Source organism: Streptomyces sp. NPDC096105 (assembly GCF_044763335.1).
In the GTDB taxonomy this organism is placed as follows: domain Bacteria; phylum Actinomycetota; class Actinomycetes; order Streptomycetales; family Streptomycetaceae; genus Streptomyces.
The window spans coordinates 56,259-113,668 of sequence record NZ_JBIWGC010000014.1 but is presented as its reverse complement, the minus strand read 5'-3'; the positions used below and the strand labels follow the sequence as shown (position 1 = coordinate 113,668).

Below are 57,410 nucleotides of genomic sequence, written 5' to 3'. Positions count from 1 at the left end.
GTCCTGCCGGCCCTGCACGCCCTTGCCGAGCGGGAAGTCGAGCTCGCGCAGGTCGCTCTCCCGGGAGAAGAACCTGCGTTCCTTGGCCCGGTAGATTCCTTCGGCGGTCAGCAGCCGGTCGCGGTGTCCGCTCGGCCGCACGGTCACCGCCAGCAGCCCCATCGACAGACGCTCCTCGCCCCCGACGTCCTCGGTGCCCAGGCACAGCGCGGTCATGTCGACCGTTTCCTCGCCGCCCCGGGACAGCCCCGGCTGGGCGGCGCGCAGCTGCTGCGCGACCGCGGCCAGGTGCGTCTCGTCGGCGTCGGGGACCAGCCGGATCAGCGACTCGTACCAGCCGTCGACGGCGCCGGGGTCGGGAAGCCGCACGAACTCGTCGGGAATCGTGCAGCGGAACGCGTAGGGCACCTGCCTGCCGTCCGCTGCCTCGACCGTGCTCCCGGTCATGCGGCGGTCCCGAGGGCCGACCGGTCCAGATGCCTGGTGAAGCTGTCCCCGGCCGCGGTGAGCGTGGCGGCCGGGTCGAACCGGGTGCCCAGCGGTCCTGGCGCGAGGGTGGTGGGCTCGTCGTCCGGCGGCTCGTAGGCGGCGAATCCGGCGATCGGGCCGGCGACGGGGATGTCCGAGACGTTCCAGTCGCCGTCCGTCCAGCGGCCGTCGTTGGCGTTCGAGCCGGCGGCGAAGCCGACCCCGGTGACGGTGCCGGTGATGTCGAGGGCCGTCCCGGTGGCGACGTGCACCCAGCCGCGGCCGGCCATGGCGAGCCCGCGCATCGAGTTGGCCATGCCGCTGGGTATCTTCGCGAGGTTGCTCCAGCCGCCCGGCCCGATCCTGCCGAGCGTCGCCATGAAGCCCTCGGCCGCCCGCAGCGACCGGCCGGACTGCACCAGGAGCCGTCCGCCCTGGGCGAGCTTGGCGCCCGCCAGGCCCACCCCTCCCGCGACCACGCCGAGCGCGTCCCAGGCGAGGGTCTCCCAGGTCACGCCCTCGGCGCCGCCGATCATGGCAGCGCTGTGCGCGGCCAGCGCGCCGAGTCCCACGAGGAAGCCGATGAGTCCGAGCGCGCCCACGCCGGTGCCGAGCATCAGCGCGACCAGGCACACCACGCCGATGACCATGGCGATGTCGGCGAGTAGGTCACCGACGAGCTTCCAGAAATTGGGGTCAGTGATGGTGTCCCACGCGTCGGAGAGGAACTCGGTGAGGCCGTCGACGAGGTCGTCGAACCAGCCGGGCTCCGGCGGGGCGTCGTCCGCGGCGTCCCTGAGGACCCGGGCGGTGGTGTCCGCCGCGGCGATGTACTCGAGATGCAGGGTGCGGGCACGGCCCCGTACAGCCTCCAGCTCGCCGTTGGCCGTGTCGTAGGCCCGCCGCTTGTTCTTCGCGGTCTTCTCGTGCTCGTCCTTCTCGTCGTCCGACATCGAGGAGGTGTCGTCCGGCAGGCCGTCGAGGGCGCCCTTGGCGGTGCGGACCCTTTTCTCCGCGGCGACGGCCTCCTCCTCCAGGGCGCGGGCCCGCGCCTGGAACCGGTCGAGGCTGGTTTCCCAGGCGGCGAGGGCACGGTGGGCGGAGCCGAGGGAGTCGAGCGCGCGCTTGAGGTAGGGCGGGATCTTGTCGACGGACTTGAGAAACGTGTCGGCGGCCTGACCGGCCCAGATGCCGTCGGACGTCCCGATCCTGCCGAGCTGCGTCTGCGCCGTGCCGCTCTCCCGGTCGACCCGGCCGATGGCCTTCACCATCAGCCGGACGGTCTCCAGGTCTCCCGGTGCGGGATCGAAACCGAGAGCGGGGTACTTCGACGAGCCCACTGGATGTCCCCCTCGAGTCGTGCGTCGTGTCGCAGGACCGGTGCCCGCGTTGGGAAACCGGTCCGTTCGGGTGATAGGAAGCTATCCACGCGACGAACGTCCGCGCCACCGCCGCCGTCACATCGTCACGCGATCATGACGTCGTACCGGCGCGGCACGGCGGCCGGACCGACCAGGAGGCGAGATGCTGCTGCAGGCGCAGCTCAAGGCGCTGCTGCGGGAGGGCGCGCGCGGCGCCGAGCGGTACGACGTCCGCCACACCCAGCGGTCGTGGCGGCAGTTCGCAGCGTTCGCGTACGTCGTCGAGCAGTACGGCTACCGGTACGACGGGCTGTCCCCGCTCTCGCCCAAGGGCAGCCCGAACCCGTACTTCGCGTTCCGGAGGATGCCGGACGCGGCGGAACGGGCAACGCGGGCTGCCGCGCTGCATCCGGACGCCTTGAACGGCGGTCCGCTGCCGGGCATGCGTCCCGGCGCGCGCCGCCTGGAACCGCTGCCGGAGGCGCGGCGCGAGGTGGACCTCCTCCACGCCCGCATCATGGTCGACTACAGCCGCACGCACCGGCGCCGCGGACTGTTCGTGCTGCTGCTCCTCCCGCTGGTCATGCTCGTCCCGCTCTTCCAGGCGGGCTTCTCCCGGGGAGCGGTGCTGATCTGCGCCGGCATCTGGCTCCTGTTCGCCGTCCTGTGGGCTCTGGGCCTGCTGATCGCCCGGCGCCGGCGCCACAGGTACGGCCGCGTCCTCCAGGAGGCGGGCATCACCTGGCCGCCGGCGTGAGCCGGGGCGGCCTCAGCTCGCCCAGACTTCCGCGTCCTCGGCCGGGACGGTGGTGGCCAGGCCCAGTTCCTTGCGGGCGGGAACCGTCTTGTTCGGGTCGATGAGGGTGAACGCCTGGTCGTAGGCGAGGTAGAAGGTGTCGGCGTCGGGGGCGTTCGCGGCCTTCTCCCACTGATCCGCCGCCTTGGCGAGCGTCGTCCGGAGCTTGCCGACCTCGGTGCCCTCGATGCCGTCCAGTTCCTCGACGTGCGTGCCGAGAGCCTCCGCGACGGCCTTGGCCTGCGCCTTGTAGTCCTTCAGGGCGGCCTCGACGTCGTCCGTCACGGGCTGGTGGGCCCACAGGGCCTCGTAGACGGCGTTCGACCCGTTCAGGAACGTGAGCTGGTCGGGCTCGAAGGACTCAGCGGTGTCCAGCGAGCCCTTGAAGGTGCCCTTCTCCGTGCTGTACGTGCAGGTCACCAACCGGTCGTTCGTCGCCCAGCTCTCGGCGGTCGGGGTGTAGTACGACAGGCCGACGCCCTGGGGCAGTACCCAGGTGTCCGGGGCGAACTTCTGCGCCTCGGCCGGGCAGCGGGTGTCCGCGATCGTCGTGACGGTGTCCTCGCCGGGGAACTTCCCTCCCTGCCGGATCGCGAACTCGCCGACCACCTGGCCCTGATGCGCCTCGTCGCAGGGCACGATCTCGACGAGGTACGCCTCGCCCTCGGCCTTTCCGTTCGGGTTGTAGCAGTCCCCGACGTCCAGCGAGAACACCGAACGCTGACGGGCGGCCTTCTTCGCGCCGTCCTTGGCGCTGTCGACGGCCTCGGAGACGTCCGAGCACCCCACCGCACCGGCCGCGAGCACGGCGACGACGGCGGACAGGCCGCGAAGTGAACGGTACGGGGCACGGACGGCCATGGTGTCTCCAACCTGCGGTGCGATGCGCGGGGAGGCCTCACCTCCCCTGCGCCTGTGACACGCGGAGGTCCGGAAAGGTTGTAACACCGCCGCTTCAGCGCGCCGTCGAGGTGCCTGGGATGCCTGCATGCCCGAGCCGGGACGGAGGAAGTACCGCAACCGGTTCGTCGCGTGGGCGGTGGTGTGCGTGGCCGGTCTCGCCGCCACCGACGCGCTGACCGGCTCCCCGCCCTCCGGCGGTACGCCCACCAGCTCGAGCTGCGCCGACCGCATCGCGGAGATCGAGGCCCGGCTGGCCGAACTCGGGAACGAGGACACGGGCCACGCCCTCGTGGCCTTCGCCGACGGCTCGGCCGACACCGGACACGACTGCGACGACGAGCTCCGCGAGCACTTCGACGGCGACCCGTGAGCCGCCGGCCCATGAGCCGCTCAGGTTCTGCGGCGGCCTTCCCGCTCCGCTCAGACCTGTTCCTTCAGCCGGTGCGCCACCGTGCCGCTGTCCAGCGGACCGGCACGGGGTGGTGGTGAGGTGGGGCAGCGGCGGCAGAGGGTTTCCTCACCGGCCGGCCGGAAGAGCGTGGCCTGTACGTGGCCGCCCTCGCATGCACGGAGGGCCGCGAGTCGGCTGGACGGGCGCGCAGGGGCGGGCCGTTCGGCGGCGGACGCGCCGCTGGGTGCGGGCGGCACGTCATGGAGCAGGTGGCGCAGAAGGCCGCCGGGGCGGTGGACCGGAGCGCCGTCGTCGGGGAGGCCGCGCAGGATGTGCGTGCGGACGGCGCCGGGGGTGTGACCGGCCGCGAGCCGGCGGGAGCCTCCTGCCGGGACCACTCCTCGTCCTCGGCACCCCCGGCCGGGACCAACTCGGCGGCGCTGCGGGGGTCGAGGGCCCGCACATAGGCCTCGACGGCTTCACGGGCACCGTCGGGGGATGCCGAGGACGAGGCCAAGGGCGAGGGTGCCGAGACCGCGGACTGGGCCGGTCACGGCCATTCACCTCCCGGGGGGAGACCCGTGTCCCCTCCGCCGTCAGCGGGGCCCGTACTTGCGGCCGGTCTTCGAGGAGATGCCGCCCAGCAGGTTCCGCGGGACCAGCTTCGACGCCCCGAGCAGCACCTTGTACCGCGGGTCCGGGACGGACAGCGACTTGCCCCGGGCGAGGTCCGCCAGCGCCGCCGCGGCGACCTTGTCCGCGTCCAGCCACATCCACCGGGGGATGTTGTCCGTGCCCATACCGGCCCGCTGGTGGAACTCGGTGCGCACGAAGCCGGGGCACAGCGCCATCAGGCGTACGCCGTGACCGGCCAGGTCCTGCGCCGCGCCCTGGGTGAACTGCACGACCCACGCCTTCGACGCCCCGTACGTCCCGCGCGGCACGAACGCCGCGGTCGAGGCGACGTTCACGACCCCGCCGCGTCCGCGCTCCCGCATCGCCTCCACCGCCGCCGACGTCAGCCGGAGCACGGCCTCGCAGTGGACCTTGAGCATCATCAGCTCGTCGGACACGGGGACCTCGAGGTAGCGGCCCTTGTGCCCGAACCCGGCGTTGTTGATCAGCAGGTCGACGGGGTTCCTGCGGTCGCCGAGCCGGCGTTCCACCGCCTCGATGCCCTGGTCCTCGGCGAGGTCGGCGGTCAGCACCTCCGCCTCGATGCCGTGGCGGTCGTGCAGCTCGGTCGCCTGTTCCCGCAGCCGGGCGGTGTCCCGGGCCACGAGCACCAGGTCGTGCCCCTCGGCCGCCAGCCGCCGCGCGAACGCGGCACCGATCCCCGCCGTCGATCCCGTAATCAGAGCCGTTGTCATGGCCCAAGAGTAGTTACCCGGAGCGGAGACGTCCGCTCTGCGGTCCGGGCCGACGCCGGGCCGCCACCGGGCCGTGCGGCCCCGCCGGGCCGGCGCCGGGCCGACCGAGCAGGGGCCGGCTCGCGGTCAGACCTCGGCGGTCGCACCCGACTTCTCCACGTGCTCCCGCGCCATCCTCAGCACCTCCGGGTGCAGCGCGTCCCCCGCCGCCAGCAGCCGGGGGAGCAGGGCGCGCTCCGTCGTCACCGCGCGGAACTGGAGGGCCACCGTCACGTCGTGGTCCGGGCGGTGGGCGATGCGGACGGCGTCGCCCGCGCGCACCTCCCCGGGGGTGATCACCCGGAAGTACGCTCCCGGCGCGCCCCGCTCCGTGAACCGCTTGACCCAGCCGTCCTCGCCCAGGTGGCCCTGGAAGGTGCGGCAGGGGATGCGTCCTGAGGTGACCTCCAGGACGACCTCGGGTCCCACGGCCCAGTGCTCGCCGATCAGCGCGCCGGAGACGTCGACGCCCAGGGTGGTGAGGTTCTCGCCGAACGAGCCGTGGGGCAGGGCGCGCCCCAGCGTGCGCTCCCACTCGTCGAGGTCCTCGCGGGCCACCGCGTACACCGCCTGGTCGTCCCCGCCGTGGTGCCGCGTCTCGCACACCGCGTCACCGGCCAGACCGCTCCCGCCGGCGCCCTTCGGGCCGGGCGCGGCCACCCGCACCGGCCCGTCCACCGGACGCTTGTCGATGCCGGTCAGGCCGTCACGCTGGCCCGTGTACGGGACGGGCCGGGGCCGGCCCAGATTCACAGACAGAAGCTTCATGCGGTGCACGGTAAGGCATGCACATCAAAGCGTCGACGTGTTTATTTCCTCTTGATCAAAGGCGTACTTATCCCTGTGCGTATCCTGGCAGGGTGATCGAAGCCCGCCACCTCCGCGTGCTGCGCGCCGTGGCCTCCACCGGTTCCTTCTCCGCCGCCGCCCGTGAACTGGGATGCACCCAGCCCGCCGTCAGCCAGCAGATGAAGGCCCTGGAGACGTCCGTCGGCACGCCGCTGCTCATCCGCTCCGGCCGTGAGATGCGGCTGACCCAGGCCGGTGAGGCGCTGGTGCGGCACGCGGCGGGGATCCTCGCCGGGCTCACCGCTGCCGAGGAGGAGGTCGCGGCCATCGCCGGACTGCGCGCGGGGCGGGTGCGGCTGGTGTCGTTCCCCAGCGGCAGCTCCACGCTCGTGCCGACCGCCCTCGCCGCGCTGCGCGACGCCCACCCCGGCACCCGGGTCTCACTCGAGGAGGCCGAACCGCCCCGCTCCGTGCGGATGCTGCGCGAGGGCGACTGCGACATCGCCCTCGCCTTCCGGTACGAGGGCGCGGCGGGCGGGGAGGAGTGGGACGACCTGGTGGTACGGCCGCTGCTGTCGGACCGGCTGGTGGGACTCGTGCCGGAACGGCACCGGCTGGCGCGGGCGGGGTCGGTCGCCATCGGCGAACTCGCGGGGGAGCCGTGGATCGCGGGCTGCCCGCGCTGCCGGGGCCAGCTCGTCGAGGTGTGCGAGACGGCCGGTTTCACGCCGCGCATCGACTTCGCGACCGACGACTACCCGGCGGTCGCCGGTCTGGTCGGCGCGGGGCTCGGCGTCGCGGTCCTGCCGCAGCTCGCGCTGGAGTCGCTGCGGCCGCGCGGTGCGCGCACCGTGGACCTGGAACCCGCCGTGCGGCGGGAGATCGTCGCGCTCACCCTGCCGGACCTCGCCCAGGTGCCCGCGGTCACCGCGACGCTGGAGAAGCTGGCGGCGGCCGCCGCCAGGTGACGCCCCAAGGGCACGCGGGCGTGCCCGGGATTCTTTAGAGAAACGTTCCTTCAGGTGTTCGAGGCGGTGGCGTGTCCGCCGGCGCCCGACGCCGACACCAGCCGGTTGCGCGCCCGCCCCATCAGCTCTTCGCGTTCGTCCTCGGTCAGGCCGCCCCACACGCCGTACGGCTCGCGCACCGCCAGCGCGTGTGCGGCGCACTCGGCGCGCACCGGGCACCTCATGCAGACCTCCTTGGCCGAGTTCTCACGTGCGCTGCGGGCGGCGCCCCGTTCGCCCTCCGGGTGGAAGAAGAGCGAGCTGTCCACCCCGCGGCAGGCAGCCAGGAGCTGCCAGTCCCACAGGTCCGCGTTCGGTCCGGGAAGGCGGGAGAAATCTGCCATTGCGTGACCCCTTGTAGCCGTGACTGGGCGGATCCGGTGTCCACAACCGTACAACTGCGATCAAAGGAGATGAAAATATGACTCATTGCGAATTTAGCTCTGGACACTGATGAAAGGGAAGAAAAGGGTCTGAATGGGGCATGAGTTGTGGTGAAAGTCCGGGGGTGCGCCGCGCGTGTCTCCACCGTGAGCACCTCCTCACGTAGAGTGCCGAAGATGGCAGACGGCCCCGTAACTCTTTCGAGTGACCGTCGTTGAGAGTGCGAGGCGGTTGAAGGAACAAGCGCTCGGGCGGGCGTCCGAGACGGTCGACCGCACAGGTGTCGATTTCGTACCAGCCTGGAGGCTCAAGGTGACGCGCATCAGCTGCGGAGGGCGGCCATGACTTCCGTCCTCGTCTGCGACGACTCCCCGCTTGCCCGAGAGGCGCTCCGCCGCGCGGTCGCGACCGTGCCCGGCGTCGAGCGCGTGACGACGGCGGCCAACGGCGAGGAAGTGCTCCGCCGCTGGGGCGCCGACCGCTCGGACCTGATTCTGATGGACGTACGCATGCCCGGTCTGGGCGGCGTCGAGACAGTGCGGCGGCTGCTCTCCGCCGACCCCGGAGCACGCATCATCATGCTCACGGTCGCCGAGGACCTGGACGGCGTCGCCCTCGCGGTGGCCGCCGGGGCCCGCGGCTACCTGCACAAGGACGCCTCCCGGGCGGAGCTGCGCGCCACGGTCACGCAGGCGCTCGCCGACCCGACCTGGCGGCTCGCCCCGCGCCGGCTGCGCTCGGCCGAGATGGGCGCGGCGCCCACGCTCACCGCGCGTGAGATCCAGGTGCTCGAGGGGATGAGCCACGGCCGCTCCAACGCGGAGATCGGCCGCGAGCTGTTCCTCTCCGAGGACACGGTCAAGACGCACGCGCGCCGTCTCTTCAAGAAGCTCGGCGCCTCGGACCGGGCCCACGCGGTGGCGCTCGGGTTCCGGTGGGGTCTGGTGCGGTAGGCCGACCCGTCCCTCGGACCGGGCCGGCCGGGACGCGGGGCGCCTCGCGGGCGCAGGGGCCGGATGCCGATGCGGATCCGGACCTCGATCCGGTGAGCGGTTGCCCCGCCGGACGCGGTGTCCGGGTCCCGCGGAGCGGAGCCGGGCGGCGATCCGGTTCCCGGTCGTGGTCGCCGCGCCGCGCGTTCCGTGCGGGACGCCGGCCGGTGCGGTGGCCGTACGGGCGGTCTGCGTACGGACGCAGGCGTCCTCCGCGGACGGCAGCGTGCCGGCCGCCGGCAGCCCTGACCTCCCGCACGCTCGTGTGTCGCACGCCTCGTCGCGCCGCATGCCGGCCGGGGCGTGCCGGAACCGGCGCACTCCCGCGCCCGAGCCCCGTGTCCGGTGGGCGGGCCCTCTCTGTGCGGGCCCGCGAAGGGCCTGCCGCGCGGGCCGGCGCACAGGCCGGACGTGGTGTTCGCCGCGGCCGGGAAGGACCCACTGCTCGTTTCGCGGCGGATGCCGCATCCTTGAGGTGTGGAGTTCCTCGGGGACGAGTCGATCGAGCGGAAGGGGAGGGCGCAAGGGATGAGTTCCGGCGCACCTGCTCATAACGCTTCGGTGCACAACCAGGGACACGGTGCCGCGGACCGGACGTCCGCAGGGCACCATGGACCGATGCGCGACGACGAGGCGGGCACGGCCCACGGGGCGATCGGTGCGCTCGTCCACCGCGCGGTCGACGGAGACGAGCAGGCCACGCACGACCTGCTCGCCCACGTCCACCCGCTCGCCCTGCGTTACTGCCGTACCCGTCTGTCCCGGCTGCCGGGCGACGCCCGGCACTTCGTCGAGGACCTCGCCCAGGAAGTCTGCGTGGCGGTGCTGCTCGCGCTGCCCCGCTACAAGGACACCGGCCGGCCCTTCGAGGCGTTCATCTTCGCCATCGCCTCCCACAAGGTCGCCGACCTCCAGCGCGCCGCCATGCGGCACCCCGGTTCGACCGCCGTGCCGTCCGACGAGATGCCGGAGCGGCCCGACGACTCGCTCGGCCCGGAGGAGCGCGCCCTGCTCAGCAGCGACGCCGAGTGGGCCAAGAAACTGCTGGCCAGCCTGCCCGAGAACCAGCGCGAGCTGATCCTGCTGCGCATCGCCGTGGGGCTCACCGCGGAGGAGACCGGTCAGATGTTGGGAATGTCACCCGGCGCGGTCCGGGTGGCGCAGCACCGTGCGCTGAGCCGGCTGCGGGCCCTGGCGGAGCAGTAACGCCCGTCCCCGCGCAGCCTCTTCGCGCACACGCGTCACGCATGGGAACGGACGATCAGCCGTTCCCGTAGGAACATACGAAGCCGGGGACCGTGCGGAACCGTGGAATGAGACACCCACGCTTCCCGTTAGCATGGACATCCGCACCGATCAAGGCCATTTGGGGAAGGTGTCATGACTGCCAACGTCGACGGAGTGCCCGGAAAATTCGCGACACTCGGGCTGACCTACGACGACGTGCTGCTGCTGCCGGGCCCGTCGGACATGGCACCCGACGAGATCGACACCGCCTCGTACGTCTCCAGGAACGTGCGGGTCAACATCCCGCTGCTGTCCGCCGCCATGGACAAGGTGACCGAGTCCCGCATGGCCATCGCGATGGCCCGCCAGGGCGGCGTCGGCGTGCTGCACCGCAACCTGTCCATCGAGGACCAGGCCAACCAGGTCGACCTGGTGAAGCGGTCCGAGTCGGGCATGGTCACCGACCCCATCACCATCCACCCGGACGCCACGCTCGCCGAGGCGGACGCCCTGTGCGCCAAGTTCCGCATCAGCGGCGTCCCGGTGACCGACGGCAACAAGAAGCTGCTCGGCATCGTCACCAACCGTGACATGGCCTTCGAGACCGACCGCACCCGCCAGGTGCGCGAGGTCATGACGCCGATGCCGCTGGTCACCGGCAAGGTCGGCATCTCCGGCCCGGACGCCATGCAGCTGCTGCGCCGCCACAAGATCGAGAAGCTTCCGCTGGTCGACGACGACGGCGTCCTCAAGGGCCTCATCACGGTCAAGGACTTCGTCAAGGCCGAGAAGTACCCCCACGCCGCCAAGGACGCCGAGGGCCGCCTGCTGGTCGGCGCCGCGGTCGGTGTCGCCGGTGACGCCTTCGAGCGCGCCCAGGCGCTGATCGAGGCGGGCGTCGACTTCATCGTCGTCGACACCGCGCACGGCCACTCCCGGCTGGTCGGCGACATGGTCGCCAAGATCAAGTCGAACTCCTCCGGCGTCGACGTGATCGGCGGCAACATCGCCACCCGCGACGGCGCCAAGGCGCTCGTCGACGCGGGCTGCGACGGCATCAAGGTCGGTGTCGGTCCCGGCTCCATCTGCACCACGCGTGTCGTCGCCGGCGTCGGCGTCCCGCAGGTCACGGCGATCTACGAGGCGGCGCTGGCGGCCAAGGAGGCCGGCGTGCCGGTCATCGGCGACGGCGGTCTGCAGTACTCCGGCGACATCGCCAAGGCGCTCGTCGCGGGCGCCGACACGGTGATGCTGGGCTCGCTGCTGGCCGGCTGCGAGGAGTCGCCGGGCGAGCTGCTGTTCATCAACGGCAAGCAGTTCAAGTCGTACCGCGGCATGGGGTCGCTGGGTGCCATGCAGAGCCGCGGCGATCGCAAGTCGTTCTCCAAGGACCGCTACTTCCAGGAGGGCGTCGCCTCCGACGAGCAGCTGGTGCCCGAGGGCATCGAGGGCCAGGTGCCCTACCGCGGCCCGCTGTCGTCCGTCGTCCACCAGCTCGTCGGCGGCCTGCGCCAGTCGATGTTCTACGTCGGCGGCAAGACCGTCCCCGAGCTCCAGACCAACGGCCGTTTCGTCCGGATCACCTCCGCGGGCCTCAAGGAGAGCCACCCGCACGACATCCAGATGACGGTCGAGGCACCGAACTACAGCCGCCAGTAGCGGCGGGCTTCCCGAGGGCGGCTCCGGACCACCGGGGCCGCCCTCGCCGTACGTCCGGGGCGGTGGGCGCCGCGGCCGTCGGGGATACTGGATGGCGCTGCAACGCAACAGGGAAAGGCCACAGACGTGACTGAGATCGAGATCGGGCGCGGCAAGCGCGGCCGCCGGGCGTACGCCTTCGACGACATCGCGGTCGTCCCCAGCCGCCGTACGCGGGACCCGAAGGAGGTCTCGATCGCCTGGCAGATCGACGCCTACCGCTTCGAGCTGCCGTTCCTGGCCGCTCCCATGGACTCCGTGGTCTCGCCGGCCACCGCGATCCGCATCGGCGAGCTCGGCGGCCTCGGCGTGCTGAACCTCGAGGGCCTGTGGACCCGCCACGAGGACCCGCAGCCGCTGCTGGACGAGATCGTCGGCCTGCCCGCCGAGACGGCCACCCGCCGCCTCCAGGAGATCTACGCCGCTCCCATCAAGGAGGAGCTGATCGGGCAGCGCATCAAGGAGGTGCGCGACTCCGGCGTCGTCACCGCCGCCGCGCTCTCCCCGCAGCGCACCGCCCAGTTCTCCAAGGCCGTCGTCGACGCGGGCGTGGACATCTTCGTCATCCGCGGCACGACGGTGTCGGCGGAGCACGTCTCCGGCTCGCACGAGCCGCTGAACCTGAAGCAGTTCATCTACGAGCTCGACGTCCCGGTCATCGTCGGCGGCTGCGCCACCTACACGGCCGCCCTGCACCTGATGCGCACCGGCGCGGCGGGCGTCCTCGTCGGCTTCGGCGGCGGCGCCGCGCACACCACGCGCAACGTGCTGGGCATCCAGGTGCCGATGGCCACCGCGGTCGCCGACGTGGCCGCCGCCCGCCGCGACTACATGGACGAGTCCGGCGGCCGGTACGTGCACGTCATCGCGGACGGCGGCGTCGGCTGGTCGGGCGACATCTCCAAGGCGATCGCCTGCGGCGCGGACTCCGTGATGATGGGTTCCCCGCTGGCCCGCGCCACCGACGCGCCGGGCCGCGGCCACCACTGGGGCATGGAGGCCGTCAACGAGGAGCTGCCGCGCGGCAAGAAGGTCGACCTCGGCACGGTCGGCACGCTGGAGGAGATCCTCACCGGCCCGTCCCACACCCCCGACGGCTCCATGAACCTCTTCGGCGCCCTGCGCCGCGCGATGGCCACCACCGGCTACAGCGAGCTGAAGGAGTTCCAGCGCGTCGAGGTGACGGTGGCGGACTCCCAGCACCGCCGGTAACCGCAGCACGGGCTCCCGTACGGCACCGAGAGGGCCGGTCACCTGAACGGGTGGCCGGCCCCTTCGCATGTCCGACGGGCGCACGCGGTGCCCGGGAGCGCACGGTCGCGCCGGGACCTTGCCCGCGCCGGCGGACCCGGCCGAGGCGGACGGTGAAGTGCCGGAGGAGGTGGATCCTGCGGATGTTTCGGATGGTGAGCGGCCGCCCTCGGAAGAAGTAGGGGCGGACACCCGTGAACCATCCCGGAGCCTGCCGCGGTGCCCTCTGCGGTGGGCTCCACCTGTGTCCACCGTGCTCGCGCGGCGTTTCGCCCACCAGCAGTACCGGTGACACGGAGGCCCGCCGCGCGCCCCTCTCACAACCGGTGCGCCGCCCCCGCAGGGGTCGCGCCCCGGGTGTCCAGGAAGAGCTGGGCCTTGACCGACAGGCCCTGGAGGTCGTACGTGCGGTGCTGCTGGAGCAGGATCGTGAGGTCGGCGTCGGCGACGGCCTCGTAGAGGGAGTCCGCGCGGGGGACGGGGCGGTCCAGGACGGTCCAGGACGGCACGTGCGGGTCGTGGTAGCTGACCGAGGCGCCCAGCTCCATCAGGCGGACCGCGATCTCCTGCGCGGGACTGCCCTGGAGGTCGGCGAGATCGGCCTTGTAGGTGACCCCGAGGAGCAGCACGCGCGCGCCGCGCGCCGACTTGCCGTGCTCGTTGAGCAGCGCGGCGGCCCGCTGCACGACGTAGCGGGGCATGCGGCCGTTGACCTCCTGTGCCAGTTCCGCCATGCGCAGGGTGCGGCCGGCGTGCGCGGTGAGGTCCTGGGGGACGGTGTGGCCGCCGACGCCGGGGCCGGGGCGGAAGGCGAGGAAGCCGAAGGGCTTGGTCTCCGCGCAGCGCAGTACGTCCCACAGGTCGATGCCCAGGTCGTGGCAGAGCGCGGCCATCTCGTTGACCAGGGCGATGTTGACGTGCCGGAAGTTGGTCTCCAGCAACTGCACCGTCTCGGCCTCGCGCGGGCCGCGGGCGCGGACCACCTTGTCGGTGATGCGGCCGTAGAAGGCCGCGGCCGACTCGGTGCAGGCGGGGGTGAGGCCGCCGATGACCTTCGGGGTGTTGGCGGGGGTGAAGTCGCGGCTGCCGGGGTCGACGCGGCTGGGACAGTGGGCGAGGTGGAAGTCGCGGCCCGCGCGCAGGCCCGACCCGGACTCCAGCAGGCGCAGCAGCGGGCCCTCCGTGGTGCCGGGCGGCACGGGGGACTCCAGGATCACCGTGGTGTGCGGGCGGAGCTGCGCGGCGAGGGTGCGGGCGGCCGCCTCGACCTGGCCGAGGTCGAGCCCGCCGTCCGCCGCGGGCGGGGTGGGGGCGCAGATCACGGCGGTGCGCACCCGGCCGAGCTCGGCCGCGCTGGTGATGACCCGGAAGCCCTGCGCGAGCATGCGACGCTGCTCGGCGGGGCTGAGGGAGCCGGGCTCGGGGCCGGTCCGGTACCCCACGGTGGGGATGCCGGCGGCGACGGCGGCCTGGGCCAGGGGCAGTCCGAACGGGCCGAGTCCGATGACGGCGAGATCTGCGGGCATGGCGTGGACCGTCCTTCCCAATAGCCGGAGTGCGACAGGGGCGCAAGCGCTGTGAACTGGACAGGCGAGCGCAATGTCAGACTAGGAGTAAATATGACCGATATGCGGGATTGATGGGCTGGTTTTCGGTGAGTCGTTCCGCGCGGTCGCCCCGCGGTGTTTCCGGCGGGGCCGTGCGTGAGCCCGTGGCCGCGCGGTTGTCCACAGCCTGCGGCCCGGTGGTCGTCCACAGCCTGAGGCGGTGTGTGGCTGAAGTCGGACAACCCGGTCAGAATCTGGGCATGAGGGTGAGGTACCGGGCTTCGCCCGACGGGTGCGGCCGATGCGACCGATGAGCGGGAGGCAGCGGTGAGGACAGCGACACTGGGGCCGGCGCAGCGCGCCGGATCACTGGCGTCCATGGCGGAGCGCGAGCTGGACGTGCTGGTGGTGGGCGGCGGCGTGGTCGGCGCGGGCACGGCGCTCGACGCGGTGACGCGCGGCCTGTCCACGGGACTGGTCGAGGCGCGTGACTGGGCGTCGGGCACCTCCAGCCGCTCCAGCAAACTGATCCACGGCGGCCTGCGCTATCTCGAGATGCTGGACTTCGCCCTCGTCCGGGAGGCGTTGAAGGAGCGCGGCCTGCTGCTGGAGAAGCTCGCCCCGCACCTCGTGCGCCCGGTGCCGTTCCTCTACCCGTTGCAGCACCGGGGCTGGGAGCGGCTCTACGCGGGGGCGGGCGTGGCGCTCTACGACACCATGGCGATGACCCACGGCCATGGCCGGGGCCTCCCCGCGCACCGCCACCTGAGCCGGCGTCACGCCCTGCGCGTCGCCCCCTGCCTGAAGAAGGACGCGCTGGTCGGCGCCCTGCAGTACTACGACGCCCAGATGGACGACGCCCGCTTCGTGCTCACCCTCGTGCGCACGGCCGCGGCGTACGGCGCCATGACCGCCAACGGCGCCCGCGTGACCGGCTTCCTGCGCGAGGGCGAGCGGGTCGTCGGCGCTCGGGTGCAGGACGTGGAGGGCGGCGGCGAGTACGAGATCCGCGCCAAGCAGGTGGTCAACGCCACCGGGGTGTGGACCGACGACACCCAGGCGATGGTCGGCGAGCGCGGACGGTTCCACGTGCGCGCCTCCAAGGGCATCCACCTGGTCGTGCCCAAGGACCGCATCCACTCCACCACCGGGCTCATCCTGCGCACCGAGAAGTCCGTGCTGTTCGTCATCCCCTGGGGCCGGCACTGGATCGTCGGCACCACCGACACCGACTGGGACCTCGACAAGGCGCACCCGGCCGCGTCCAGCGCGGACATCGACTACCTGCTGGAGCACGTCAACTCCGTCCTCGCGGTGCCGCTCACCCGGGACGACGTCGAAGGGGTCTACGCGGGGCTGCGCCCGCTGCTCGCCGGGGAGTCGGACGCCACGAGCAAGCTGTCCCGCGAGCACACGGTCGCCCACCCCGTCCCCGGCCTGGTCGTGGTGGCGGGCGGCAAGTACACGACGTACCGGGTGATGGCGAAGGACGCCGTGGACGCCGCGGTGCACGGACTCGACATGCGCGTGGCGGACTGCGTCACCGAGGACACGCCGCTGGTGGGCGCCGAGGGCTACCACGCGCTGTGGAACGGCCGCGCGCGCACCGCGGCCCGCACCGGTCTGCACCCGGTCCGGGTGGAGCACCTGCTCCAGCGGTACGGGGCGCTCGCCGAGGAGGTGCTGGACCTCATCGCCTCCGACCCCTCCCTGGGCGAGCCGCTGCGGTCCGCCGACGACTACCTGCGCGCCGAAGTCGTCTACGCCGCCTCGCACGAGGGCGCGCGGCACCTGGAGGACGTGCTGACCCGGCGCACCCGCATATCCATCGAGACGTTCGACCGGGGCACGCGCAGCGCGCGCGAGGCCGCCGGGCTGATGGCGCCCGTGCTGGGCTGGGACGCCGACCAGACCGACCGCGAGGTGCGGCACTACGAGAAGCGGGTGGAGGCCGAGCGGGAGTCGCAGCGGCAGCCCGACGACCTGACCGCGGACGCGGCCCGGCTGGGGGCTCCCGACATCGTGCCGCTGTAGACCGGCCGGCGGCGTTCCCCACGGGCCGCGGGGCCGCTCCCCGGCGCGCGAGGGCGGAACCCGGCCAGGTGCGCGGCCGGTTCGGGACCGGCGCCGACCGGGCGTTCCGCCTCCCCGCACGCCCGCCGACCCGGGCGACGGTGTGTCAGGATGGCCCAAGCGTGACCGAAACGGTGCGCTTTGGGTTCCCCCTATGTCGGGAACCGTCCGGCAAGGTGGAGGAACGCTTTGTTCCCCCGCCTGTCCGCCCGCCGTGTCCGATGGACGGACAGAGGCACCCTGGGCGTCAGGCACTTGTCGCGTGAGGGACAATGAAGGCTCTGTCAGGGCGGGTTGCATGAGGGGACGCATGTCGGAGGCGGAGCGGGCGGGGACATCCCGTCAGGACAAGAGCGCACGTCTCCTCGCCGGGCGGTACCGGCTGGGAGACGTGCTCGGCCGCGGCGGCATGGGGACGGTGTGGCGGGCCGAGGACGAGACCCTGGGCCGCACGGTCGCCGTCAAGGAGCTCCGCTTCCCGTCGAACATCGACGAGGAGGAGAAGCGGCGGCTGATCACCCGGACGCTGCGCGAGGCCAAGGCGATCGCGCGGATCCGCAACACCGGCGCCGTGACGGTCTTCGACGTGGTCCAGGAGGACGACCGTCCCTGGATCGTCATGGAGCTCGTCGAGGGCAAGTCGCTCGCCGAGGTCATCCGGGAGGACGGCACGCTGAAGCCGCGCCGCGCCGCCGAGGTCGGGCTCGCCGTCCTCGACGTCCTGCGGTCCGCGCACCGTGAGGGCATCCTGCACCGTGACGTGAAGCCGTCCAACGTGCTGATCGCCGACGACGGCCGGGTCGTCCTCACCGACTTCGGCATCGCCCAGGTCGAGGGCGACCCCTCCATCACCTCGACCGGCATGCTCGTCGGCGCCCCCTCCTACATCTCCCCGGAGCGCGCCCGCGGGCACAAGCCCGGACCGGCGGCCGACCTGTGGTCGCTCGGCGGCCTGCTGTACGCGGCGGTCGAGGGCACCCCGCCGTACGACAAGGGTTCCGCGATCGCGACGCTCACCGCGGTGATGACCGAGCCGCTGGAGGAGCCGAAGAGCGCCGGCCCCCTGCGGGACGTCATCCACGGGCTGCTCAACAAGGACCCCGCCCAGCGGCTCGACGACCGCGCCGCGCGGGCCATGCTGACCGCCGTCATCAACGCCCCCGACACCGCGGACGCCGACGGACAGCCGGCGGACGCCACCCGGGTCGTGCCGCTGCCCGAGCAGCCCGGCACGCGGGACACCGGCGCCAAGCGGGGCGAGGAGGCCGCGGAGAAGCTGCGCGGCGCGCTGCGCTCCGTCCGCAAGGCCGCCGTGGCGGCCGGTGCGGCCGGCGCCGCCCGCACCAAGTCCGGTGACGCCACGGCCGCTCCGGCGTCCGGCGCGGCGCCCCGCACCCCGGCCGCGAAGCCGGCCGCCGCGCGGACCGCGACCACCGCGAGCCCCGCCGCCGGGACGGCCGCCGCGGCGCGCGGCGCCGACGCGGCCACCGGCGGCCGCAGTTCGGGCTGGCCCGTGATGACGCCGCCGGACCTCCCCGCCCGGCCCGCGCCGCGCGCCTCGATCACCGACGTGGTGCCGCGCCGGACGCTGGTCGTCATCGCGCTGGTCGTGGTGCTCGCCGTGCTCGGCACGGTGCTGGCCCTCACCCTGGGCGGCGACGACGGGAGCGGCGACGGCGCCCGGGGCGGCAGCGGCGACCGGACCGCGGCGGGGAGCACCCCCAGCGCCGAGACCAGGACGGACGACGAGGGCGGCACCCGCACCGACGGCTCCGCCACCGCGTCCGCCGGGGAGGGCGCGAGCGAGGAAGCCTCCCCGGACTCCACCGGCGCGGGCGCGGGCGCCGGCGACGACGCCCCGGGCGGTTCGCAGGACGACGGCGACGGGGCCGCGGGGAAGACCGAGGACCACACGACGTACCGGGGGAAGCAGGGGTACTCGATCGGCCTGCCCGCGGGGTGGAAGTACCGGTCGTCGGACGGCGCCGGTGACCGGTTCACGGGGCCGAACGGGCAGAAGCTGCTCATCGGCTGGACCACCACGCCCAAGGACGACCCGGTCGCCGACTGGAAGAACCAGGAGCGTTTCATGGTGCGCTCCCAGTACAAGCGGATACGGATCGTGGCGGTGGAGTACCGCGGCTGGAAGACGGCCGACTGGGAGTTCACCTACGTCGACGGCGGCGTCACCTACCGGTCCGTGGACCGGGGCACCGTCGTCAACGACGGCCTGGGCTACGGGCTGATGTACACGGCGCGGGCCGACGCGTGGGACGGCGAGCAGCGCAGGAACACGTGGCGCACGCTGACGCAGACGTTCCGCCCCAAGTCCTGATCATGTCCGGCCCGCGGATCGGGGATCCAGATGTGGCATCCCCGCTCGGCGGGTTGCCTCCGGCACGTATCGTGAGTGGTTGCGGACCGTACGGAACGGGAACGGGCTGTCCCAAGAACGGAACTGACCGACCGTAGGGCCGGGGGAGGCAACGTGGACGACTACGCGGGACGGGTCCTCGCCGACCGCTACCGCCTGCCCCTGCCCCCCTCCGACGAGTACGAGCTGACCGAGAGCCCGGCCTTCGACACCTACAGCGGCCAGGAGGTCCTGGTCCGGCAGGTGCCGCTGCCGGAGGTCGTCGAGGCCGAGGTGCTGGACGCCGAGGGGCTGCCCGAGGGCTTCACCGCCCGGGACGGCGCCGCGCGGCGCGGCGGGGGCGTGTCCGGCGGCGGCCGCGGGGCGGTGCGCCGGCCCGCCGACCCGGTCGTGCGGCGCGCCGTGGAGGCCGCGCAGGCCGCGGCGGCCCTGCCCGACCATCCGCGCCTGGACCAGGTCTTCGACGTGTTCGCGGAGGGCGGTTCGCTGTGGATCGTCAGCGAGTACGTCGCCGCCCGCCCGCTGGCCGCGCTGCTCGCCGAGAAGCCGCTGTCGCCGTACCGGGCCGCCGAGGTCGCCTCCGACGTGCTCACGGCCCTGCGCGTGCTGCACTCCCACGGCTGGGTGCACCGCAACGTCACCGCGCGCACGGTGCTGGTCTGCGACGACGGCCGGGTGATGCTCACCGGGCTGGCCGCGGGCGCCGCCGAGGAGGCGCTGTGCGGCTACGACCCGGTGCCGCCCGCCGACGAGGAGGAGGGACCGGAGCGGGGCGCGGCGCTCGAGGCGCTCGGTCCGGGGGCCGGCCCGGACGGCGGACGCGGACCGGCCTGGCCGCCCGGGTCCACCGCCGGCCCCGATCCGGACGCGGCGCGCCGCGCGGCCATCGAGGCGCGGGCCGGACGGCTGCCGGGCGGCCAGGCCGGCGCGCCCGGCGACCTCTCGCCCGTGGTGGCGCCCCGCGCCCTGGACAGCGCGGGCGACGTACGGGCGGCGCGGGCCGGGGCCATCGCCGCGTACCGCGCGGGCGCCCGGGCCGCGGCCCGTGTGCAGGAGGCCCAGCAGGGCTCCCGCGCCGCGCTGCCCGGCGCGCGGCCCGCACCCGAGGAGGGCGGCGAGCAGCAGCGGCCGACGCCCCCGGGACAGATAGCCGACCCGTACGGGGTGGCCGCCCCCGGCTGGCACGGGGCCGCACCCCGCATCGGCGCGCAGGCGAGCGGCGCCCCGGCCGTACCGGGCCCCGCCTCCGCCGCGTCCGCAGGCCCGTCCGGGGCGCCCGCCGCCCCCGCCGGCCGCTGGGACGAGCCCGCCGCACACGCCCCCGCCCGCCGGGGCCCCGCCACCGCGCTGGCCGCCGAGCGGGCCCGGCAGGCGCGGATGGCCGTCGTCGGGCCCGTCACCGAGCGCTGGGCGCCCGAGCAGGCCGGCCCCGTGCACGAGAACTGGCAGCTCGCCGCGCCCATCGGACCCGCCACCGACCTGTGGGCGCTGGGCGCGCTGCTGTTCCGCGCCGTGCAGGGGCACGCCCCCTACCCCGAGGAGTCGACGGCCGAGCTGGTGCAGATGGTCTGCGCCGAGCCGCCCGCCTTCGCCGAGGAGTGCGGCCCGCTGCGTCCGGTCGTGGAGTCGCTGCTGCGTCAGGACCCCACCGAGCGGCCCGACTTCGAGGAACTGCGCGGCTGGCTGCGGTCGCTGGTGCGGTCCGCGCCCGAGCCGGAGGCGGGCCTGAACGTCATAACGGCCCCGCCGGTGGACGTGGGGCGTCTGCCGGTCGTACGGCGCCGGGGCGAACTCGTGCGCAAGCGGCGCGCCGGGCTGCCCGCCCGCCACGGGCGGCACAAGAAGGCCGCGCCGCGCGGCGGTTCGCCGCGGCACCTCGGCCGCACCCTGCTCCTGCTGGTGCTGCTCGCCATGGCGGCGGCGATCGCGTACGCGGTGCTGTTCCTGCCGAAGGCCGGTGAGGAGACCACCGGAGCGCCCGCCACCGAGCGCACCGGGACCACGGGTGGCGCCGCGCCGGGCCCCTCGGACGACGCGGGCCGCCCGGACAGCAACAACTCCCCGAGCGGGGGCGGCAGTCCGCGCAGCAGCTCCGAGGAGTCGGCCGGCTCGGACGAGACCCGGACCACCGGACCCGAGGTCGCCGACGGCTTCACCCTGCGCAAGGACCCCGAGGGCTTCCAGGTCGCCGTCGCCGAGGGCTGGCAGCGCACCGGGAAGAACGGCAGCGGCCAGGTCGTGTACTCCAAGGGCGGCTTCGAACTCATCGTGGTGCCGGGCCGGGACAGCGCCCGGCAGTTCGGCAGCGACCCCATGGCCTACCAGCGGGACGCCGAGCGCGAGCTGCAGCCGTACCGCGATTCCAGCTGGGCCACCTCCACCGGTCTGAAGACCATCGAGGTGGGCGGACGGGTCATGGCCGAGGGGCAGTTCACCTGGACCGGCGACCGGGGCGAGCTGTACGTGCGCAACCTCGCCGCGCTGATCGACGGCCGCTACCACGTGCTGCAGGTGCGCGGCCCGGACGGCGAACGGGACGAGGTGACACGGATCTACGAGCAGGCGGCCGCGACGTACCGGCACACCGGCTGACCACGGACGGAACCATGAGGGGCGGCGCGGGACGGGGGCGCGACAAACCATCACAGTGCGGTCTCCTTGGCACCCCCTCGGTTCCCAGGACGGGCCGGGGTACCTACCCTGGCCCTGTCAAGACCATTGCGGGGCAACGTGAATCAGATGCAGGGCTCGCTCGTCGCGGGACGCTACCGACTCGGCGAATCCATCGGGAGCGGTGGCATGGGCCGGGTGTGGCGCGCACACGACGAGGTGCTGCACCGTTCCGTCGCCATCAAGGAACTGACCGCCGCGCTCTACGTCTCCGACAGCGAACAGGCCACCCTGCTGGCACGCACCCGGGCGGAGGCGCGGGCCGCCGCGCGGATCAACCACTCGGCCGTCGTCACCGTGCACGACGTGCTGGAGCACGACGGCCGGCCGTGGATCGTCATGGAGCTGGTCGAGGGCCGCTCGCTGGCCGACATGGTGAAGGAGCAGGAGCGGGTCGAGCCCCGTGAGGCCGCCCGCGTCGGCCTGTGGGTGCTGCGTGCCCTGCGCGCCGCGCACGCCGCCGGCGTCCTGCACCGCGACGTCAAGCCCGGCAACGTGCTGCTCGGCCGGGACGGCCGGGTGCTGCTCACCGACTTCGGCATCGCGCAGATAGACGGCGACGCGGCCATCACCCGCACCGGCGAGGTCGTCGGGTCCGTCGACTACCTGGCGCCCGAGCGGGTCCGCGGCCACGACCCAGGCCCCGCGTCCGACCTGTGGGCGCTCGGCGCGACCCTGTACACGGCGGTGGAGGGCGTCTCGCCGTTCCGCCGCACCTCGCCGCTCACCACCATGCAGGCCGTCGTCGAGGAGGAGGCCGAGCCGCTCCGGCACGCCGGGCCGCTCGCGCCCGTCATCAGCGCGTTCCTGCGGAAGGATCCGGCCGCCCGGCCCGACGCCGCGACGGCCGAGCGGATGCTCGCCGAGGCGGCCGAGGGACGCCGGCCGGGGGCGGCGCAGGAGTACGTGCCCACCCGGGCCGTCGACGCCCACGTGCCGCTGCCGCGCCAGATCGGGCCGCACCCCGGCGCGGGCGCACTGCCGTACGCGACCGGGACGCCGGCCCGCCCGCAGGGGAGCGGCTCCACCGCCGTGCAGACGCCGTACGGGACGCCCGCGGTGTCGCGCCGGCGCTCGCGCGGGCGGATGGTCGCCCTGGTCGTCGCGCTGGCCGCGATCATCGGCGGAGGCACGGCGGTCGTGCTCCAGCAGCAGGACGACGGGGGCCGCACCGCGGCGGGACCGACCGCGGCCCCCGGCGCCGCGGTGACGCCCGGCGTGTCGGACACCGGCGGGACCGCCTCGGGCAGCCTGCCCGAGGGATGGGTGCGCCGCAGCGACCCCTTCGGATACACCGTCGTGCTGCCCGGCGAGGACTGGGAGCGGGTGGTGTTCGACGAGGAGACCCGGCAGGTCGACTACACGCCCGACGGCGGCGAGCACTTCCTGCGCATCGCCGTCGACGACGCCCCGGACTTCGACGACCCGTTCGACCACCTCAGCGACCTCGACCAGCAGGTCGGCGGGCGTCTCGTCGACTACGAGCAGATCGAGCTGAAGCGCCTGACCTACCGCGACCGCCCGGCCGCGCGCCTGGAGTACGGCTGGACCGCGCTGCCCGAGGACACCGAGTTCCCCGGGCCCTACCGGGCGGTGGACCAGATGTACATCACGCGCGACGGCGTCGAGTACGCCCTCTACATGGCCGGTCCCGCCGAGGACTGGGAGACGACCAGGCAGCAGTTCGAGACGATCCTCAGAGGCTGGCGCGAGCCCTGACCGCCCCCGGCGTGCGCGGACGTGCGCCCGTTGGCCGAATCGCCGTACCGGAGCGGACACATCCGGTGGGGCATGATGGGCGCATGGTGACCGAGGGGGAGCCGGACAACGGGACCGGCGGGGGCAACGCCCGCGTCGTGGCGGGACGTTACCGCTTGGAGGAACTGCTCGGACGCGGCGGCATGGGCGTGGTGTGGCGGGCCACGGACCAACTGCTCGGCCGGGGGGTCGCGGTGAAGGCGCTGCCCTTCGACGAGACGCTCACCGCGGCCGACGCGCGGCGGCAGCGGGACCGCACCCTGCGGGAGGCGCGCGCCCTGGCCCAGCTCAGCCACCCGAACATCGTCGTCGTGCACGACGTGGTCGAGGACGACGAACGGCCGTACATCGTACTGGAGTTGATTGACGGGCCGTCCCTCGCCGAACGGCTGGCCGCCGAGGGGCCGGTGGACGCGGCGGAGGCCGCGCGGATCGGCGTCGACCTGCTGGGCGCGCTGCGCGCCGCGCATGCCGCCGGGGTGCTGCACCGCGACCTCAAGCCTGCCAACGTACTGCTGGAGAACGGCACCGACCGGGTGCTGCTCACCGACTTCGGCATCGCCCAGATGCCCGGTTCGACCACGCTCACCGAGAGCGGGTCGTTCGTCGGCTCGCCCGAGTACACCGCCCCCGAGCGGATGTCGGGCGCGCGGACCGGGCCCGAGTCGGACCTGTGGTCGCTGGGCGCGCTGCTGTGCGCGGCGCTCAGCGGCGAGTCGCCGTTCCGCCGGGACTCGCTGAGCGGGGTGCTGCACGCGGTGGTCGTCGACGAGATCCGGCCGCCCGCGCAGGCCGGGCCGATCCTGCCCGTGGTGCTCGGCCTGCTGGAGCGCGACCCGGACCGGCGGCTGGACGCGGACCGGGCCGAACGGATGCTGCGCGCGTTCCTCGCCACCGGCCGCACGCCCGGGACGGCCCCGCTCGGTCTGCTGCCGGACCGCGACCCGCTCCGCCGCAGGCTGCCGCTGTGGCGGGAGGTGCCGGAGCCCGGCCCGCAGGGCGCGCGGGGCGGGCGTGCCGTGCGGCTCCAGCCCACCCGGGGTGCGCTGGTGGCCGCGCTGGTGATCGCCGCGCTGGCCGGGGCGGGTGTGTCCGCGGGGGCGCTGCTGCTCCAGGACCGGAACGGCGAAGGGGGCGGCGGCACGCCGAGCACCACGGCGCCGGGGACCCCCGCGCCCGGGTCGACGCCCGGGCCCGTACCGCCGTCCACCGCCCCCCGGCCCCCGGCGCCGTCGTCCCCGGGGGCCGGGGCGGGTGATGTCTCGTCCACGCCCACGGGTGGTCCGACGTCCGCGTCACGGGGGTCCTCGGCGTCCGCCTCGGCCGCATAACCACAGAAAAACGGCATAGGTCGCGGCGTGGGTCACGGGTCTGTGACCGGTGGCGACCCGCTGTGGAGCGGCGGTGGTCCGGCACGATATGGATGGACCCATGAGCAGTGACGGGGGAGCCCGCAACGAGGCCGACGAGCCGACCAGTTTTGGTCTGCAACCGCCCAACCCGAACCCGCCGAAGACCGTGCCGCACCCCGGCAACCCGTACGCGGCGCCGACCGTCGTGGTCCCGCCGCAGGGGCACGGCCACGACCGGGCGCAGCACGCCGCGCCGGACACCGCTGCCGCGCCGGACGGCGCGCGGGGGAGCGGACCGCAGCAGGCCGCACCCGGCCCGGCGCCCGCTCAGGACCGGCCCGGCGCGTCCGCGCCCGACCCCGGCGCCGGGCGGCTGATCGCCGGCCGCTACCGGCTGCTCGCCAAGCTCGGCCACGGCGGCATGGGCACGGTGTGGCGGGCCAAGGACGAGACGGTGGACCGCGAGGTCGCCGTCAAGGAGCCCCGCGTCCCCGACCATCTTCCCGAACGTGAACGGGCCAACGCCTTCGAGCGGATGCGCCGCGAGGCCCGCGCCGCCGCCCGGCTCGACCACCCCGCCGTGGTCAGCGTCCACGACGTCTGTGTGGTCGACGGCCGGCCGTGGATCGTGATGGAGCTCGTCCAGGGCCGCTCGCTCGGCGCGGTGCTCCAGGAGGAGGGCACGCTCTCCGCGCGCGAGGCCGCCCGCGTCGGCCTGGAGGTCCTCGGCGCGCTGGAGGCCGCCCACGCGGCGGGCGTCCTGCACCGGGACGTCAAGCCGGACAACGTGCTCCTCGGCCGCCACGACCGGGTCGTCCTCACCGACTTCGGCATCGCCCAGATCGAGGGCGAGACCAACCTGACGGACACCGGCGGCTTCGTCGGCTCGCCCGAGTACATCGCCCCGGAGCGGGTGCTGGGCCAGCGCCCCGGCCCCGCCTCCGACCTGTGGTCGCTCGGCGTGGTGCTGTACGCGGCGACGGAGGGCGTGTCGCCGTTCCGCCGCAGCAACACGCCGGCCACCCTCCAGTCCGTGCTCAACGCCACGCCGGCGCCGCCCGCCTCCGCGCAGGGCCCGCTGGCCGGCATCATCACCGCGCTGCTGCAGAAGGACCCGGCGCGCCGTCCGGACGCCGCCCAGGTCCGGGCCGCGCTGGAGGCCGCCGCGAACCCGCCCGCCCCGCAGCCCGCCCAGGTGGCCACGCTGCCCGTGCCGGGCCGCGAGGGCGGCGTCCGCATCGGCCGCAAGACGCTGCTGGGCCTGGGCGCGGCGGTGGTCACGGCGGCCGTCGTGGTGGGCCTGGTGGTCGCGGACCCGTTCGCGGGCCCGCTGCCCGACGGCTGGAAGACGTACGACCTCGGTGACCGGGCGGGCGTGTCCCTCGCGGTGCCCGAGCAGTTCGTGAAGGACGAGCCGGACGACGACGCCGACGGCACCGTCGTCTCCTTCACCGACCCGAGCGGCATGGTGCGGATCGAGACCGACCGCGACCTGAAGTCCGAGGACGAGGACGGCAAGCTCATGGCGTCGGCCTCGGAAGAGGCGTTCGAGCACTGGAACGACCTGCGCGACGGCGAGTACGGCCGGGGGATCGCCGGCGACCCCGCGCCGCAGGGCCGGCCGCGCGAGACGACCTACAAGGACCGGGACGCGGCGACGAACACCGTCGTCTACACGACGACCACCACGCCGGCGGTGCAGCGGGAGGTGCAGCTGCTGTACTACCGGAACGAGAACGGCGACATGTACACCCTCCGGGTGGACTACCCGGCCAAGGGCTACTTCACCGAAGAGGGCCGGGAGATCGCCCGCACGGTGACCGACTCCTGGGACGTCCACACGCTCTGACCGCACGTGACCGTGCACCCGTCGGCGCCTCGGGGCGCCGACGGCGACAACGCGCTGATCAGCGGCTTCGTTGCCAGCGTTCACTGGCGTTGTGTGAGCCCTGCGGGAATCTGTTACCGACGGGTACACAAAGCGTGCGCCCCGGCATACCCTGCGCCTCATGACGGACGCGCAGACCCGGGAAACGACCGGCACCAATCCCCTGGCCCCCGCCCCCCGGGGCGCCCGCACCGCCGCCGACGTGGTCACGCCGGAACTGGTCGCCCAGCTCACCAAGGGCGTGCCGGGCTCCGGCCGCACCGCCAACCACACGCCGTTCACCGGCGAGAAGCTGGCCGACCTGCCCGAGTCGACGCCCGAGGACGTGGCGAAGGCGTTCGAGGCGGCCCGCGCCGCCCAGGCCGTGTGGGCGCGGATCCCGGTCCGGGAGCGCGCCGCCGTGCTGCTGCGCTTCCACGACCTGGTGCTCGACCGCCAGGCCGAGGTGCTGGACCTGATCCAGCTGGAGACCGGCAAGGCCCGGCTGCACGCCCACGAGGAGGTCCAGGCGGTCGCCGTCGCCGCCCGCCACTACGGCCGCCGCGCCGCCGCCTACCTGCGGCCCAAGCGGCACACGGGCGCCGTGCCGGTGCTGACGAAGGTCTCCGAGCTGCGCCACCCGCGCGGGGTGATCGGCCAGATCGCGCCGTGGAACTACCCCCTCGAACTGTCCGTCGGCGACGCGCTCCCGGCGTTCGTCGCGGGCAACGCCATCGTGATGAAGCCCGACACCGAGACCTGCCTGACCGCGCTGTGGGCCCGTGACCTGCTGATCGAGGCCGGGCTGCCCGCCGACGTGTTCCAGGTGGTCCTCGGCGAGGGCCCGGTCGTCGGCCCCGAGGTCGTCCGGCACGCCGACTACGTGTCCTTCACCGGCTCCACCCGCACCGGCCGCGAGGTCGCCCAGGGCGCCGCCGCCCGCCTGGTCGGCGTCTCCCTCGAACTCGGCGGCAAGAACGCCATGCTCGTGCTGGAGGACGCCGACCTGGACAAGGCCGCAGCCGGCGCCGTCCGTGCCTGCTTCTCCTCCGCCGGCCAGCTGTGCATCTCCATCGAGCGGCTCTACGTCCACGAGGCGGTCGCCGACGCCTTCCTGGAGCGCTTCGTCGCCCGCACCAAGGCGCTGCGCCTGGGCACCGCCCTCGCCTACGGCGCCGACATGGGCTCCCTGGTCGGGCAGCGCCAGCTGGACGCGGTGACCCGGCACGTGGAGGACGCCGTCGCCAAGGGCGCCACGGTCCTCGCCGGCGGCACCGCCCGCCCGGACATCGGCCCCTACTTCTACGAGCCGACCATCCTCGACGGCGTCGAGGCCCCGATGAGCGTGTGCACCGAGGAGACCTTCGGCCCGGTCGTCTCCGTCTACCGCTTCTCCTCCGACGACGAGGCGGTGGAGCGCGCCAACGAGACGCCGTACGGGCTCAACTCCTCGGTGTGGACGAGGAACGCCCGGCGCGGCCGGGAGATCGCCGCCCGCCTGCGCACCGGCACCGTGAACGTCAACGAGGGCTACGCGCCCGCGTACGGCAGCGTGCAGTCGCCGATGGGCGGCATGAAGGACTCCGGTCTCGGCCGCCGGCACGGCTCCGAGGGGATCCTCAAGTACACCGAGGCCCAGACCGTCGCGCAGCAGCGGCTGCTGCCGATGGCGCCGTCGCTCGGCATGGACGACGAGAAGTACGCGGCCTTCATGAGCCGCAGCCTGCGCCTGATGAAGGCGTTCCGTTTCCGCTAGGTCCTCCGCCCGGCCCGGTCCCGGCGCCACAGCTTCGAACGAGAGCTTTCGACGAGGAGAGCACGTGTCACAGGAGAACTCCGCTCCCGCCCCCGACGACGACGCCGGCTACGACTACGACGTGCTCGTCGTCGGCTCGGGCTTCGGCGGTTCCGTCTCGGCGCTCCGGCTGACCGAGAAGGGCTACCGCGTCGGCGTGCTGGAGGCCGGCCGCCGCTGGACCCGCGCGTCGCTGCCGAAGAGCTCCTGGGACCTGAAGAACTACCTCTGGGCGCCCAGGCTCGGCATGTACGGCATCCAGCGCATCCACCTGCTGGGCAACGTGATGGTGCTGGCGGGCGCGGGCGTCGGCGGCGGTTCGCTGAACTACGCCAACACCCTGTACGTCCCGCCCGCGCCGTTCTTCGAGGACCCCCAGTGGGGCGGCATCACCGACTGGCAGGAGGAGCTGGCGCCGTACTACGACCAGGCGCGGCGCATGCTCGGTGTGCGGCTCAACCCGACGATGACCCCCTCGGACGTGCACCTGAAGGCGGCGGCCGAGCGGATGGGCGTGGGCGACACCTTCCACATGGCGCCCGTCGGGGTCTTCTTCGGCGACGGCGAGGACGCCGACGGGTCGGTGAAGGCGAAGCCGGGACAGGAGGTGCCCGACCCGTACTTCGGCGGGGCGGGGCCCTCGCGGCGGGCCTGCGCCGAGTGCGGCGAGTGCATGACCGGCTGCCGGCACGGCGCGAAGAACACCCTCAACGAGAACTACCTGTACCTCGCCGAGAAGGCGGGCGCGGTCGTGCACCCGATGACCACGGCGGTGTCGGTGACGGAGGACTCGCGCGGCGGGTTCGCCGTCGCCACCCTCCCCACCGACGACCGCCGCAGAAGCAGGGGCCGTACGTTCACCGCGCGCCGGGTGGTGCTGGCCGCCGGCACCTACGGCACGCAGACGCTGCTGCACCGGATGCGCGCGGGCGGGCAGCTCCCGCACCTCTCGGACCGGCTGGGCGAGAGGACCCGCACCAACTCCGAGGCGCTGGTGGGCGCGCAGACCGACGACCGCCGCTACCGCAAGGTCACCGGCGAGCCGAAGGCCGACTTCACCCGCGGCGTGGCCATCACCTCCTCGATCCACCCGGACGAGAACACCCACATAGAGCCGGTCCGCTACGGCAAGGGCTCCAACGCGATGGGCTCCCTGTCGATCCTCCAGGTGCCGTACGCCGACCAGTCCTCGGGCGCGGCCCGGGTGCTGGGCTGGCTGGGCAACGCGGCCCGGCACCCCTGGCTGATGCTGCGGTCGCTGTCCAACCGGCGCTGGTCGGAGCGGACCATCATCGGCCTGGTGATGCAGTCGCTGGACAACTCCCTGACCACCTACCTCAAGCCGTCCGGGGTCGGCCGCGGGCTGCTCACCGCGCGCCAGGGGCACGGCGCCCCGAACCCCAAGCAGATCAAGGCCGCGACCGACGGGGCGTCCGCGCTGGCCGCCGAGATCAACGGCTTCCCCGGCTCCAACGTCGGCGAGCTGACGGGCATGCCGCTCACCGCCCACTTCCTCGGCGGCTGCGCGATCGGCGACTCCCCCGAGACCGGTGTGATCGACCCGTACCACCGGCTGTACGGGCACCCCGGCATCACGGTCGTCGACGGGTCGGCGGTCTCCGCCAACCTCGGCGTGAACCCCTCGCTGACCATCACCGCGCAGGCGGAGCGGGCGATGTCGTTCTGGCCCAACGAGGGTGAGGAGGACCCGCGTCCGGCGCAGGGGGAGGCGTACCGGCGGCTGGCGCCGGTGGAACCGAAGTCACCGGCCGTGCCGGCGAACGCGTTCGGCGCGCTGAAGCTGCCGTTCCTGGGGATCCCGGCGGTGCCGCCGAAGAAGTAGCGCACACGCGCGGGAGAAGAACGCGAGAGGAACAAGGGGAGCAGGAGGAGCAGGAGGAGCAAGGGAAAAGGGGGAAGGGACCTGTGCCCCCCTCCGAGCTCAGGTCCCTTCCCCTTGTTCCGGGCGCCGCCGCGCGGGCGGCCGGTGTCACGCCTCGGTGCCGGCCTTGCGGCGGCGGACGACGAACAGCGCACCCGCGCCGGCCACGACGGCCACGCCGCCGACCAGGCCGATCATGGGCAGGGCGGAGCTGGAGCCGGTGTCGGCGAGGCTGCCGGTGACCGTCACCTCGCTGACCTTCTCGAGCTCCTTGACGCCGCCGGTCTGCGGCTTGGCGTCGTCCGGCTCACCGGCGTCGGAGCCGGCCGCCAGGATGTCGAAGAAGTAGATCCAGCCGTTCGGGTCGTCGGCGATCCAGCAGCCCTCGGTGTCCGAGTACTCGGCGAAACCGCCGGTGAGGCCGAGCGCGTCCGGCACCGTGCCGCTGACGGAGAGCCGCAGCTGGTACGAGACGGACTGGCCGGCGCCCAGCGAGAACGCGGCGAACGTGGCGCCCTCGCCCGCGGCGCCCGCGAGCGTGTTCCACCTGCCGGCCGCCTTGTCGTACGCCTGGACCGTGATGCGGCCGGAGTAGTCGCGGACGTCCTCCCAGCCGACCGCGGCGACGCCGATCAGCGGCTTGATGTTCTTGATCTCCTCGTCGCCGCGGTTGGAGACGTCGAAGGAGAACGTGGTCCAGCCGCTGCCCGCGACGATCGTCTCGGGCAGGCCGGAGAGACCGCTGCGCAGGTCCTCGCTGAGTCCGGCCGTGCTCTCGCCGTTCTCGTCGACGCAGAACTCCGTGTCCTCCTCGGCCGGAGCGCTCGCGCTGGGGCTCGATGCGGGGGCGGTGGGCGACGCCGAGGTGGTGGCGGACGGGGAGGACGACGCGGAGCCGTCGGTGCCGTCGTCGTTCCCGGTCTCGTTCTCGTCGTCGTTCCCGGTCTCGTCGGTGTCCTGCTCCGGCTGTCCGTCCTGCTCGCCGGTGCCGGGCTCCGTGGACTCCGTCTCGGCGGGGCCGGCCGCCGGGGCGGACGGGGCGGTCGTCTCCGTCTCCGTGGACAGGGTCGCGGAGGCGGAGGACGTGGGGTCGGTCGCGTGGGCGGCCGGGGCCGTGAGGAGGGCGGCCGGGACTATCGCTGCCGTCGCGGCCGCTGCGGCCAGGGCACGGCGAAGCTTCATGAAGACCTCGGTGAGCTCGGTGTGCCGCACGGTGGCGGCACGGGTCGAAAGGCGCCTTCGTCTGGGGCGCACGGGGTCTGATCCGTGAGATGTCGGTGAGTTGGATCATCGACGCCCGCGGACGGTTGTCCTGGAACTCACAGAATCTTTACGTGATGTGGATCACGTGCGGTCGGGGTGACCGCTGGCGTGGGCTCACCGCCCACCACGATCACACCGAGCGGCGTCACACCGAGCGGCGTCACACAGAGAGACCGCCGTCCCGTGGCCGAGAAGCCGTCCGAAGAGCCCCTGCCGCAGTCCGCCGTCCCTCCGGACGACGTGTGGGAGAAGTTCCTCCAGGACAGTCGGGCCGGCATCCCCGCCTCCGCGCCCAAGGAGCCCTCCGCCCGGGCCCGCGGGGTGACCGAACGGCTGCGCGCCATGGACGAGGCGCGGGCCGCTGCGGCGGGCGGCCGTCGCGGCCGGTTCGGCAGGAGGAAGCCCGCCGCGCCCGCCCAGCCCGAGGGGTGGCGCACGGGGCCTGCCTGGCAGGAGATCGACGGCCGGGCCGCACGCCGCCGCACGGTGTGGAGCGTCGTCGGCGTGCTGACCGCCGCCGCCCTGGCCGTCGTCGCCGTCGATCCGTCGGCCGCGCTGTCCTGGCTGCCCGGCGGACTCGGCGGCGGGGGCACGGAGGCGTCCGGCGCCGAGCCGCCGCCGCTCGCCCCTGAGGCCGCCCGCCCCACCGGCGCACCGGGCGAGACCCCCGAAGACGTCCCCACCCGGGAGCGGCCGTTCGCCGGTTCTCCGGCCGCCCGCCGGGCGTCGGGGGCGGACGCCCGGCGGGCGGAGGCGAAGGCCGTGAACGGGATGCCGGCCGACCGGATCGAGGACGCGCTGCGCGGCACCAAGGAGTTCCTGGTCTCCGCCAACCTCGGCCCCGCCGTGCTGAAGGGCTCAGCGATCTGCGGACCGCGCCGCCCTCGCCGGCCGGCGAGGCCCGCGACCCGTACGACCGCAGCCGGGGCCTCTCCCGCAGCGGCGGCCCGGACGGGACGAGTGCGGGGGCGTCACCCGCACCTGAGCGGTACCGGTGCGCACGGACGCGTCGGCCGGCCCCGGGCGTCCCCGGGGCCGGCCGATCTCTCGCGTGACCGGGATGGCTGTCCCCTGCCCCCCGGTCACCAGTACCGGAACGAGGTCCCACGACGTACGGACGATCCGTACGTCTCATCGCTCCGGCGAGCCACGCGTGGTGCTGCTCCGATCCGCCCCTGGCTGGCGCGGACACCGGTACCAACGACCGGTCCGGCCCGCCGGTCACGCGCCGGACGGGTGAGAGGTGATCCGCACGTCAGTGCCGGGAACGCGGATTCAGATCGTGCCCCGGCACAGCTCCAGCGGGGTTCAGATCTTCCCCCGGCACAGCTCCAGCAGGGTCATGGCGAGCGCGGTGCCCGGCTTGCCCAGGGCCTCCCGGTACGTGGCGAGGATCTCCATCTCCCGGGAGAGGTTCACGCGCCGGCCGCCGGAGGCGATCCGCTCCTGCTGGATCACGGCGGACACCGCCATCCGCTCCTGCACCAGCCCGATGATCCGGTCGTCGAGCGCGTCGATCCGTTCACGGGCGTCGCCGATCAGCGCGGCGGCCTCGGCGGTGCGGGCGCCGGTCCTCTCGGTGGGCTCGGTGGTGGCGGTCATGTCGGGGCTCCTCGGTGAGTGGTGGTACGGGGCCCCGGAGCGACACGGTCCGGTGAAACGCCAGGCGCCCCGGACCATGTCGGCCCGGGGCGCCTGGGAAGTCGCTTGTCAGTTGCTCAAGCAGCACGACCATGGCAGCCGGCGGGCCGGGTGCCATAGGTAAAGAGGAAGGTCGGGTGCGTGAGCATGCGGCCAGTATGCCGGGCCGGCCCGGTCCGTCCAACGCCCGGCCCGCATGCTGAGACGGGGCGCGGGACGCCGTGCGGTGCGCGGCCCGGGACGGACCTCGCCGCCGTCTCGGTAGAATCGGGAGGCACAAGACCCCTCCCCACCGCCGGAAGGCACCTCGTGTCATCAGCGACTCCCGCTGCCAACGCGCCCGACACCGTCCTGGTCGTCGACTTCGGCGCGCAGTACGCCCAGCTCATCGCCCGTCGCGTCCGCGAGGCGCGGGTCTACAGCGAGATCGTGCCGAGCACCATGCCGGTCGCGGACATCCTCGCCAAGAACCCCGCGGCGATCATCCTCTCCGGCGGCCCCTCGTCCGTGTACGAGGAAGGCGCCCCCCGCCTCGACCGCGAGCTCTTCGAGGCCGGCGTCCCCGTCTTCGGCATGTGTTACGGCTTCCAGCTCATGGCGCAGACCCTGGGCGGCCAGGTGGACAACACCGGCGCCCGTGAGTACGGCCGCACCGGCCTGCACGTCGCCAAGAACTCCTCCACCCTCTTCGAGGGCACCCCCGAGGAGCAGGCGGTCTGGATGTCGCACGGCGACGCCTGCTCCGCCGCCCCCGAGGGCTTCACCGTCACCGCGTCCACGGACGTCGTGCCGGTCGCCGCCTTCGAGAACGACGAGAAGAAGCTCTACGGCGTCCAGTACCACCCCGAGGTGATGCACTCCACGTACGGGCAGCAGGTGCTGGAGCACTTCCTGTACCGCGGTGCCGGCCTCAAGCCGGACTGGACCACCGGCAACGTCATCGACGAGCAGGTGGCCGCCATCCGTGAGCTGGTCGGCGACAAGCGCGCCATCTGCGGCCTGTCCGGCGGCGTGGACTCCGCCGTCGCCGCCGCCCTGGTGCAGAAGGCCATCGGCTCCCAGCTGACCTGCGTCTACGTCGACCACGGCCTGATGCGCAAGGGCGAGACCGAGCAGGTCGAGAAGGACTTCGTCGCCGCGACCGGCGTCCAGCTGAAGGTCGTCGACGCCGAGGAGCGGTTCCTGAAGGCGCTGGCCGGGGTCTCCGACCCCGAGCAGAAGCGGAAGATCATCGGCCGCGAGTTCATCCGGGTCTTCGAGCAGGCCCAGGCCGAGATCATCGCCGACGAGGGCCCCGCGGTGGAGTTCCTGGTGCAGGGCACCCTCTACCCGGACGTCGTCGAGTCCGGCGGCGGCACCGGCACCGCCAACATCAAGTCCCACCACAACGTGGGCGGGCTGCCCGAGGACCTCGAGTTCAAGCTCATCGAGCCGCTGCGCAAGCTGTTCAAGGACGAGGTCCGGATGGTCGGCCAGGAGCTCGGCCTGCCCGAGGAGATCGTCCACCGCCAGCCCTTCCCCGGTCCCGGCCTCGGCATCCGCATCGTCGGCGAGGTCACCAAGGAGCGGCTCGACCTGCTCCGCGAGGCCGACGCCATCGCCCGCGAGGAACTGACCGCGGCCGGCCTCGACCGGGACATCTGGCAGTGCCCCGTGGTGCTGCTCGCCGACGTCAGGTCGGTCGGCGTCCAGGGCGACGGCCGCACCTACGGTCACCCGGTCGTGCTGCGCCCGGTCTCCAGCGAGGACGCCATGACCGCCGACTGGTCGCGGCTGCCGTACGACGTCCTCGCGAAGATCTCCACCCGCATCACCAACGAGGTCCGCGACGTCAACCGGGTCGTGCTGGACGTGACGTCCAAGCCGCCGGGGACCATCGAGTGGGAGTGATCCCCCGCGGTCAGGTCCGCGTGAGCGTGCGCACCGGCTCCCCGGGCTTCCAGGCCTGCACGACGAGATACGTCCCGTCCTCCACGTAGGTCCGCACGACCTCCGTGACCTCGGTGCGGAAGAGGTGGAACGGCTCCGGCGGTTCCACCTCTTCGGCGTACCGGGCCCGGGTCTCCGTGTCCTCCTCCGGCACCTCGACCGCCCGCCCGGCGATCCGCACGTCACCGCCGCCCATGGTCGTGCCCTCGCCCGGGTTGGCCTGGAGCGCGAAGCGGGGGTCACGGCGCAGGTCCAGCGCCTTCATCGACCCCGGCATCATGCCGAACCACAGCTCGCCGTTCAGAAAGCGCACCTCCAGACCCGTGGTGCGCGGCGAGCCGTCCCTGCGCAGGGTCGCGAGGACGTGGTGCGTGTGGGCGGCGAAGCGCTCCTCGACGGTCCGCGCCAGGTCCGGCTCGGCCACGGCGAACTCCCCCCAGCTGACGGCTTCCTTCTCCGCGCGCTCGTCGTCCGTGGCGTTCACGTTGTCCTTGATCGTGCTCATGGAGCGAGTGTGACGCGGATACCCGACATCCTCTGTCGGGTATCCGGGTGTTCCACCGGGTATCCGGCGGGTGTCCGGCGTTACGGAACAGAGCTGTCGTACGGCGCGGCCCACGGGTAACTTCCGCCCCGTACGCGAACCCCCCGCGGGAGGACTCATGCACGGGCCCACTCCGCCCCTGCCGGTGCCCACCGACAAGCTGCAGTTCGCCATGCCGCCCATGCACGAGTCCGTCGAGGACGAGCGCAGGCACCGCAAGGAGCGGCTGGCGGGCGCGCTGCGGCTGTTCGGGCGGCTCGGCTACGAGGACGGTGTCTCCGGGCACATCACCGCACGCGACCCCGAGTTCAGCGACTGCTTCTGGGTCAACCCGTTCGGCATACCGTTCCGGCACGTCACGGTCAGCGACCTGGTGCTCGCCAACCAGGACGGCCAGGTCGTCGAGGGCGGACACCACGTCAACCAGGCCGCCTTCACCGTGCACGCCCAGGTGCACGCGGCCCGGCCCGACGTCGTCGCCGTCGCCCACTGCCACTCGGTGCACGGCCGCGCCCTCGCCGCCCTCGGCGAGCTGCTCGACCCGATCACCCAGGAGAGCTGCGCCTTCTACGAGGACCACGCCCTCTACGACGCCTACACCTCGGTCACCGTCGATCCCGAGGAGGGCCGCCGGATCGCCGCCGCCCTCGGCTCCCGCAAGGCGCTGGTGCTGCGCAACCACGGGCTGCTGACCGTGGGCGACTCGGTGGACGCGGCGGCCTGGTGGTTCATGACCATGGAACGCTCCTGCCAGGTGCAGCTCACCGCACGGGCGGCCGGCCGCCCCGTGCTGATCGGCCACCGGCAGGCGGTGGCCACACGGGAGCAACTGGGCGGGGACCTGGTGGCGTGGATCAACTACCAGCCGATGTGGCGGGAGATCACGCGGAGCGAGCCGGATCTGCTGGACTGAGCGCGAGTCGTTCGTGCCGGTCGGGTGTGTCGGTCGTGGGTGTCAGCCGTTCGTGCCGCTGGGGGCGTGCGTCAGTCCGACGCCTCGAAGTTCACCCGCGGCGACCGGGCCCGGAGGTCGGGACGGGCGTGGCGTAGGGCACAATTCGCTCTCGATGCGGGGGAGTTGTCCGATGGCCGCCGACGGCGGTCGTGGTGTGTCGAGATGTGTCGGTAGTGGGGAAGGCGGCTTCGGGCGTGGCGGTGCAGGAGGCGAGACAGGGCGGAGCGGACCCGGCTGCCCACGGGGGCGGCTGCACCTGCGGGGACTGTCCGCACGGGGCACGTGAGGGGCATCGGCGCGCGGTCGCCGCGTTCCTGGTGAAGCGGGACGGGTACGCCGCCGGCCAGGGGCTCCCGGCCGCGGTGGCCCACTCCGCCTCCGCCTCCCGGCAGTGGGTCTCCGAGGAACTCGCCCAGGCCGCCGAGGCGGTGGCCGAACGCGGCCGGGCCGAGGGCGCCGCCTGGCTGGCCCGCCTGTGGCAGCGGACCGCGGCCGTGGTCTGGGCCGGGGTCGTCGTGCTGCTGCTCGTGCAGGCGCTCACCGCGATCGGCGCGGGCTGGACCTCCGCACGCACCGCCGGGCTGCTGTCCGCGGTGCTGGTGGCGGGGGCGCTCACCGCGGCGTCCTGGTTCCACCGGGCGCGCGGCGGCGCGCTGGCCCCGGTCATCGGCGAGGACAACCGGCTCTCCACGTCGCGCGCGGTGGCCGGCGCCTGGGTGCTGTTCCTCGCCTTCGCGGTGCTCGTGCTGGTAGGACGGCTGGCGGCCGCATCCGGGCCGCGGGAGCGGGACGCGCTGATCGACGGACTGGAACTCGCCCGCGGCGCCGGCGTGGTGACCGTCCTGGCCGTGGTCTGCGGGATCGCGGTGCTGGTGCGCCGGGTGGTCGGGCTCCGGGTGCAGGGGCAGCGGCTGCAGAAGGTGCGCGCCCACCGGCCCAGGGCGGCCGACCTGCTCACCGAGGACTCGGGCCGGGGCAGCTTCGCCGACATCCAGTACGTCGTGATCAACGGCGTCGCCCTCGCCTTCGCGGCCGTGCGGCTCGCCCGCCGCCCGGACCAGCTCCCGGACCTGCCGTGGGGGCTGGCCGTGGTGGTGCTGGTGTCGGCGGGCACCTACCTCGCCGGAAAGTACGCCGAGGGCGGGCGCCCGGTGATCCTGTCCGTGGTACGGGCCCGGGAGGCCGGTGCCCTGGACGCGCCGATCCGGACCGGCGACGACATCGAGATCCGCGGCACCGGGTTCGTGCCGTCCGGGGCGCAGGGCGCGGACCGGCTGGCGCGCATGGTGGTGCGGGTCGGCGCGGTGAACGTCCATGTCCCGCTGGTGCCGGTGGTGGGCGGCTTCGACAACCCGGCCGACGACCTGCTGACCGTGCCCGTGCCGGCGGAGGTGGAGCCCGGCCGGGTCGACGTGCAGGTGATCACCGCGGCCGGCGTGGAGACCAACCGCTACACCATCGACGTCACGGAGTGACGGAGCGGCGGAAGGACGGAGTGATCCGGTACCGGAGCACGGAGCCGGGGCGCGGCGGGTGCGGGGCGCGGCGCGTGCGGGGCGCGGCCGGCCTGCACGCGGCGACGTAGCTGGTGGAACGCTGTCGCTTCCCTGAGAAAACGCTGTCGGCCGGGTCCGGCCGGCGTCGAGTGCCGTACGTTCGACCTGTCCAGGTGGGACGGAGTCGAGAGGCAGCGGACGAATGACGCACGGCATGCGCGCAGACACCTACACCCCCCGTCCCGACGGTGACGGAGGGCCGCGGGACACCGCCGCCCGCTACGCCCTGCTGCCGCTGCGCGTCTTCCTCGGCGTCACCTTCGTCTACGCCGGCCTCGACAAGCTCACCGACAGCGCCTTCCTCAAGGACTCCGGGGCCGGATCGATCGGCGACATGATGCGCGCGGTCCGCGACTCCTCCGCCGTCCCCGGACTGGTCGACATGGCGCTGGAAAGCCCCGTCGGCTTCGGCTACGCCATGGCCTTCGGCGAGCTGGCCGTCGGCATCGGCGCCCTGCTCGGGCTGCTCACCCGGATCGCCGCCCTCGGCGGAGCGCTGATCTCGCTCAGCCTGTGGCTGACCGTGAGCTGGGCCGCCGAGCCGTACTACTACGGCAACGACCTGCCGTACCTCATGGCCTGGATCCCGCTGATCCTGGCCGGGGCCCCGCTGCTGTCCGTGGACGCCGTCCTCCGCGCGCGCCGCCGACGCGAGACCTCCTAGCCTTCCGTCAGCCGTCAGCCGTCAGCCGTCAGCCGTCAGCCGTCAGCCGTCAGCCGCTTCCGCTCCTCTCGGGTGCGGGCGGCCGCGGCGGCGGCGCGCCTGCCCGGTCACGAAGCCCACCGCGCCGGCCAGGCACAGGCCGCCCACGACGAGCGGGATCACCACGAACCAGGGCGTCTCCCAGGACCCTCCCGCGTCTCCGCCGTAGACCACCGCGGTCGCGACGAGGGCGGTGCCGGCGATCAGCCGGCCGGGCTGGAACTCATGACGCAGCACGGCCCACCTCCGCCTGTCCCGCGCCGACCCTGAGGTCGAGCCGCAGGGTGCCCGCCTTTCCGGCGCCTGTGGGCGGCTTCAGGGTCACCTCCTCGTACTTGCCCGGTGCCACGTCCACGTCCTTCCGTCCGTCGCCCGGCAACTGGATGTCACCGAGCCCCACCTCGACGTACAGCCGCACGGTCACGTCCCGGGGAACGATCACATGGATCCGGCCCAGTCCCACCTCGACCTCGGTGGAGACCGTGTCGCCCTCCGGGACGCGGACCGCCGACAGGTCCAGCTCGGCCTCGCCGGCGCCCAGGTCGTACACCGGGCGTATCTGGGCGACCGAGGCGGGCTGCCATCCGGTGCGGTGCCAGTCGGTGCCGATGTCGTCGGGCATCGCGGTCGATCCGGCGAGCAGGCCCGCCGTGAGGATCGCGAGGACGACGGACCCGGCTCCCGTGCGGCCCAGGAAGGCGCTGAGGGCGACGCCGAGGCCGATGACACCGAGGGCGCACGCGAGGCCCGTCTGGAGGCTGGTGCCGAGGGGCTGCGTCTCCCAGGTGAGACCTGTGCCCAGACCGGCCGCGAGCAGGGCGAACAGGAACACCCAGCCGCCGATCCCGCGCGGCCTCCTGGGCTTCGGCGGGCGGGCCTGCGGCGGGCGCCACACGTCCTTGACGCCGCCGGTCCCGGAGCGGACGCCGACACCGGCCGCGGTGGCGATGTCCAGGTCCCGGGAATCCTCGGGGCCCCACAGATAGCCCGTTCCCCCGACGTAGGTGCCGTCCTTGACGATGGGCTCGCGCCACCACGACGGGTACGCGGCCGGGACGGGCGGGGCCTGCGGCTCCGGCGGGGCGTCCGCGGCGGCCTGCGCGGCTATCGGGTCCGGGCTCGGCGTGCCACGCTGCTTCGACCAGTAGGCGGCGCCCGCGAGCAGCAGGGACAGTATGACGGCGAAGCTCAGCACTCCGTCGTTGCTCAGCATGGAGAGGAAGACACCGCAGCCGACCAGCGCGAACAGCACCGCCGCCAGTGTGTGGCCGTCGACCCGGCCGGTGAGCAGCCGGCGGACCTGGTTCTCCTCCTCGTCGTCGTACGGGACGAACAGCCAGGCGAAGCCGTAGAAGATCAGGCCGATGCCGCCGGTCGCGGACAGCACCGCCAGCGTGATCCGGAAGATCACCGGGTCCATGTCGTACTGCCGGGCGAGACCGGAGCAGACCCCGCCGAACATCTGGTGCCGCCGGTCCCGGCGGAAGTGCCGGCCGGGGCCCGCCGGCTCCGTACCGGCCGTGGTCCCGGCCGTCCCCTCCTTTCCCGCGCCCGTGCGCCCGCCCGCACGCGCGGAGTGCGTGGCGGTCGCGCCGGTACCGGACCCGGGACGCGGGCCCGAGCCCGGTCCCGGATCCGCCGCGGCATGCTGGTGATCCGTCATGGGTCCATGGTGACGGGCGTGCCGCCCCGGCGGCAGTCGGAACGACCCTGGCCGGACCCTGATATCCGTCCCTGAGCCGGGCCCGGGGCGTCCGGGGCGCGGGCAGCGGGACGCGCGGCCCGGAGCCGGAGGTCCCGCGACCGGAGCCGGTCGCTCCCGGTCCGGAGCGGCCACCCCCCGGCCCGGAGCCGGCCGCCCCTCGGTCCGAGATCAGGGGCGTCTCCGGGGCGGCCCCTGATGTCCCGGCTCGCGCGGCGTGTGACCATCGTTGCCATGTCGGAAGCCGCAGCAGCGCCCCTCGCCGAGCCGCGGCCGCCGCGCAAGCTCTACCGCAGCAGTGACGGACGCTGGCTCGGTGGGGTGGCGCGGGGGCTCGCCGGGCATCTCGGCCTGCCCGTGATCTGGGTGCGCCTCGCGTTCGTCGCCCTGTTCATGGCCGACGGTCTCGGGGCCCTGCTGTACGCCGCGTTCTGGTTCTTCGTGCCGCTCGGGGTGGGCGGCGTCGACGCCCAGAGGCCGCCCTCGCCCGTCACCACCGAGACGACCCCGGACGGCCGCCGCAGACTCGTCACGCGGAAACCGGACAAGGGGCAGATCGTCGCCCTGCTCCTCATGGTCGTGGTGGCCATGATCTTCGTGGGCAGCGTGGACCTCACCAACGGTGCGCGGGCCTACCTCTGGCCGACCGTCCTGGTCGGCGCGGGCGTGGCCCTGGTGTGGCGGCAGGCGGACAACGCGCGCCGGGCCCGCTGGATGGAGGTCGGCCGCCGCCGGCGCACGGTCACGCTGCTGCGGGCGGTGGCCGGTGTGCTGCTGGTGACGGCGGGAGCCTCCGGCATCTTCGTCCTGCGCGGCTCCGGCAGCCACCTCGGCGCGGTGCTGCAGGCCGCCCTCGCGGTCCTCGTCGGCGTCACGCTCCTCGCCGGCCCTTACCTCGTGCGCATGACCCAGGACCTCTCCGAGGAGCGCCTGATGCGCATCCGCGCCCAGGAGCGGGCCGAGGTCGCCGCCCACGTCCACGACTCCGTGCTGCACACGCTCACGCTGATCCAGCGCAACGCGGACAACCCGGGCGAGGTGCGCCGCCTGGCCCGCGCCCAGGAGCGCGACCTGCGCGCCTGGCTCTACAAGCCGGAGGGGAACGGCAAGGACGAGGACGAGGAGCCCACCACCCTCGCCGAGGCGGTGAAGCGCAACGCCGCCGAGGTCGAGGACAAGCACGGCGTTCCCCTCGAGGTCGTCGTCGTGGGCGACTGCCCCCTCGACGAGAAGATCGGCGCGCAGATGCAGGCCGCGAGGGAAGCGATGGTCAACGCCGCCAAGTACGGTGGCGAGGGAGGCGCGGTCCAGGTCTACGCGGAGGTCGAGGGGAGGACGGTGTTCGTGTCCGTCCGGGACCGTGGTCCCGGGTTCGACCTCGACTCGATACCCGCCGACCGCATGGGCGTCAGAGAATCGATCATCGGCCGCATGGAACGCAACGGCGGCACGGCGCGGCTGCGCGCGGTGCCCGACGGCGGCACGGAGGTCGAGCTGGAGATGGAGAGGGCGGAGAAGACGTCATGAGCGAGCCGACCGAGGCGAACGCAGCGGCGGAAGCGGCACCGGGGGCGGGGGGCGGGCCCGCGGAGCCGGCCGGCGGCATCGGGCGGCGCCATGTGCGCGTGGTCCTCGTCGACGACCACCGCATGTTCCGCACGGGGGTCCAGGCGGAGATCGGACAGACCGAGCAGACGGGTGTGGAGGTGGTCGGCGAGGCCGCCGACGTCGACCAGGCGGTCACGGTCATCACCGCGACCCGGCCCGAGGTGGTGCTGCTCGACGTGCACCTGCCCGGGGGCGGCGGCGTCGAAGTGCTGCGGCGCTGCGCCTCGTTGACGGGGGACGCGGAGCGGCCGGTGCGTTTCCTCGCGCTGTCCGTGTCGGACGCGGCGGAGGACGTCATCGGTGTCATCCGGGGCGGTGCGCGCGGCTACGTCACCAAGACGATCACCGGCGCCGATCTGATCGACTCGATCTTCCGGGTGCAGGAGGGGGACGCGGTCTTCTCGCCGCGGCTGGCCGGGTTCGTCCTGGACGCCTTCGCGTCGACCGACGCCCCGCCGGTGGACGAGGACCTGGACCGTCTCACCCAGCGCGAGCGGGAGGTGCTGCGGCTGATCGCCCGCGGCTACGCGTACAAGGAGATCGCCAAGCAGCTGTTCATCTCGGTGAAGACGGTGGAGTCGCACGTCTCCGCGGTGCTCCGCAAGCTGCAGCTGTCCAACCGTCACGAGCTGACCCGCTGGGCGACGGCCCGCCGCCTGGTCTGAGCCGGGCGGGGCCCGGTCCGAGCGGGCCGGGCCCGGTCCGAGCGGGCCGGGCCCGGTCACACCACCCGCGTCGCCCCCGCGAACGGCATCTGGTCGACGGGGGCCACGCGGACCGGGGCCGACGGGTTCGGGGCGTGGATCATCCGCCCGTCGCCGACGTAGAGGCCGACGTGACTGATGCCGGAGTAGAAGAAGACCAGGTCACCGGGGAGGAGTTCGGAGCGGGAGACCTTGCGGCCCGCGTTGATCTGCGCGTAGGTCGTGCGCGGCAGGGAGACGCCGGCGGAGCGGTACGCGGCCAGGACCAGGCCCGAGCAGTCGAAGGCGTCCGGTCCGGTCGCGCCCCACACGTAGGGGCTGCCGAGCTTCTGGTGCGCATAGGCGACGGCCTGCGCGGCGCGCGCGTTCGGCGCCTGTGGGGGTGCGGCGGCTTCCCGGCCGCCGGCCGAGCGCGCGGCGCGGTCCGTGTCGCCGGTGATCCGGGCGCGCTCCTGCGGTGACATCCGGGAGAGCGCCCGGCGGGCCGAGGCCAGCTTCTCGGTGATCGTCCTCTTGTGCCGTTCCCGTTCGGCCCGGCGGGCGGTGAGCGTCTTCGCCTCGACCCGGGCGGCGCCGCGCAGCTTCTCGATCTCCCGCAGCTGGGCGCGGACCCGGCCCAGTTCGGCGTGGTGGCGGCTGCCGGAGCGCTCGGCGAGGGCGACGCCGTCGAGGCAGGCGTCCGGGTCGTCGGACAGCATCAGCCGCAGGACGGGATCGAGGCCGCCGGTGCGGTACTGCGCCGCCGCGACCGTCCCCAGGGTCTCCCGGGCCTTGTTGAGCCGTGCCTGCGCGCGGGCCGTCTCGTCCTGGAGGCCGCGCAGCCGCTGCCGCGCCGACTCCGCCTCCTCCTCGGCGCCGTTGTACTTCTCGGTGGCGACCTCGGCCTCGCGGTGGAGCCGGTCCACGTCGGCCTGGGCGCGGGCGGGTGCCGGCTGCGGCGCGGCGTGCCCCGCTCCGTCGAAGCCGGCCGCGGTGGCCGCTCCGGCGAGGACGACGGTGGCGGCCGCACGAGCCGTGGTGCCGCCCACCGGACGCTGCCGTGACCTGCGGTGCGCTGCCACCCTCGGTGCCGTCCTTCCCACTGGCGCCCGCCGGGGCCGGACGTCTGCCCGGCGGTCCGGCGGCGGGGCGACGAGGGAGCCGTCCGCCGCCGGACCTTTCTCCGGCGGTGGTGTCCGGCCGCCGCTCCTGGCCCGAGCGGCGATGCAGAGCCGGTCACCTGGGCAGGACGCTAGGCCGGACCGCGCGGCGCGGGATACGGGTTGTGCGGAACTGTCGCCCACCGACCGGCAGATGACCGTAAGTGACCGTCGTGCTGCTCACGGCGCTTCGTCTTCACTCAGGGTGATGACCGATGTGGTGAAGGCGGGAAGGGCGAGGGCGGCGGAACGCCAGGGGACGCCCGTGGCTAGGCTCCGGCCTCATGGACGTACTCATCCACCTCTTCGTCGGTCTGCACATCATCGGCATCGCGTCGCTGCTCGGCGGCTTCCTCACCCAGATGAAGGCGATGGGCGCGGGCACCGCCCGCTTCGTCCCCGCGATGCTGCACGGCGCGCTGACGATGCTGGTCACCGGCATCGCGCTGGTGGGTCTCAACGAGGCCCAGGATCACTCCGTCGACCACATCAAGATCGGTGTGAAGCTCGCCCTGCTGATCGTGATCCTCGGCCTCGTCTACGTGAAGCGGGACGAGGAGAAGGTGGACAAGGGAGTCTTCGGCCTGGTCGGCCTGCTGACCGTGGCGAACATCTTCATCGCGGTCCTCTGGACCTGAGCCCCCGGCTCCGGCCGGCCCTCCGCCCCGGCCCGCCGGGCCCTGCCGTGAACCGCCGGCCGAGCCGTCACGGGCCCGGCCGGCGGTTGTCGTGCCGGCGCCTCGCAGTACGCCCGTCAGGCCGGGCGGACGACGCTGTGGATCGAGGACTCGCCGTCGTAGTAGACGGACTCCTCGCGGACGTACGTGCCCGGCTTGGGGGCGTGGATCATCATGCCGTTGCCGATGTAGAGGCCCACGTGGGTGACGTCGTCGTAGAAGAAGACCAGGTCGCCGGGGAGGGCCTGGGAGACCGGGACGGTGGTGCCGGCGTTCACCTGGTCGTAGGTGGTGCGCGGGAGGGAGACGCCGGCGGCCTTCCAGGCGGCCTGGGTGAGCCCGGAGCAGTCGTAGGAGCCGGGACCGGTGGCGCCCCAGACGTACGGCTTGCCGATCTGCGCGCGGGCGAAGGCGAGCGCCTTCTCGGCCTTGGTGGTGTACGAGGAGCCGGCCGACGGGGCGCCGGTCGAGCCGGCGGACCCGGAGCCCTCCGAGGCGCCGCTGCCCTGCTGCGCGGCCTGCTCACGGGCCTTCTCCCGCTCCGCCTGCTGCCGGGCCAGTTCCGCTGCCTTGCGGTCGGCCTCCTCCTGCTTGCGCTTCTCGATCGCGGCGAGCCGCGCCTTCTCCTCGGCGGTCAGCTGTGACAGCAGTTCGCGCGCGTCGGCGAGCTTCTTCTGGACGGTCGCCTTCGCCGTCTTCAGGTCGCCCTGCGTCTCGGTGAGCGTCCGGAGGCTCTCGGTGGCCTCCTGGCGCTTCCTCATCGTCGCGGACTGCTGGGTGACGTAGTCGTCCACCGCCGCCTTCTGGCGGCCGGTCATCCGGTCCAGCACCTGACGCTGGTCGAAGACGTCCTGGGGGGTCTTCGCGAGCAGGAACGTCGCCGTGTCGGGGATGCCGGCGCCGGTGCGGTACTGGGCGGCGGCGTAGGAGCCCAGCTCAGCGCGCGCCTCGTTCAGCTTCTGTGTGCGCTTCGCCACGTCGTCGAGGAGGGTGTCGACGCGCGTGCGCTGCTTGGTGGTCCTCTCCTTGGCCGCGTTGTACTTCTCGGTCGCCGCCTCGGCCTGCCGGTAGAGGTCGTCGACCTTCTTCTCGACCTCCTCCAGGCTCGGCCGGTCGTCGTCCGCGGGAGCGGCGTCGGCGGTCTGGGAGAGCAGGGCCACGGAGGTGAGCGCGGCCGTGGCCAGGGCCGGGGTGCGTATGCCTGCCACGAGTGTGCCGGGGGTGCGCGACTTGCGGTGCGACGCCAAGGGAGGCGACTCCTTCCAGTGCTCCGCCTACCGGGGTGGCGGTGGGGGCGCCCCCAGGCCGTTCAGGCACTGGGGGAGGGTTCGGGCGGGTGGTTCGGAAGGGTTGCCCTACGGCCGCTCCGGAGGAGTGGGCCGATTCACCCCATGTCTCGGTGGGTCCCCGGCTCCGGCTGTCACGGCGGACAGTGACGGACCCGGCGGGGGTCGCGCGGCCCGGCGAGGTTCGCCGGCGGGGGACGAGCGGCCCGGACCGCACGGTAGCCAACCGGTGTGGCCCTTGTGAAGGTTGACGGGTGATATGCCCGATACATTTTCGTGACCTTGTCCGTGAGGTCACGCAAGGTGAGGCGGCGACCGTGGAGGGTGCCCGCCGCAGCTCCCCCGGAGGGGCCGTGGGATGTTTCCGGGGCGGCCCCGGGTTGTCGGTGGAGCGCCCTAGACTCGGAGAGCGATGAGCAGCCTCTTTGACGACAGCTTCCTGGCGGACCTCCAGGCCCAGCGCGGCCCGGAGGACGAGCCCCCGCCGCCACCCGAGGACGAGCACGCGCCGGAGCCCCTTCCGGACGACCTGTTCGGCGGGAAGTTCGACGTGCCCCCGGAGCGATGGGGGTCCCCCCGCTCGGGCGGGGCCGAGAGCGCGGGAGGCTACTACCGCGACGGCGCCCCCCGCCCGGTGCTCGACCCCGCCGCGCTGCTGGAGGGGCTGAACGACAACCAGCGCGCCGCGGTCGTGCACTCCGGCTCCCCCCTGCTCATCGTGGCCGGAGCCGGGTCCGGCAAGACCCGTGTGCTCACCCACCGCATCGCCTACCTGCTCGCCGAGCGGGGCGTCCACCCCGGCCAGATCCTCGCGATCACCTTCACCAACAAGGCCGCGGGCGAGATGAAGGAGCGCGTCGAGCAGCTCGTCGGCCCCCGGGCGAACGCCATGTGGGTCATGACCTTCCACAGCGCGTGCGTCCGCATCCTGCGCCGCGAGTCCAAGAAGCTCGGCTTCACGTCGTCCTTCTCGATCTACGACGCCGCCGACTCCAAGCGCCTGATGGCTCTGGTCTGCCGTGATCTGGACCTCGACCCCAAGCGTTTCCCGCCGAAGTCCTTCAGCGCGAAGATCAGCAACCTGAAGAACGAGCTGATTGACGAGGAGGACTTCGCCGCCCAGGCCACCGACGGCTTCGAGAAGACCCTCGCCCAGGCCTACGCGCTCTACCAGTCCCGGCTGCGCGAGGCGAACGCGCTGGACTTCGACGACCTGATCATGACGACGGTCAACCTGCTCCGCGCCTTCCCCGACGTCGCTGAGCACTACCGCCGCCGCTTCCGGCACGTCCTGGTCGACGAGTACCAGGACACCAACCACGCCCAGTACGCCCTGGTGCGCGAGCTCGTCGGAGGCGCCTCCGAGCACCCGGCCGACGTGCCGCCGGAGGCCGAGGTGCCGCCCGCCGAGCTGTGCGTGGTGGGTGACGCCGACCAGTCCATCTACGCCTTCCGCGGCGCGACGATCCGCAACATCCTCCAGTTCGAGGAGGACTACCCGGACGCGACGACGATCCTGCTGGAGCAGAACTACCGCTCCACGCAGACGATCCTGTCCGCCGCCAACGCCGTCATCGAGCGCAACGAGTCCCGCCGCCCGAAGAACCTGTGGACCAACGCCGGCGTCGGCGCGCTCATCACCGGCTACGTCGCCGACACCGAGCACGACGAGGCCCAGTTCGTCGCCGACGAGATAGACCGCCTCACGGACACGGGCGAGGCCAAGGCGGGCGACGTCGCCGTCTTCTACCGCACCAACGCCCAGTCCCGTGTCTTCGAGGAGATCTTCATCCGCGTCGGCCTGCCCTACAAGGTCGTCGGCGGCGTGCGCTTCTACGAGCGCAAGGAGGTCCGGGACGTCCTGGCCTACCTGCGGGTACTGGCCAACCCCGAGGACTCGGTGCCGCTGCGCCGCATCCTCAACGTCCCCAAGCGCGGCATCGGCGACCGCGCCGAGGCCATGATCGACGCGCTCGCCCAGCGGGAGAGGATCAGCTTCCCGCAGGCGCTGCGCCGCGTCGAGGAGGCGTACGGCATGGCCGCCCGGTCGGTGAACGCGGTCAAGCGGTTCAACACGCTGATGGAGGACCTGCGCACGGTCGTCGAGTCGGGAGCCGGACCGGCGACGGTCCTGGAGGCCATCCTGGAACGCACCGGCTATCTCGCCGAGTTGCAGGCCTCCACCGACCCGCAGGACGAGACCCGCATCGAGAACCTCCAGGAACTCGCGGCCGTCGCCCTGGAGTTCGAGCAGGAGCGCGGCGAGGGCGAGACCGGCACGCTGGCCGACTTCCTCGAGCAGGTCGCCCTGGTCGCCGACTCCGACCAGATCCCCGACGAGGAGGACGGCGACGGCGTCATCACGCTGATGACCCTGCACACCGCCAAGGGCCTGGAGTTCCCGGTCGTCTTCCTCACCGGCATGGAGGACGGCGTCTTCCCGCACATGCGCGCCCTCGGCCAGACCAAGGAACTGGAGGAGGAGCGCCGCCTGGCGTACGTCGGCATCACGCGCGCCCGGGAGCGGCTCTACCTCACCCGGTCGACGATGCGCAGCGCCTGGGGCCAGCCGTCGTACAACCCGCCCTCGCGGTTCCTGGAGGAGATCCCTCCCACGCATGTGGAGTGGAAGCGGACCGGGGCGAGCGCGCCGGTGTCCTCCGGACCCGCGTCCGGGGTGGCGGCGTCGCTGTCGTCCTCCCGTTCCCGCTCGTCCGCGTCGGGCGCGTCCGGCTTCGCCACCCGGCGCACGTCGGAGAAGCCCGTGGTGTCGCTGGCGGTCGGGGACCGGGTCACGCACGACCAGTTCGGCCTGGGCACGGTCGTCGCGGTGAAGGGCACGGGGGCGAACGCGGAGGCGACGATCGACTTCGGGGGCGACAAGCCCAAGCGCCTGCTGCTGCGGTACGCGCCGGTGGAGAAGCTCTAGCCGTCCGGGCGGGGGCCCGTCGTGGGGCCGGGGTTCGCTCCGGTGCCACGACGGGTCGCGTACGGGCCGAGCGCCGCGACAGGCCGAGTGCTACGTCGGCTCGAGGCCGTGGCTGCGGAACCAGGCGAGCGGGTCGATGGACGAGCCGCCGCCGGGGCGCACCTCGAAGTGCAGGTGCGGGCCGGTCGAGTTGCCCGAGTTGCCGGAGAACGCGATCTGGTCGCCGGCTTTGACGGTCGAACCGGAGGGCACCTGGTAGGTGGAGAGGTGGCAGTACCACGTCTCCGTGCCGTCCATCGCCGTCACGATCATCATGTTGCCGTAGGCGGAGTTGTACTGGGTGCGCACCGTGCCGTCGGTCGCGGCCAGCACGGGCGTGCCGTACGAGACGGGGAAGTCGATGCCGGTGTGGAGGGACATCCAGTTGATGCCGGACTGGCCGTAGTAGGCGCTGAGTCCGTGCTGCGCCACCGGGAGCGCGAACTTCGGGCGGAGCCGCTCCTTGCGGGCCGCCTCCTGGGCCGCCCGCTTGCGCTCGAGCTCCTGCTCGGCCTCGAGGTCGATGCGGCCCTGGGCGCGGCTGGCCCGGTCGGCGAAGTCGTCGGCGCCGGCGGCGAGGCTCTCGAGCTGGGTGTCCAGCTTGACGTTGGCGACGGAGGGCTGGACCGGCTGGGCGTCCGCGGCGGTCGTCCGGGCGTCCTGGCCGCCTTCCTCGCCCAGATCGCCCACCGAGGCGGCGGCGATGCCGGCGACCCCCATCACGCAGGCGGACGGCACGGCGACGGTCAGCAGCGCGGAGCGTTTGGGCGGGGTGCGGCGGCGGGAGCGGGACGCGGAACGGGAGGCGCGCGGAACGGGGACGACTTCCTCCTGCCCGTCGAGCAGGGAGACGGCGGGCAGTTCGCCGGTGTCGGCCGGTTCACCGGCCCCGCGTTCGTCCGGACCGGGCTCCCCGCGGTACGCGTCCTCCGCGTACGGCTGGTCGTGAGCGTCCTGGCCGTAGGACTCCCGCGCGGTGTTCCCCTGCTCGTACGACTCCCCGCCGTACTGCTCCGGGGTGTACGCCTCCGCGTCGTAGGCGTCGGAGGCGGACGTGTGCGCGGGGGTCTCGCCGCCGTCGGAGTTCCACTGGGTGGCGTCGTAGACGCCGCTGTCGAAGGTCTGCGTGCCCCAGTCCCACTGCTGCGTCGGGTCCGCCGGCTGCTCGGCCTGGTCGGGCTGGAGCCAGGCGTTCGCGTCCCACTGGCCGGTCTCGGGGGATCCGCCCTGCTGGGGGATCACCGCCATCGGCTGCTGGCCGGTGGTCCAGGCGGTCGCGTCGTGGCCGCCGGTGTCGTACACGGCCTGCTGGAACGCGTAGGCGTCGTAGTGCCCGGTGTCCTGCGTGCCCACCTGCCAGTGGCCGGTGGTGTAGGAGGCCTGCGCGGGGTCGTCGCCCGGCATGTTCCCGAAGAGGGGGTCGGCGGCGAAGGTGCCGGTGGCGTGGTCGCCGGTGCCGTAGTACGTGGCGTCGTGGCCGCCGTACGAGGTGACGTCGCCGTACGGGGCCTCCTGGCTGCCGTACGGCGCATAGGGCGCCGAGGCGTCATCGGAAGCCGCGGCCGGGGTCATGGTCCCCGACGGGTGACGGTCGTTCACCAACTTCTCTTTCGCCTCGACAACAGGGGCTGGCAGAGCAGTGCGGCGACTGTACCCGGCGGTATGCGGGCGCGACAATCTTCCCCAGGTTTCGCGACCGCAGGAAACGGGCATTCGGTTCGGTTTTGGCGGTCGGCGGGCACGGTCTTGGCCCTTTGTTCGATAATCGTTCGAAATCGTGGCACGCGATCGTCGGCAAGTCGGCCGTCTCCGACCGATGTTGTTCGCTTGTGGGCATGAAGGATCGCTCCGCCCCGGAGGGGGCACCGGGCGTGTCGTGCGCCCGCGCCTCAGGCCACCGTCAGGCCGTCCGCCCGCCCGCCGGACGGTTCACCGGGATGCGCCGTGTCCAGCGCCTCCCGGATGCCCGTCGCCACCGCCGGGTGCACGGGCAGCGCCAGGTGCCCCACGCCGCTCACCCGCACGTTGACCGCGTTCAGGTCCGGGTGCTCGACGCACGCCGCCTCCAGCGGATCCATGATGTGGTCGAGGTCGCTCCAGAACGCCACGAAGTGCGTACGGCAGCCGGGGGCGGGCTGGGCCAGCTCCTCCAGCACCGGGGAGCCCGGACGCATCTGCCGCACGATCGGGTGGGCGTTGGCCAGCGGCGCCACGCGGGTGCCGGAGTGCGGGGTGCCGAGCGTGACCAGCGTCCGCACCCTGCGGTCACCGCCCAGCCGCTGCACGTAGTACCGCGCGATCAGCCCGCCCAGGCTGTGCCCCACCACGTCCACCCGGTCGCTGCCCGTGCGCTCGCAGACCTGCTCGACATGACGGCCGAACAGCTCGGCCGCCGTGCGGATGTCGCACGTCAGCGGGGAATAGTTGAGCGACTCGATCGGCTGCCGGCCGTGCTGGGCCAGGCTGCGGCGCAGCAGGACGAAGACCGACCGGTTGTCGATGAAGCCGTGCAGCAGCACGACCGGCGGCCTGGCCTCCGCCGGAAGCCGCGCCGCCCCCTCCGGGGCGGGCAGCGCGGAACGGCCGGGGCCGCGCCGCTCCTGGACGATGCCGGCGGGATAGAGGAGGGCATGGCCCGCCAGGATCGCCAGCTCCAGGGCGGTCGCCTTCAGCAGGCTCACGGAGAGATCCGCCAGCCGGGCCGGCAGGAGGCGCCGGCAGAGGGGCAGAAACGGAAGAGCTGCCTGGGTGACCTTCATGGCCGACCTCCTGTCGGCACGCGAGGGGACCGCTTCGTCCCCCGTGTGCCCTCGTGGAACGGCGCTCCGAGAGCGGTCGACGGTGCGCGCCGGTGACGCGGGGACGGTGCGCGGTGGCGGGTCGACCTCGAGGCGCATCCCTTATGCGCATGTTCCCACTGGTGTCCCTGTGTCGCACGGGCACTCGGTCCTGGGCCGGGCCCGGGAACGCTGCGCGACGGACGTGTCCCACCGTGTGATTTCCCCCTCCCTGTGCGCCGTGAAACTGCCGGTTGCGGGATGCTGGAGATAACGTTCGTTCACTTCTGCGGCCGGTTCGGGCCGGGGTGTCCGTGCGATGTGTGCGGTACTGGTCGATACGGATGGATGTAGTCGCTTCATGGAGGCAGTGATGGGTGTGGCAGCCGGTCCGATCCGCGTGGTGGTGGCCAAGCCGGGGCTCGACGGCCACGATCGCGGGGCCAAGGTCATCGCGCGGGCCCTGCGCGACGCCGGTATGGAGGTGATCTACACCGGGCTCCACCAGACCCCCGAGCAGATCGTCGACACCGCGATCCAGGAGGACGCCGACGCGATCGGCCTGTCCATCCTCTCGGGCGCGCACAACACGCTGTTCGCCGCGGTCATCGACCTGCTGAAGGAGCGGGACGCGGAGGACATCCTCGTCTTCGGCGGCGGCATCATCCCGGAGGCGGACATCCCTCCGCTGAAGGAGAAGGGCGTCGCGGAGATCTTCACGCCGGGTGCGACCACGGCGTCCATCGTGGACTGGGTGCGGGAGAACGTGCGCCAGCCGGCGGAGGCGTAGGGACCCGGCCGCCGCGGCGGCCGGCCGAAGGCGTACGGCCGGGGCGGGTGCACCGGCCTCGGCGAGAAGCGCCGGGGGCGCCGGGGCGGCCGGCGCCGGGTCGGTGACGGGTGCCGGCGCCGCTGGGGCCGCGGAAGCCGGTGCCGCCGGCGTGAGAGCCGCTGCCGCCGGTGCGGCGGCGGGCGGCGGGAGGCCGGTCTCCGAAGGCCGGTGCTGCGGGCGTCCGCCGGCAGAGGAGCCGCCCCGCCCGGTGCGGGCGGGGGGCCGTGGCGTGACGAGGCCGGCCGGTCCGGTCAGGGAGCCGGTTCCTCCGGAGTCAGTTCGGCCAGCATCGCGCCGCGCAGGCGCAACGTGGCCACCATGCGCTGGAACGCCTCGGACCAGTAGCCCCCGGCGCCGGGCGCCGCGTCCTCCGGCTCGTCCGGTGTCGTCAGCAGCGCGTCCAGACGGCTCGCCTCGGACGGGTCGAGGCAGCGCTCGGCCAGGCCCATGACTCCGCTGAAACTCCATGGATAACTCCCTGCGTCCCGCGCGATGTCGAGCGCGTCGACCACGGCCCGCCCGAGCGGCGGGGCCCAGGGCACCGCGCACACCCCGAGCAGCTGGAACGCCTCGGACAGGCCGTGCGTCTCGATGAACCCGGCCACCCACGCCGCCCGTTCGCCGGCGTCCAGGGCGGCCAGCAGCCTGGCGCGCTCGGCCAGGGACACCGCGCCCGGACCGCCCGCCTCCGGCGCGGAGGGCTCCCCGAGCAGCGCCCGGGACCAGGCCGCGTCCCGCTGCCGCACCGCCGCCCGGCACCAGGCCGCGTGCAGTTCGCCCTGCCAGCCGTCCGCGACCGGCAGCGCCACGATCTCCTGAGAGGTACGCCCGCCGAGCCGCCGCGACCAGGTGCCGAGGGGCGCCGACTCCACCAACTGGCCCAGCCACCACGACCGTTCGCCGCGCCCGGCGGGCGCCTTGGCCACCACGCCGTCGCGCTCCATCCCCGCGTCGCACTCGTGCGGCGCCTCCACGACGACCGTCGGCGCGTCACGGGTGCGGTCCACGGCCACGCACGCGGCGGCGCGCACCGCCATCCGCGCGGCCAGCGCGGACGCGGGCAGCGCCGACAGCAACTCCGCCGCCGTCGCCCGTACGTTGCGGCTGCGGTCGGCCAGGGCGCTCTCCAGGAACGCCTCGTCGTCCGGGCCGAGGCCGGCGCGCAGGGAGTCCAGGAACATCAGCCGGTCCTCGGCCCGCTCGGTCGCCCAGGTCTCCTCCAGCAGGGCGCGCGCGGCGGACGGGTCGCGGGAGCGCAGGGCGGTGAGCAGGGTGACCCGCTCGGCGAAGAGGCCCTCCTGCCAGAGCCGCCGTACGCCCTCCGGGTCGCGGAAGTCGGGCGCCGAGGGGCCGCCGCCGGGGGCCGCGCGCAGGGCGAACCGCCAGTCCGGGTTGAGCCGGGCCAGCCACAGCGCGCGCGGACCCGCGAACCGCAGCGCCGCCGGGCGCAGGTCGGTGCGGCCCCGTGCGGCGTCGAGCAGGGCGGGCAGCGCCTGCGGGGGCGCCGCGTAGCCGTGGGCGTTCGCCGCCTGGAGCCACTGCGGCAGCAGCTCCATCAGGTCCGGCGCCGTGCCCCGGCGGCCGCCGCCGGACGCGCCGGGGCGGTCGGCGAGCAACGACGCCAGCCGGCGGGCGGCGGCGGGCGGCAGTGGACGGCGCGGGTCCTCGGGGGCCGGACGGAGCCGCTCGGCGGGCCGCGCGGGGCGCAGTCCCGCCCGCCGCCGTACGGTCGCCGCGGCGGCCGCGTCGAGCAGGGCCGTCGGAGCCTGCGGACCGGGCGCCACGCCCGGCGGGGTGCGCCGGTCGGTGCCCAGCAGAGCCGCGGTCACCAGCTCCTCCCAGCGGTCCGGGAGGGACGCGGCCGCGGTGGCGGTCGTCCTGCTCATGAGCTTCCTTTCCGACGGGCGTCCCGCTGCGGTCGAAGACTCACGCGCACCGAGTGTCCAGTGATGTCCGAAAGATGCATGGGGTCGACGGGTCCGGTGGGGGTGGAGGGGCCGACGGGGCTGGTCAGCACAGGGGGACCGCCTCTCCACGGCCCTGAGGCCAGGCCGCCAGGGGAGTGAAACCCCGCGGGCCGCACTCGCCGAAGACCCGGACCGGAGCGCCGCCGGACAGGGCGACCAGGCGCCACAGCCCCGGGCGGGACCGGGCCGCCGCACCGATCGGCAGGGCGTGGTCCTCGTCGGCGTCGGCCAGCTGCCAGCCGTCACCGTCCGGGACCGGCACCACACCGTCCAGCGTCACCGGGACCGACTCCCGCCACGGGTCGTCGCGCAGCGCGGCGCCGTAGCGGGCGAGCGCCCCGGACGTCGTCGTGCCCGGAGGGCGCACCGTCGTCGGCGCGGGCGGCGCGAACTGCTCGGTCAGCGCCATCCGCGGCTGCCCGGCGCCCGGATACGCGGTCAGCTCCGCGTCGACGGCCAGCCCCGCCGGCAGCGCGAGGCCGGGGGCGCGGCCGGCCGCCCCGTAGGAGAGGAGCAGCGCCGTACGCCCGGACGTCGCGCCGTACAACCATGTGCGACGGGTGGTCAGGCGGCTGTCGGAGGTGTCGTACCGGGCCAGGACGAGCCAGTCGTCGCGGATCGCGGGACCCTCCGGCGACGCGGTCAGGCCGACGCGGGAACGGACCGTCGCGGCCAGCGGCTCCGGCAACCGCTCCCGGCGCAGCCAGGCCCGGGCGAGGAGATGGAGCAGCGCGCACTCCTCCAGCAGCCGTACGGGAGCGTCCGCACCGGTGGCCGCGAGCGCCCCCAACTCCCGCACGCGGTTGGCCAGTCCCTGGGCCTGCGCGTCGACCATGCGGGCCGCGGTCTCCTCCCACAGGGCGGGACCGGACCGCCCGGCCGGCACCAGGCCGCCGCGCAGCAGGTCCGCCAGACGCCGCTCCAGCTCGGTCACGCCCGCCGTGATCCGCTCGGCCCGGCGCTCCGCCCGCGCTCGCACCGCCGGGGACACCGGCGAGGCGGACGCGGCGAGTCCGGCCCCCGGCCCGTCGGACACGGGCTCACCCGCCCCGCCGGGCAGGGGCTCGCACGACCCGTCCGACGTGGCGTCGGACGCCTGTGCCGGGACCTGGCCGACGGTCCGGCGCACCCCCTGATCAGTCATGCCGTCGACCGTAGGTCCCGCCACTGACAGTCGGGGTGCGGTGGGTGTGTGTGCAGGTCGGGGCCGATTGTCAGTGGCGTGGTGCACGGTGGGTGACAGATCCGAACCGGCCGAGCTGGAGGGGGGACCCAGCCATGTCTGTGTCCGCAGAACCGACGTCCGTCGACCCGCGGCGCGACGGCTCCGCGCCCGCCGACACCGGGCTCGCGGGAGCGGACACCCTGCGTCCGCACGCCGAGGACGCCTTCGCGGACGAACTGACCGCGCTGGCCGCCCAGGACGACCGTCCGCGCCCGTCCCGCTGGCGCCTGTCGCCCTGGGCCGTCGCCACCTACCTGCTCGGCGGCACGCTGCCGGACGGCACGGTGATCACCCCCAAGTACGTGGGCCCGCGCCGGGTCGTGGAGGTCGCGGTGACCACCCTCGCCACCGACCGCGCCCTGCTGCTGCTCGGCGTGCCCGGAACGGCCAAGACCTGGGTCTCCGAGCACCTGGCCGCCGCCGTCAGCGGCGACTCCACCCTGCTAGTGCAGGGCACGGCCGGCACCCCGGAGGAGGCCATCCGCTACGGCTGGAACTACGCCCGGCTGCTGGCCCACGGCCCCAGCCGTGACGCCCTCGTCCCCAGCCCCGTGATGCGGGCCATGGCGGAGGGCAGGACGGCCCGCGTCGAGGAGCTGACCCGGATCCCGGCCGACGTCCAGGACTCCCTGATCACGATCCTGTCCGAGAAGACCCTGCCGATACCGGAGCTCGGGCAGGAGGTGCAGGCGGTCCGCGGCTTCAACCTGATCGCCACGGCCAACGACCGCGACCGCGGGGTCAACGAGCTGTCCAGCGCCCTGCGCCGCAGGTTCAACACGGTGGTGCTGCCGCTGCCGGAGACCCCGGAGGCGGAGGTCGACATCGTCACGCGCCGCGTGCGGCAGATCGGCCGGTCACTGGACCTGCCGGAGGCGCCCGAGGGCATCGACGAGATCCGCCGGGTCGTCACGGTCTTCCGCGAGCTGCGCGACGGCGTGACCACCGACGGCCGGACGAAGCTGAAGTCGCCCAGCGGCACGCTGTCGACCGCCGAGGCGATCTCGGTCGTCACGGGCGGACTGGCACTCGCCGCCCACTTCGGCGACGGCGTGCTGCGGGCCGGTGACGTCGCCGCGGGCGTTCTCGGCGCTGTCGTCCGCGACCCGGCGGCGGACCGTGTCGCCTGGCAGGAGTACCTGGAGACCGTCGTCCGCGAGCGCGACGGCTGGTCGGACTTCTACCGGGCCTGCCGCGAGGCCGGCGCGTGAACGGCGGCCGGGCACCGGCCGCCGGGGAGCCGCTGCTGCTCGGGGTGCGGCACCACGGCCCCGGGTCGGCGCGGGCCGTGCGGGCCGCGCTGGAGGCGGTCCGGCCGCGCGTCGTGCTGATCGAGGGCCCGCCCGAGGCCGACCCGCTCGTCCCGCTGGCCGCGGACGAGGCCATGCGTCCGCCGGTCGCCCTGCTCGCCCACGCCGTGGACGAGCCCGGCAGGTCGGCGTTCTGGCCGCTGGCCGCCTTCTCCCCGGAGTGGGTCGCGCTCCGCTGGGCCCTGCGGCACGGCGTGCCCGCCCGCTTCATCGACCTGCCGGCAAGCCACACCCTGGCCTGGGAGCGGGACGGGGACGAGCGGGACGGCGGCGCGGAGGCCGGGGCGGAACGGGACGCCGTGGACGACGACGTGCGGATCGATCCCCTGGGGGTGCTCGCCGGCACCGCCGGGTACGACGACGCCGAGCGCTGGTGGGAGGACGTCGTCGAACACCGGGGCGCGGGCAAGGGGGACGCGCTCGCGCCGTTCACCGCCCTCGAGGAGGCCATGACGGCCCTGCGGGAGACGTACGGCGGCGGGCACGAGCGGGACCTGATCCGGGAGGCCCACATGCGGCTGCGGATCCGGGAGGCGCAGCGGGAGGCCGGGGACGGCGTGGCCGTGGTGTGCGGGGCCTGGCACGTGCCGGCGCTGCGGCGGCGCACGGGCGTGACCGCCGACCGGGCGC

Annotated in this window: 45 protein-coding genes (2 of these 45 cut by a window edge); 26 read left to right on the top strand and 19 right to left on the bottom strand. The window is 73.7% G+C overall.

Features of this window, described 5'->3' with window-relative positions; genetic code table 11:
• Both ACIQ8B_RS21985 and ACIQ8B_RS21980 read right to left on the bottom strand, forming a co-directional pair.
• Positions 1-447, bottom strand: the 5' portion of a protein-coding gene (locus ACIQ8B_RS21985) for a hypothetical protein (protein ID WP_403548924.1). Its footprint begins 321 nt before the window's first position; the window shows 447 of its 768 coding nt (coding positions 1-447); its start codon is at positions 445-447; its stop codon lies beyond the left edge, outside the window.
• Entirely contained in the window at positions 444-1,808 is a 1,365-nt protein-coding gene (locus ACIQ8B_RS21980) for a putative T7SS-secreted protein (protein ID WP_403548922.1), read from the bottom strand. The genes ACIQ8B_RS21985 and ACIQ8B_RS21980 overlap by 4 nt, the downstream gene beginning before the upstream one ends.
• 184 nt (positions 1,809-1,992) lie before the next feature.
• Here ACIQ8B_RS21980 and ACIQ8B_RS21975 point away from each other — a divergent pair, with 184 nt between their 5' ends.
• Complete coding sequence (locus ACIQ8B_RS21975) at positions 1,993-2,586, top strand: hypothetical protein (protein ID WP_403548920.1); 594 nt, start codon at positions 1,993-1,995, stop codon at positions 2,584-2,586.
• Between the two features lie 12 nt (positions 2,587-2,598).
• Here ACIQ8B_RS21975 and ACIQ8B_RS21970 read toward each other — a convergent pair whose 3' ends face one another.
• Complete coding sequence (locus ACIQ8B_RS21970) at positions 2,599-3,486, bottom strand: septum formation family protein (RefSeq protein ID WP_403548918.1); 888 nt, start codon at positions 3,484-3,486, stop codon at positions 2,599-2,601.
• A 127-nt stretch (positions 3,487-3,613) separates the two neighbouring features.
• Between ACIQ8B_RS21970 and ACIQ8B_RS21965 the strand changes: the two genes are divergently transcribed.
• On the top strand, positions 3,614-3,898 hold the full coding sequence (locus ACIQ8B_RS21965) for a hypothetical protein (protein ID WP_403548916.1): 285 nt from the start codon (positions 3,614-3,616) through the stop codon (positions 3,896-3,898).
• A 50-nt stretch (positions 3,899-3,948) separates the two neighbouring features.
• On the opposite strand, the gene ACIQ8B_RS21960 is transcribed toward ACIQ8B_RS21965, so the two are convergent.
• The 3 genes from ACIQ8B_RS21960 to ACIQ8B_RS21950 form a co-directional block, all read right to left on the bottom strand.
• Complete coding sequence (locus ACIQ8B_RS21960) at positions 3,949-4,317, bottom strand: hypothetical protein (RefSeq protein WP_403548914.1); 369 nt, start codon at positions 4,315-4,317, stop codon at positions 3,949-3,951.
• 198 nt (positions 4,318-4,515) lie between these two features.
• Positions 4,516-5,289, bottom strand: a complete 774-nt coding sequence (locus tag ACIQ8B_RS21955) for an SDR family NAD(P)-dependent oxidoreductase (protein WP_403548912.1) — start codon at positions 5,287-5,289, stop codon at positions 4,516-4,518.
• Between the two features lie 126 nt (positions 5,290-5,415).
• Positions 5,416-6,096 (bottom strand): MOSC domain-containing protein, encoded by a 681-nt coding sequence (locus tag ACIQ8B_RS21950; protein WP_290009975.1) that lies wholly within the window; start codon positions 6,094-6,096, stop codon positions 5,416-5,418.
• A gap of 92 nt (positions 6,097-6,188) precedes the next feature.
• Between ACIQ8B_RS21950 and ACIQ8B_RS21945 the strand changes: the two genes are divergently transcribed.
• Positions 6,189-7,085, top strand: coding sequence for a LysR family transcriptional regulator (locus tag ACIQ8B_RS21945; RefSeq protein ID WP_290009972.1), 897 nt, complete (start codon positions 6,189-6,191; stop codon positions 7,083-7,085).
• 50 nt (positions 7,086-7,135) lie between these two features.
• On the opposite strand, the gene ACIQ8B_RS21940 is transcribed toward ACIQ8B_RS21945, so the two are convergent.
• On the bottom strand, positions 7,136-7,468 hold the full coding sequence (locus tag ACIQ8B_RS21940) for a WhiB family transcriptional regulator (RefSeq protein ID WP_006130727.1): 333 nt from the start codon (positions 7,466-7,468) through the stop codon (positions 7,136-7,138).
• A 381-nt stretch (positions 7,469-7,849) separates the two neighbouring features.
• On the opposite strand from ACIQ8B_RS21940, the gene ACIQ8B_RS21935 reads away from it, so the two are divergent.
• From ACIQ8B_RS21935 to ACIQ8B_RS21920, 4 genes are all read left to right on the top strand, one after another.
• Positions 7,850-8,461 (top strand): response regulator transcription factor, encoded by a 612-nt coding sequence (locus tag ACIQ8B_RS21935; RefSeq protein WP_003948568.1) that lies wholly within the window; start codon positions 7,850-7,852, stop codon positions 8,459-8,461.
• Positions 8,462-9,118: 657 nt separating this feature from the next.
• Positions 9,119-9,706: a sigma-70 family RNA polymerase sigma factor gene (locus ACIQ8B_RS21930; RefSeq protein WP_093767456.1), complete on the top strand. Its 588-nt coding sequence runs from the start codon at positions 9,119-9,121 to the stop codon at positions 9,704-9,706.
• A gap of 174 nt (positions 9,707-9,880) precedes the next feature.
• Positions 9,881-11,386 carry an IMP dehydrogenase gene (gene guaB / locus ACIQ8B_RS21925; protein ID WP_106412856.1) on the top strand — a complete coding sequence of 502 codons (1,506 nt, stop codon included), beginning with the start codon at positions 9,881-9,883 and terminating at the stop codon, positions 11,384-11,386.
• A gap of 126 nt (positions 11,387-11,512) precedes the next feature.
• A complete protein-coding gene (locus ACIQ8B_RS21920) occupies positions 11,513-12,637 on the top strand; it encodes a GuaB3 family IMP dehydrogenase-related protein (RefSeq protein WP_106412855.1) in 1,125 nt (374 codons plus the stop codon).
• A gap of 356 nt (positions 12,638-12,993) precedes the next feature.
• On the opposite strand, the gene ACIQ8B_RS21915 is transcribed toward ACIQ8B_RS21920, so the two are convergent.
• Positions 12,994-14,202, bottom strand: coding sequence for a nucleotide sugar dehydrogenase (locus tag ACIQ8B_RS21915; protein WP_403548908.1), 1,209 nt, complete (start codon positions 14,200-14,202; stop codon positions 12,994-12,996).
• A gap of 348 nt (positions 14,203-14,550) precedes the next feature.
• Here ACIQ8B_RS21915 and ACIQ8B_RS21910 point away from each other — a divergent pair, with 348 nt between their 5' ends.
• From ACIQ8B_RS21910 to ACIQ8B_RS21875, 8 genes are all read left to right on the top strand, one after another.
• Positions 14,551-16,257: a glycerol-3-phosphate dehydrogenase/oxidase gene (locus ACIQ8B_RS21910; protein WP_403548906.1), complete on the top strand. Its 1,707-nt coding sequence runs from the start codon at positions 14,551-14,553 to the stop codon at positions 16,255-16,257.
• Positions 16,258-16,606: 349 nt separating this feature from the next.
• On the top strand, positions 16,607-18,631 hold the full coding sequence (locus ACIQ8B_RS21905) for a serine/threonine-protein kinase (protein WP_403549025.1): 2,025 nt from the start codon (positions 16,607-16,609) through the stop codon (positions 18,629-18,631).
• A 153-nt stretch (positions 18,632-18,784) separates the two neighbouring features.
• On the top strand, positions 18,785-21,262 hold the full coding sequence (locus tag ACIQ8B_RS21900) for a protein kinase (protein ID WP_403548904.1): 2,478 nt from the start codon (positions 18,785-18,787) through the stop codon (positions 21,260-21,262).
• Between the two features lie 147 nt (positions 21,263-21,409).
• Positions 21,410-23,059, top strand: a complete 1,650-nt coding sequence (locus ACIQ8B_RS21895; RefSeq protein WP_403549022.1) for a protein kinase — start codon at positions 21,410-21,412, stop codon at positions 23,057-23,059.
• A gap of 83 nt (positions 23,060-23,142) precedes the next feature.
• The gene (locus ACIQ8B_RS21890) at positions 23,143-24,429 is read left to right on the top strand and encodes a serine/threonine-protein kinase (protein WP_403548902.1); all 1,287 of its coding nucleotides are present in this window, start codon (positions 23,143-23,145) and stop codon (positions 24,427-24,429) included.
• 100 nt (positions 24,430-24,529) lie between these two features.
• A complete protein-coding gene (locus ACIQ8B_RS21885; RefSeq protein WP_403548901.1) occupies positions 24,530-26,299 on the top strand; it encodes a serine/threonine-protein kinase in 1,770 nt (589 codons plus the stop codon).
• Positions 26,300-26,459: 160 nt separating this feature from the next.
• Entirely contained in the window at positions 26,460-28,073 is a 1,614-nt protein-coding gene (locus tag ACIQ8B_RS21880; RefSeq protein WP_403548899.1) for a succinic semialdehyde dehydrogenase, read from the top strand.
• Between the two features lie 64 nt (positions 28,074-28,137).
• Positions 28,138-29,955 carry a GMC oxidoreductase gene (locus tag ACIQ8B_RS21875; protein WP_403548897.1) on the top strand — a complete coding sequence of 606 codons (1,818 nt, stop codon included), beginning with the start codon at positions 28,138-28,140 and terminating at the stop codon, positions 29,953-29,955.
• A gap of 147 nt (positions 29,956-30,102) precedes the next feature.
• On the opposite strand, the gene ACIQ8B_RS21870 is transcribed toward ACIQ8B_RS21875, so the two are convergent.
• On the bottom strand, positions 30,103-31,176 hold the full coding sequence (locus ACIQ8B_RS21870) for an LAETG motif-containing sortase-dependent surface protein (RefSeq protein ID WP_403548895.1): 1,074 nt from the start codon (positions 31,174-31,176) through the stop codon (positions 30,103-30,105).
• Positions 31,177-32,565: 1,389 nt separating this feature from the next.
• Positions 32,566-32,859 (bottom strand): chorismate mutase, encoded by a 294-nt coding sequence (locus tag ACIQ8B_RS21865; protein WP_403548893.1) that lies wholly within the window; start codon positions 32,857-32,859, stop codon positions 32,566-32,568.
• Positions 32,860-33,207: 348 nt separating this feature from the next.
• On the opposite strand from ACIQ8B_RS21865, the gene guaA reads away from it, so the two are divergent.
• A complete protein-coding gene (gene guaA / locus ACIQ8B_RS21860; protein ID WP_403548891.1) occupies positions 33,208-34,788 on the top strand; it encodes a glutamine-hydrolyzing GMP synthase in 1,581 nt (526 codons plus the stop codon).
• A gap of 10 nt (positions 34,789-34,798) precedes the next feature.
• On the opposite strand, the gene ACIQ8B_RS21855 is transcribed toward guaA, so the two are convergent.
• Positions 34,799-35,332 (bottom strand): pyridoxamine 5'-phosphate oxidase family protein, encoded by a 534-nt coding sequence (locus tag ACIQ8B_RS21855; protein WP_403548888.1) that lies wholly within the window; start codon positions 35,330-35,332, stop codon positions 34,799-34,801.
• Positions 35,333-35,489: 157 nt separating this feature from the next.
• Here ACIQ8B_RS21855 and ACIQ8B_RS21850 point away from each other — a divergent pair, with 157 nt between their 5' ends.
• From ACIQ8B_RS21850 to ACIQ8B_RS21840, 3 genes are all read left to right on the top strand, one after another.
• Positions 35,490-36,284 carry a class II aldolase/adducin family protein gene (locus ACIQ8B_RS21850; protein WP_290009940.1) on the top strand — a complete coding sequence of 265 codons (795 nt, stop codon included), beginning with the start codon at positions 35,490-35,492 and terminating at the stop codon, positions 36,282-36,284.
• 236 nt (positions 36,285-36,520) lie between these two features.
• A complete protein-coding gene (locus ACIQ8B_RS21845) occupies positions 36,521-37,801 on the top strand; it encodes a hypothetical protein (protein WP_403548886.1) in 1,281 nt (426 codons plus the stop codon).
• Between the two features lie 223 nt (positions 37,802-38,024).
• Entirely contained in the window at positions 38,025-38,546 is a 522-nt protein-coding gene (locus ACIQ8B_RS21840; protein ID WP_403548884.1) for a DoxX family protein, read from the top strand.
• Positions 38,547-38,588: 42 nt separating this feature from the next.
• On the opposite strand, the gene ACIQ8B_RS21835 is transcribed toward ACIQ8B_RS21840, so the two are convergent.
• The gene (locus ACIQ8B_RS21835; protein WP_290009934.1) at positions 38,589-38,822 is read right to left on the bottom strand and encodes a hypothetical protein; all 234 of its coding nucleotides are present in this window, start codon (positions 38,820-38,822) and stop codon (positions 38,589-38,591) included.
• On the bottom strand, positions 38,809-40,248 hold the full coding sequence (locus ACIQ8B_RS21830) for a PspC domain-containing protein (protein WP_403548882.1): 1,440 nt from the start codon (positions 40,246-40,248) through the stop codon (positions 38,809-38,811). Before ACIQ8B_RS21830 ends, ACIQ8B_RS21835 begins: the two co-directional genes overlap by 14 nt.
• A 273-nt stretch (positions 40,249-40,521) precedes the next feature.
• On the opposite strand from ACIQ8B_RS21830, the gene ACIQ8B_RS21825 reads away from it, so the two are divergent.
• Together ACIQ8B_RS21825 and ACIQ8B_RS21820 are read left to right on the top strand one after the other, a co-directional pair.
• The gene (locus ACIQ8B_RS21825; RefSeq protein ID WP_290009930.1) at positions 40,522-41,814 is read left to right on the top strand and encodes an ATP-binding protein; all 1,293 of its coding nucleotides are present in this window, start codon (positions 40,522-40,524) and stop codon (positions 41,812-41,814) included.
• The gene (locus tag ACIQ8B_RS21820; protein WP_403548880.1) at positions 41,811-42,560 is read left to right on the top strand and encodes a LuxR C-terminal-related transcriptional regulator; all 750 of its coding nucleotides are present in this window, start codon (positions 41,811-41,813) and stop codon (positions 42,558-42,560) included. The genes ACIQ8B_RS21825 and ACIQ8B_RS21820 overlap by 4 nt, the downstream gene beginning before the upstream one ends.
• A gap of 56 nt (positions 42,561-42,616) precedes the next feature.
• On the opposite strand, the gene ACIQ8B_RS21815 is transcribed toward ACIQ8B_RS21820, so the two are convergent.
• Positions 42,617-43,660: an NlpC/P60 family protein gene (locus tag ACIQ8B_RS21815; protein WP_403548878.1), complete on the bottom strand. Its 1,044-nt coding sequence runs from the start codon at positions 43,658-43,660 to the stop codon at positions 42,617-42,619.
• A gap of 362 nt (positions 43,661-44,022) precedes the next feature.
• Here ACIQ8B_RS21815 and ACIQ8B_RS21810 point away from each other — a divergent pair, with 362 nt between their 5' ends.
• Positions 44,023-44,376, top strand: a complete 354-nt coding sequence (locus tag ACIQ8B_RS21810) for a hypothetical protein (protein WP_106412832.1) — start codon at positions 44,023-44,025, stop codon at positions 44,374-44,376.
• Positions 44,377-44,492: 116 nt separating this feature from the next.
• On the opposite strand, the gene ACIQ8B_RS21805 is transcribed toward ACIQ8B_RS21810, so the two are convergent.
• Positions 44,493-45,662, bottom strand: a complete 1,170-nt coding sequence (locus tag ACIQ8B_RS21805; RefSeq protein WP_403548876.1) for an NlpC/P60 family protein — start codon at positions 45,660-45,662, stop codon at positions 44,493-44,495.
• Between the two features lie 451 nt (positions 45,663-46,113).
• Between ACIQ8B_RS21805 and pcrA the strand changes: the two genes are divergently transcribed.
• Positions 46,114-48,630 (top strand): DNA helicase PcrA, encoded by a 2,517-nt coding sequence (gene pcrA / locus ACIQ8B_RS21800; protein ID WP_403548874.1) that lies wholly within the window; start codon positions 46,114-46,116, stop codon positions 48,628-48,630.
• A gap of 90 nt (positions 48,631-48,720) precedes the next feature.
• Here pcrA and ACIQ8B_RS21795 read toward each other — a convergent pair whose 3' ends face one another.
• Both ACIQ8B_RS21795 and ACIQ8B_RS21790 read right to left on the bottom strand, forming a co-directional pair.
• The gene (locus ACIQ8B_RS21795; protein WP_403548872.1) at positions 48,721-50,382 is read right to left on the bottom strand and encodes a M23 family metallopeptidase; all 1,662 of its coding nucleotides are present in this window, start codon (positions 50,380-50,382) and stop codon (positions 48,721-48,723) included.
• Positions 50,383-50,558: 176 nt separating this feature from the next.
• Complete coding sequence (locus tag ACIQ8B_RS21790) at positions 50,559-51,428, bottom strand: esterase/lipase family protein (RefSeq protein WP_403548870.1); 870 nt, start codon at positions 51,426-51,428, stop codon at positions 50,559-50,561.
• Positions 51,429-51,819: 391 nt separating this feature from the next.
• Here ACIQ8B_RS21790 and ACIQ8B_RS21785 point away from each other — a divergent pair, with 391 nt between their 5' ends.
• Positions 51,820-52,236: a cobalamin B12-binding domain-containing protein gene (locus tag ACIQ8B_RS21785; protein ID WP_106412827.1), complete on the top strand. Its 417-nt coding sequence runs from the start codon at positions 51,820-51,822 to the stop codon at positions 52,234-52,236.
• A gap of 293 nt (positions 52,237-52,529) precedes the next feature.
• Here the strand turns inward: ACIQ8B_RS21785 and ACIQ8B_RS21780 are convergent, their stop codons facing one another.
• Positions 52,530-54,164, bottom strand: a complete 1,635-nt coding sequence (locus tag ACIQ8B_RS21780) for a DUF5691 domain-containing protein (protein ID WP_403548868.1) — start codon at positions 54,162-54,164, stop codon at positions 52,530-52,532.
• A gap of 124 nt (positions 54,165-54,288) precedes the next feature.
• Positions 54,289-55,389: a hypothetical protein gene (locus tag ACIQ8B_RS21775; protein WP_403548866.1), complete on the bottom strand. Its 1,101-nt coding sequence runs from the start codon at positions 55,387-55,389 to the stop codon at positions 54,289-54,291.
• A gap of 134 nt (positions 55,390-55,523) precedes the next feature.
• Here ACIQ8B_RS21775 and ACIQ8B_RS21770 point away from each other — a divergent pair, with 134 nt between their 5' ends.
• Positions 55,524-56,681 carry an AAA family ATPase gene (locus ACIQ8B_RS21770; protein ID WP_403548864.1) on the top strand — a complete coding sequence of 386 codons (1,158 nt, stop codon included), beginning with the start codon at positions 55,524-55,526 and terminating at the stop codon, positions 56,679-56,681.
• A protein-coding gene (locus tag ACIQ8B_RS21765; RefSeq protein ID WP_403548862.1) for a DUF5682 family protein crosses the window boundary here: on the top strand, positions 56,678-57,410 show its 5' end (the start). 1,619 nt of this gene lie beyond the right edge of the window; only the first 733 of its 2,352 coding nucleotides appear in the window; it begins with the start codon at positions 56,678-56,680; its stop codon lies off the right edge, out of view. The genes ACIQ8B_RS21770 and ACIQ8B_RS21765 overlap by 4 nt, the downstream gene beginning before the upstream one ends.

Coding starts and splice junctions, on each gene's coding strand:
- ACIQ8B_RS21975 (WP_403548920.1), top strand. CDS start 1,993: ATGCTGCTGCAGGCGCAGCTCAAGGCGCTGCTGCGGGAGGGCGCGCGC.
- ACIQ8B_RS21970 (WP_403548918.1), bottom strand. CDS start 3,486: ATGGCCGTCCGTGCCCCGTACCGTTCACTTCGCGGCCTGTCCGCCGTC.
- ACIQ8B_RS21965 (WP_403548916.1), top strand. CDS start 3,614: ATGCCCGAGCCGGGACGGAGGAAGTACCGCAACCGGTTCGTCGCGTGG.
- ACIQ8B_RS21955 (WP_403548912.1), bottom strand. CDS start 5,289: ATGACAACGGCTCTGATTACGGGATCGACGGCGGGGATCGGTGCCGCG.
- ACIQ8B_RS21950 (WP_290009975.1), bottom strand. CDS start 6,096: ATGAAGCTTCTGTCTGTGAATCTGGGCCGGCCCCGGCCCGTCCCGTAC.
- ACIQ8B_RS21940 (WP_006130727.1), bottom strand. CDS start 7,468: ATGGCAGATTTCTCCCGCCTTCCCGGACCGAACGCGGACCTGTGGGAC.
- ACIQ8B_RS21935 (WP_003948568.1), top strand. CDS start 7,850: ATGACTTCCGTCCTCGTCTGCGACGACTCCCCGCTTGCCCGAGAGGCG.
- ACIQ8B_RS21930 (WP_093767456.1), top strand. CDS start 9,119: ATGCGCGACGACGAGGCGGGCACGGCCCACGGGGCGATCGGTGCGCTC.
- guaB (WP_106412856.1), top strand. CDS start 9,881: ATGACTGCCAACGTCGACGGAGTGCCCGGAAAATTCGCGACACTCGGG.
- ACIQ8B_RS21915 (WP_403548908.1), bottom strand. CDS start 14,202: ATGCCCGCAGATCTCGCCGTCATCGGACTCGGCCCGTTCGGACTGCCC.
- ACIQ8B_RS21905 (WP_403549025.1), top strand. CDS start 16,607: ATGTCGGAGGCGGAGCGGGCGGGGACATCCCGTCAGGACAAGAGCGCA.
- ACIQ8B_RS21895 (WP_403549022.1), top strand. CDS start 21,410: ATGCAGGGCTCGCTCGTCGCGGGACGCTACCGACTCGGCGAATCCATC.
- ACIQ8B_RS21890 (WP_403548902.1), top strand. CDS start 23,143: ATGGTGACCGAGGGGGAGCCGGACAACGGGACCGGCGGGGGCAACGCC.
- ACIQ8B_RS21885 (WP_403548901.1), top strand. CDS start 24,530: ATGAGCAGTGACGGGGGAGCCCGCAACGAGGCCGACGAGCCGACCAGT.
- ACIQ8B_RS21880 (WP_403548899.1), top strand. CDS start 26,460: ATGACGGACGCGCAGACCCGGGAAACGACCGGCACCAATCCCCTGGCC.
- ACIQ8B_RS21870 (WP_403548895.1), bottom strand. CDS start 31,176: ATGAAGCTTCGCCGTGCCCTGGCCGCAGCGGCCGCGACGGCAGCGATA.
- ACIQ8B_RS21865 (WP_403548893.1), bottom strand. CDS start 32,859: ATGACCGCCACCACCGAGCCCACCGAGAGGACCGGCGCCCGCACCGCC.
- ACIQ8B_RS21855 (WP_403548888.1), bottom strand. CDS start 35,332: ATGAGCACGATCAAGGACAACGTGAACGCCACGGACGACGAGCGCGCG.
- ACIQ8B_RS21850 (WP_290009940.1), top strand. CDS start 35,490: ATGCACGGGCCCACTCCGCCCCTGCCGGTGCCCACCGACAAGCTGCAG.
- ACIQ8B_RS21840 (WP_403548884.1), top strand. CDS start 38,025: ATGACGCACGGCATGCGCGCAGACACCTACACCCCCCGTCCCGACGGT.
- ACIQ8B_RS21830 (WP_403548882.1), bottom strand. CDS start 40,248: ATGACGGATCACCAGCATGCCGCGGCGGATCCGGGACCGGGCTCGGGC.
- ACIQ8B_RS21825 (WP_290009930.1), top strand. CDS start 40,522: ATGTCGGAAGCCGCAGCAGCGCCCCTCGCCGAGCCGCGGCCGCCGCGC.
- ACIQ8B_RS21820 (WP_403548880.1), top strand. CDS start 41,811: ATGAGCGAGCCGACCGAGGCGAACGCAGCGGCGGAAGCGGCACCGGGG.
- ACIQ8B_RS21810 (WP_106412832.1), top strand. CDS start 44,023: ATGGACGTACTCATCCACCTCTTCGTCGGTCTGCACATCATCGGCATC.
- pcrA (WP_403548874.1), top strand. CDS start 46,114: ATGAGCAGCCTCTTTGACGACAGCTTCCTGGCGGACCTCCAGGCCCAG.
- ACIQ8B_RS21795 (WP_403548872.1), bottom strand. CDS start 50,382: ATGCCCGTTTCCTGCGGTCGCGAAACCTGGGGAAGATTGTCGCGCCCG.
- ACIQ8B_RS21790 (WP_403548870.1), bottom strand. CDS start 51,428: ATGAAGGTCACCCAGGCAGCTCTTCCGTTTCTGCCCCTCTGCCGGCGC.
- ACIQ8B_RS21785 (WP_106412827.1), top strand. CDS start 51,820: ATGGGTGTGGCAGCCGGTCCGATCCGCGTGGTGGTGGCCAAGCCGGGG.
- ACIQ8B_RS21780 (WP_403548868.1), bottom strand. CDS start 54,164: ATGAGCAGGACGACCGCCACCGCGGCCGCGTCCCTCCCGGACCGCTGG.
- ACIQ8B_RS21775 (WP_403548866.1), bottom strand. CDS start 55,389: ATGACTGATCAGGGGGTGCGCCGGACCGTCGGCCAGGTCCCGGCACAG.
- ACIQ8B_RS21770 (WP_403548864.1), top strand. CDS start 55,524: ATGTCTGTGTCCGCAGAACCGACGTCCGTCGACCCGCGGCGCGACGGC.